Here is a 42,438-nt window from a genome sequence, read left to right as displayed (position 1 = left end):
TCAGATCGACGCGTTCTTCACATCTGCGGCTGAACTCTAGCTTCTCAGCCACCACCAGCCGCCAGCGAACGCGACCATCAGCACGATCGTCAGCAGTATGTCCCACCAGCGCGCTTTGCCGCCGCCGTACGCCCATAGCCTCTCCCTTTGACGGGAGCCTAGCCACCCGGCCGATGAACGCAAGGGTGGCCCGACCCGTAGCAAGGCGGGGGTGCAATTCTTGCAGGGCCGGGCCTGTCCTGCAGGGAGTCAGGACAGCGGCCCCATACCAGCACGACAGTTAACGAAAGGACCAGCCATGCGAACCAGCCAATCCGGGCGGGGCGATATCGCGCGCCGTGAAGGAACCGTTCTGACCGCCTATCAGGACAGCGCCGGCATCTGGACAATCGGGACCGGCCACACATCAGCGGCCGGCGCTCCCAAGGTGGTCAAAGGCATGAAGATCAGCGCGTGGGAGGCTGATCAAATCCTGACCCGCGACCTCGCAGCGGTCGAAGGCCAGGTATCGGCCGCCGTCAAAGTTCCCCTGAACCAGAACGAATTCGATGCGCTGGTTTCGCTCTGCTTCAACATTGGTGGCGGTGCCTTCAAAAACTCGACGCTTGTCCGCAAGCTGAATGCGGGCGACAGGGCAGGCGCAGCCAATCAGTTCCTCGTCTGGAACAAGATCACGAAGAACGGCAAGAAGGTCGAACTGCGCGGCCTGACCATTCGCCGGCAGGACGAGCGCAAGCAGTTTCTGACGCCTTTCGTCACCACCCCAAAACCCATCAATACCAAGGCTTCCGAGCCTCAAAAAGCCCCTCAAGTCACCACCTCTCCAAGCGGTTTTTGGGCTGCGCTTCTCTCCATCCTCAAAGCCATCTTCAAGGGAGGCCGGTAATGGGTCCGTATATCCGAATTCTGCTGCGCTACGGCGTGGGCGGCATCATCGGCTATGAGGTGGGTGATCACCTTGCCGCCGATCCTGACGTGATCGCAGTCACCACGGCCGCTACCGCCGCGCTGGTCGGTTTCGCGACGGAAGGCTTCTATCTGTTGGCCCGCAAGCTGGGGTGGCGCACATGAGGGCCTATCTCGCTCTCGGCGCCGCAGTGGCCGTCATCGCCGCGCTCACGGTCAGCCATTGGCAGGCCTATCGCGCGGGCGCTGCCTCTGAGCGAACGGCGGCGCTCACCAGATCGATCGACCTTATTCGCGACAGGAGCAAGACCAATGCTGAAATCAATCGGATGGATGACGCTGCTCTGTGCCGTGAGCTTGGCGGCCAGTGGGTGCAGCCGGACACCTGCGAATGACGGCGCCGGCTTCGAGCTTCTGACGCCATCGCCGGAAACCCGGCAGTTCATCATCACCAACGACAAGCCATTTGCCCGTCAGGTCGCCGGCCACAACCGGACCTGCGCGGCGCAGCCGGCTTGTCGGAAATAGCATTTCAATACGGGGACACAGGGCGTTGACCGAACGGAACACTGAGATGGAAACCGATCTGCGCGGCAGGGTGGTCAATCTGGAGCATCAAGGCCAGAACCGTGAACAGCGGCTGGCGGCCCTTGAGGCATGGCGCACACAGCGCGACATCGACAGCGCGCGGCACGATGAACGGTGGAAGAACATGGATGAAAAGATCGATCACGTCGGCAAGAAAGTCGACAAGATCGCCAATGACCTGAGCCGGGGCGTCTGGGCGGTCATCCTCGGCATCATTGCTGCGATCATCGCGTACATGGTCAAGGGCGGGTTTGCGACATAATGCCTTTTTGGTTCGCCGAGTTGATTTCGGCCGCCCGGATGCCTTTCAGCGGCGCGCGCTCAGGACACCCAGATCCCAACGCGAAGACATCATCGGCCGCAGGGAAGATTGAAGATAGCTATGTGGAAAATCGGTTCCCAGGCCGCGGACTTGCGCGTGGTGACGGGTTCTGCAGCGAAACTGCAATTCGCCGTCTGGCGACTCTTATTGTTTGTCAAGTCCAAAGCGAATCACTATGTTTCCAAACAGGAGGAAGCCGTTAACCCTGTCCGTTTACTTAGGAGGAGGGGTAAACGGTGCATTGTGTCAAATATGACCTATACACCGCAACATATTGCCAATTACTTCCTCGACAGCGCCGCTCAAGAGGGCGGGCGACTTTCGTTGCTTAAGTTGCTCAAGCTCATTTACATTGCATACGGATGGTCCCTCGCTCTGCGAAACGAGAAACTGTTTAATGAGAAGATCGAAGCGTGGCAGCATGGCCCCGTTATTCCATCAATCTACCACGAATTTAAACATTATGGTTCCAGCCCTATAGCTTCGCGGTCTGTTACCGTTGACTTCAAGGAAAAAGACGGGAAGCTGAATCTTGATTTCCAGACACCTAGAGTTCCGGATATGGATGAAGACACAATCTATATTCTCGATACTGTCTGGAAATCGTACAAGGATTTCACTGCGTGGGCGTTGCGTGAGCTAACGCATCAAGACGGCACACCTTGGCGGAAGGTGTATCGTGATGGTGTTCGCGGCATAGCGATGCAAGACGAAGATATACGCGAACATTATGTCGAACGGATCGGACGATACCTCGAAGCTGCGAGAGCGACGGAACAAGAGCGAAAGGCCTCTTGATTTAGACGCATTGCGCGGTGTGGATGTAAGTGGGGCGGTGCACGAGGTTGAAGGAACTCAGCAACGTGCTAATGGAAGCTCTGTAAAGCCATCATACAAACACAGAACGATTTGCTATTATCCGGTTACAGATGATGAGTTGGATCAACTCGCCGCGTTCAATCGCGTGAGTGCGGCGCTATTTGCTGCGGGCTCATTTATTCTCGGGTGGTCTCTCGACGTTGGGAAGGATCTGTACTTCGCCTCTGATATGGATCCGAGCGTGCGCGGTAATGCGGTGAGCGCAGCAGTAGCCGGCGTCGTTATAGCAGTCGTGTTTTTTGTCGTGGGTGTCTATTTTTGGAATGCTAAGAATAAGCAGTCACGCCGGATAAAAACAGAATCAGTCGACGATCTTTAGGCGCGAAGAGCTATTCTCGTTACGAGGAAGAATCTCTCGGTGAATGGCGCCCGCTCCGGTTCGCCGGGGCGGGCTTTTCTGCGTTTGGGCGTCCGGTTAGGGGTGGGAAGCTGACTGGCGGATAGTGTCCGAAATCGCAAATTAGCAGACACGCATGGCTCAAGTTTGCATTACTCGCTCGATTAGAGTGCGGCGAGCTCGTTGTAGAGCAGCGCGTTCAGCTTGAGGCTGGTGCGAACGAAGGCATCGGCGAGCTCGTTCACCTCAGGTATGCTCCACTCGTGCCCGCCCCGGAACAATCGCTGATCGCCGTTCAGAGCCGTCGCCGGCTTGCCGTGCAACAGCCCATTGCGATCCTCGACCAGGGCTTTGAACTCGTCGGCAGGTTCCGCTATCGCCCCCCGTAGGACAGGGTCAGTTACTGCTGCCACCATCTTGACCAAGTCGCTAGCGATCTTCCCTGCAGTCTTTCGCCGCGGCTCGATGGTGGCGATATAGCCAGGCTCCAGTCGCTCGCAGCAGTAGGAAGCGTTCCATTCAAGGCGTGCGAACGCCACGATCGCAAGGCCCAACGCGTGCAAATAGGGATCGTCGATCGGGATCCGCAGTCGCTCATCGGTCATTCGACACCCTCCTATACGTCATGCCGCCACGCCAGTCGCTCAGCGCGCCCGACTGGCAGCTTTCCAGCAACAGCAGGAAAAAGCCGCCATCGACGTAAGCGATGCTGCAACAGAATTGATAGTTCTGTTGCAGCATAAATGGTGCGGGGGCGGGGAATCGAACCCCGCCTGAGGGCTCTTCTGCCAGTCTTATACAGGCCGATCCTCGAACACTCTCGCTTGCATCGGTCGGATTTCCTGCCAAGCCCGCAGCACCTCAATCCTCACCATGCACTTCCGAAATGTATGCATAGCCATCTCCCAAGCCAGATTGGTTGCAAGTGAAGCAAGCAGAGGCAGGTATCCGACCCATGCAGCGATAGCCATCCAGATCACGACCTGAAGACCTACGGCGAAGCTGGTAAGGTATTTATACGCAAGCCCGTCTTGATCGGCAAACCTCTGCGATTTGAAACAGGATCGTAGTATTCTGTTTCACGACGCGAATGTCCGCTTCAAAGCATGGGCGGCGGCTTCCTTATCGGCCGCAATGAGGTCGAGCCTTCACTCCATATCCGGCACTTCACCGGCCATGAACAGTGTCACCGGCTCGCCATATTCGCCCAGCGCGGGATTGGCTTCCCGGCTCCACGCGATCACGCCGGCATGCTTTGATGCCAGCGCCTGAGCTGTTCGGATTGCCCGTTCCTCGCTTTGCTGCTCGGCAGGGCCGAATACCGTCTGAAGCTCGCCTTCCTCGTCGCGGTCGAATGCCATCACGACGATCAGTTTCGGCATCTTCTGCTGTGGTGTGACGTGGTTGGACATGGATGTCTCGCGAGAACAAGAAGCCGGCAATCTACAAAAATGGCATCAAAATATGCGCTATTTTATGATCCAACCGATTGACGGAAACGTACTCACGATCGCGCTATAGGTCGCAAACCCATTCCAGAGGCGGAGAATTCGGATAATCAACATGTACATCTACCATGTCGCCGGGCTTTCCGTAAGCACGCCAGTCGACTTGGCGCTCTTGGTTCTGATCAACCTCGATAGTAACGCTGGTTTTGCCGCCACTGCTAATAAATGGTGGGCATAACAGGCTCCCCTGACAAACTATCCAGGCAGCCCGGTAAGTTTCCAACAGCAGCGCCTTGAAATCCATCCACCATGGATCATTCATCCGCTGGAATTGAACAGCGTGTAAGTAATTGCCGAGGCGATCTACACAATTCACGAGGTGCTTGCCAACGGGAATGTGATACACGGTCAGCGAAGGCACCATTGCTGGGGCGATAGTAATCTTTGAGATCTTATCCTGGGAGAAGATGCGATCGAGCTCTTTGGCCTTTTTGCCGACCTGCCATGACCTTGGCAGCGATTGACGGTACCGTACCTGCGCTTCCAGATATTCATCTTGTCGAGCTTCGACACAACCCCGCAATTCAAGCGCTGCATAGAACATAAATCTCGGTTCTGGTTGCACAAGGTTAGTCTTCGCTCGACGGAGATACGAGTGGCTAGAGGTGCTGTATGTGAGCGTCTCAGCTTGGTTCACGCCGTTCCCTTTGTCTTACTGTGGCAGTTCTCCATCATCTAATTCGGACGTTGCGAAAAAAAGCACATCGCGTCAATCTTCCCTTCCCCTACGGGGGCTCATTCCATGAACGAAGCGCGACCACCTGTTCCTCTTGCACGCACCTTGCACGTTGATCCGTTTCCGTTCTGTCCCCGTTCTCCATAGGTTCGACATTGATCTTCCACGGTTTTCCTAGGTTTTCTGCGGCTTTCAGCTTCTGCCCGTTACGTTGACATCGTAGGGGTCACAGGTTCAATCCCTGTCACGCCCACCATCCAAAGCTCAATGAAGTCAAAGCTTTGCGGTTGCAGAGCGTTTGCCTTGCAAGCTACCCGACATATGATTTCGCGATCATTCGAGTAGCAAATTCTCCCAGCCTTACGAAATGCTTGCCCAGCCGGACGAGGCGCAGCGACGCTTCATCCCGGCAGCCTTTTCTGGACTTGCGCTTATCGCCGGCAGCATGGCTGGAAAACCCTATGTGCCGCATTCGCGTACGGAAACGTCAGTCGAAACAGGCGGTATTTGTGTCGCGCCGGCAGCCAGGGTGTCGGCAGCGGAGTGGTCCGCTGCCGAGCAGAAAGCTAAAGCTTGGCGCCGGCCAGCTTTGTCATGAGCTTTTGCCGGTCCTCGACCGATTTCAGACGGATGGTCATGGCTTCGCTCTTGACCGGAACTTGCTGAGGAAGATTTACCTCCACCTCGGGAACATGCTCCGCAGCCCAGCCCTTGAAACGGGGCAATTTGTTGGGACCGGTGATGGGGAACGTAAAGCTGTATCTGAAGGTCATTTCGGAACAATCCATGTGATAACGCACGCTCCGAGGCGCGCGCAGTTGAATTGCGGCGCTCCCGTCTCGAAACGTGCAAGATTTCTGATGAGTGGATTACTTTTCTATCCTGGCGCCGCTCTTGCTCACGCAGGTAGCAGCACCAGGCAATCAGCCGGTCACGAGGCTGCCTTTGCAGATAACCATGAAGGCAAAGGAAATCGTATGCATTTCCGATGTCTCGGCCAAACCACGATGATTGTCAAATCAACCGACCTGTACCGGCATCGGAAATGGCAACGCCTGTAACACCTGCGCCGGCAAACACGGCAAGGTTGGCAGATAATCCCGATCCGCCGCCCAAAACCATCGCGCCCCCCGCAAGCCGGTTTCCGAAATGACTGTGCGACAGGACGACAAGATCACCCTCGACGGCGGCTGAAAAGCCGCCCCATCGGGCGCAAGGTTGCTCGGCGCGGGAGCTATGTGTTGGCTTCTGCCGCAATAAACCGGGCGAGTTCCGACATCAGCCTTTCAGCATCGCTCTTGCTGATTTTCAGATTGATGACCTCATCGTCCTGTCCGGACAATTCGATGCTGCCCAAAAGCGGGCTCCTGGAAACAAGGTCGATCTGGTAGCCAGCATATTCGGCGACAATGGTGTCTACGCTGCACATTTCCTTTCTCCTTACCCGACCAGCAAAGCACCGGGATCGCCGGTCGGCAAGGAAGAACTGAAATGCCTCTTAAAAATCCGCCGGTCCATCTCCAATCGGCCAGAAATCGCCCCCAAAGGTCGGGAAGTGCTACGAATTTCCAGTGTCGAGAAATTCCTCGAACGTAGAGCGCGAGGGTACCGGCGCCACCAGCTTGACCCGGCTATAGGGCGGTGGAAGCCCGCGCTCACGGATTGCGGCATCTATGGCGACGAGCATCACGTCCCGGCAATCGATATCGTCCACGAAGCTCGGCACCCAGTAGCGCACGGCAAAGGTTACACCATGCGTGTCATAGGACAGGGCGCGCACGTCGGGCTCGGGCGACTTCATGATGATTTCGGTAGACGCGGCGGCAGCCGCCAGCAGTTCCTTGCCCTGGCTGACGGGTATGTCATGGCCGAGCACGATCTCCAGGCTGGCGCGATAGTGCTTTCGCGGCGCGCTGTAGTTCGTCATTCTCTGGCGCGAAATCTGGCTGTTCGGCAGGATCATGTAGGTGTCGTTGCGGGTCTGCAATCGCGTCGTGCGCCAGCCGATCTCGATGACCCGGCCGCGAATGGTGCCGTCGATCTCGATCCAGTCGCCAATCCTGAACGGAGCCTCCAAACCGAGCGCTATGCCCGAAAGCACGTCCGCCAGCACGTTGCGGATGGCAAATCCGAGAATGGCGATGATCAGGCCGGAACTGGCAAGCGCGCCGCCCGCGGATTGCCCCAGCAACATCGCCACGGTTGCTACCGTAGCAGCCAGGAACAGCGCGGCGGTGATGAGCTCCCTCAGCAGCTTCGGCACCTTGCGGCGGCCATTCCCGGTCCGGCGCAGTGCCGCACCAAGTAAACGCGCAAGAAGCCATGCCCCGGAATAATACGCAGCCGCGGTGCTCAGTTGACGCACCGCGCCCGGATCTCCCCCCGGCGCAAATTGCTGGAAGGCGGCTTCATGAAAGATGTAGATCGCAACGGAAGCGGAAAAGAAGAAGATCGGCCAGAAAAAACGCAATATTCCCAGTCGGCTCGTCACATATATTCTCCTTTTCATTTTGACGTTATCGGACGAAAAGCGGCCTTTCGCGCCATCGCTCGAGCTGAGCACCATAAGGCCAAATGGCGTCCGAGACGGACCGGAGCCCGCCCCGATTGAAAGCCAAAGCCATATGGTCGGACTTGCGTGTCGCGCTACGAGAACGAGACGCTTTGCCGCGCGCAGATTTCCCCGCGGGGCGACCACTGGCCGAACCCTCACCGCGCGGGAAAGGGCTCGGCGGGTAAACCGTTCCTGCAAACCGGCACATCAAACCAGTTCAGCTGCTGTGAAGCAAGGATGACAGGCGGTGGATGTAATCTGGAGCCTGTGTCCTTTTGGCCGATGACGTCTGCGAAGGACTTGAAAGCCTTCAGGCTTTCTGCGCCTGCGCTCCTCCTATCCGGTCAACTGGCGGCCAGACAACAGGTCCCGGCCCTAGCTCCGCCAGATCGCGCAATAGGCGTCGGCGCCAGTCCGGCGCTGAACGACCGTCAGGTTTCCAAGTGCTGCCGAAGCCTCGCGTTGTCTCATATACTCGGCGTCGCCTACATCCCATCGCCAGATGACGTTTTCGGTATTGGGCACCCAAAGGATACGCGTCGCGTATTGGGGAGGTGTGGAAGGAACGTCGAGCCGGCAATCGATGGCTGCAGGCATCATGCCCCTTGCCTCCATTTGCTGGGTCACGGCATTCGCCTGTTCGCTGCTCATCCAGACATCACCTTGCTCGGGGCGGGTGGTACAGCCCGCCGCCAGCAAGCAAAACACTGCAGCGACAGCCGGTTTCAGACCCGAGCATTGTCCGTCGTCATACATATGATACGCCTCCCTTTGGCCCCACGGCGGCTACTCGAACGCGCCGCCCCAGGGGCAATTACGCCCTTGCGTCTGACATCACCCTGCTGTCATCCGAGATGGAGGAAGATAGTGCTGAGTGGAAGCCGGAGTAGACCCGATCAGGCGATCAGATGCTGTTCCGAGCCGGACATAGCAACTCACTTCAACAGACCAAACTTGTCATCGAAAGTCGGCAGAAATCATGATGAACGCATACCACGCACTTATACGACCCATATAAGCCGGAAATAGCAGAATAAGCTGAATGGAATTATTTCGTAAACGATCTTGTCTGTAGATCGCCTATCTTTTCAACTGGAACATGAATGGTTCTTACCGTACGAAAACGCCTCAACATCACAAACGTGCTTCATTCATGAAAATAACGTCAGCCGAATTTTAATTTTTTAATATGGCCTTCTTCCGAACCGATTATCTCCAACATGAGATTTTGGATCACGCCCGATCCGGCAGGAGAGTTCTGATCTGAGCGGTCGTCCGCGCCATCCCTTCCGGAATGTGCCCGGCCGGAATGGATGAATAGGCCATCCTGAAATACCGGCATGGGCTGTCTTCATAGCCGAAGAACGGGTAGCCTGATTCAATCAGGACGCCGGCCTTCTGCAGGTCCCGTGCAAGCACATCCGCATCCAGACCTTCTGCCCCTCTAGCCAGTCCGCCACGAGGCTCCTAGATCGGCTCTACCGCCGGGACGATTAATCGTCTTTGAAAAATCACGGCGTTTGTGCCTGAGATTTTGCACGATGGGGCGTTATTGCTGCGGCGCGGCGGGCGAGATTCCCAATAAAGCGGCGGGCGGATGGCTCGAAGAATGCCGCAATCAGCCATGACGCAAAGAGCAGGCTTGCGACAAGGATCGCTCCGACCAACCATCGGTCGTGATCCGCGCCGAAACGGGCGAAAGTCGCATAACCGATGTGCTGGTGCAGAAGGTAGAGCGGATAGGTCAGGCCGCCGATGCCGGTCGCGATGGCCGGACGGATTGGAAGCGTCGGCAGCATCACGCAAAGAGCGACGCAGGCAACAGCTGTCGGCCCGATCAAGGCAAGGCCGCCGGTGCTTCTATGAATGCCGTATAGCTCATAGAATTTCGGCTCGATGATGAACGGCGTAGCCGTCGCCCACAAGATCGATGCGGCGAGGATGAGGAACGCACCGGCCGAACGCCCCTGCCGGAGCTTGTAGAGCGTCATCCCGAAAATGAAATATCCCGAATATTCGGTGATGAAGAGCTTGCGGAGCACTTCGCTATCAATGCGCAGCTCGTTTGCGACGGAGAGAACCAGCCAGGAAACCACGATGACCTGCCAGTGCTTCTTGAGCCAGCCGAGCGCAATGAAGACAAAGACCCATCCGTAGAACATCACCTCATAGGCAATCGTCCAGTAAGCCCCATCTAGAAACGGCTGACCGAGCGCCCGCGCGTTGATGACAAGATGAGCGAGCCACTGTTTGACGGTCGGCGTCGGAAGGCCGGGAATCGGCCAACTATAGAGCACGATCGCTGTGGCCGTCGCGCAGAGAATGAAGGTAGGCCATAGCCGGGCCACCCGGCCAACGGCGAAGTCAAAGGCTGTCCGACCTTCAGCCGACAGGGTGATGACGTAGCCGGAAATCGCGAAGAAGATCAGCAGGCCGGAATCGAGCCAGATCGCAACGGGGGAGAATTCCGGAAACCCCGTTCCGCCACCTTCGCCCGTCGCCTCCATCCGGAAGCCGTAATGATAGATGACAACGAGCAGGGCAGACGCCAACCGCAAGATATCCAGATTGAGCAGTCGCGTTTGATTCTGCGTCATGCAAGCTCCGAGCGAGAAAAGCCACTCGATTCTACTATTCACGATTTTAGAAAGCGTGAATCTGATTGCCTCGCCGCAAGAACTACCGGCGCAAGAGACCGCGCCGGCAGCACCCGTGTCCCCAACCGAACGGCGGTGTCGTGCGGCAGGTGTCCGTTCCCATGGCCGGGGCCGCCATGCTGCCAATCACAGATGAACCGGAACCCATCGTATTCTCGGCCATCTGGTCGCCCTACGACCAGAGCCAGACACTGCGGAATTTGCGCGACCTTGCGCGAAATATGGGGCGAGCCGCAGACAGCACGGCTATTCCGCCGCTTCGGTAGGATTGCCAGCCAGACTTTTTAGGATGGGCTGGGAGTTTCGAAAGCTGGACTATGGGGCGGCGCTTGAACCGGACTGACGCCGCTCGATGCAGCAGGCCAAAGGGCGGCACGGAGCCGCTGATCGTGCTACGCTCCGCTACCCTACCTCACTCTTGTGTTCTGAATGACGAAAGCCCCGGCGCTTATGCGTCCGGGGCTTTGATTTGTGCGACTACATTTGTCGTAAATATCTATTATATTTGGATAATAAGGCTTTTATGTTTGATCTGGTTGCGGGGGCAGGATTTAATCTTTACTTGCGCTCGGCCTGTCCCCTCCACTCCATCCTACTATATTTGAAAAGGGTAGAGACTGGAGAATTACTTCGTGCAGCAGCGTAGGATCGGCGAAACACAACTAGGTTGTGAATGGGCGGCGTTTGGAAGACATGCTGACTGTTGCACTCAATAAAATTCTCACGAAGATATCCTACGCTAGCGCGAGCGCGATTGAAATCCCTTACCGCGGCAATCTCATCCCGACCTTCGACGGGGACCCGCAAGGCAAGATCACCCTCCCCCATGCCTCGACCCAATGGCGCAGCCGTTCCGGCCGTCGTGTCAAATGCCGCACCACGGGCCAAACAGCCAAAGTAATCAGGGCCAACGGGACCAGTGGAATCCGCCGCGGCTGGAAGGGTGGTGCAAAACGCACATTGAGGATGCCGCCTTGCGGCAGGGGAACCACCTTGTCGCAGTTGGCGCTGCAGCGGCGTGATGCGCAATGTTCCTGCCTGCGGCGTCGCGCAAGGTCAACTCACGCCCTACCCCGTGGTCTCAAAGTTATGAGGTAGGCTGAGCTATAGGCTGATTTTGCTTCGTACACTCACGCAGGAGTTCGATAAAGCGTTGGGTTTTGGCCGGCAGCAAGCGTGTCTCGGTAACCGCATAGACGGGAACCGGCGTAGCTTGCCACTCTGGTAGAACGCGGCGTAGCTGTCCGCTGGCCAAGTCCTCGGCGACGATTTCTTCCACCAGCATGACGATGCCCAGATCCAGCGCAGCGAGGCGACGCATCATTCCGATGCTGTTGAGCTGGAACCGACCCCCGACCGTGACGTCGACTGTCTCTGTTGCGTTATGCAGCGTCCAGATATTAGCGGACGGCCGCATGCGCAGGCATTCGTGGCCAGACAGATCGGCTGGCCTGCTGGGTTCGCCGTAAAGTTCCAAATAACGGGGCGATGCGTAAAGATAGCGCTGAAGAACGGCGATCTGGCGGGCGATGAGATTAGAATCCGGCTGCTCTCCTATGCGGATTGCCACATCGATGGGCTCGGTCACCAGATCTACACGGCGCGGCGTCAGGTCGAACTCGAAGCTTATGCCTGGATAGCGCCGGGAGAATTCGGCGATTTGGGGAGCGAGGAACGTCACCGCCAAATCCACCGGCAGGGAGACACGCAGCAAACCGCTCGGCTGAGCCAGCATTTCACCGAGATGCTCGTGGGCAAGCCTCGCTTCGTCAACGATCCGCTTGCATCGCTCGAAATAAATCTGGCCGGCTTCCGTCAGTTCGATCCGGCGCGTCGTGCGATGCAGCAGACGCAGACCGATCGCCTTCTCAAGCATGCCGATCCGGCGGGACAGGGTGGAGTTGGGCATTCCCATCGTTTCGGCCGCCCTGCGAAAACTGCGCGCCTTCACGACCTCGACGAAGAGAGCCATGTCATTCAGAAATGCCACATACATTGCTCCGTCAGCGGGTTAATTTGTGGACAGATGTCATTTTTATACCAGTTCCCACCTGATGAACAGCGCAACACCCCCCACGCCTGAGATGCAAGCGCGATTTAGCCATGCCGCTGCCCTCGCGATGCCGTTGCTGACCATCCTGTCCAAGCCATCGGACAGGATGGTTTCTGCTTTGTCACGATCAGCAAGCGTGTAAGGGATTCCCGAACACCGTACTGACGTGTTCGGATCTGGAGCCTCAGCCTTTTGCAGCGAAGAAGCTGGCAGCGAGATTGCCGTAGAAGGGCAGATGCTCGCCCATGATCTGTGCGAGATCCTGACCGGTAGCGTTACGCCAGTCGCCTTGCAGCTCGGCACCGACAGCGACCCAGGTGATCGGTTTGATGCCGGCCTGCACCATACGCGCCACTGCGACCTCCTGAACAAGCTTGTTCCAGGTGCCAGAAGCGTCGATCACCGCATAGACGTCATAGCCGGCCTTGATCGCCGACAGCGCGACAAAGGCGACGCAGACCTCGGTGGATACACCGGCCACAATCAGTTTCTTGCGGCCAGTCTTTTCGACGGCGGCGACGAACTCGGCATTGTCCCAGGCATTGATCTCGCCGGGACGAGAGATGACCGGAGCGTCAGGAAGCGTTTGGGTGATCACCGGCAGAACAGGGCCGTTCGGTCCATCGCTGGCGCTTGTCGTAATGATGGCGGGGAGCTTGAAAGCCTTGGCGAACTTCACCAGTCCGGTAACGGCAGTCAGGTATTCAGGGAGGCTCTGGTCCTGAACACCGTTCGACAGGCCGGTCTGATGGTCGACAAAAAGGACAGCGGCATTTTCCGGTGTAAGGCGGTCGTAGCTCATAATGATTTCTCCTTTGGTGATCCGGCGCCCTGGCCGGGTTTCGTTCGCTTGAATGCGAAGAGTAAGATGGAGAGGCTTTCAACAGGCGGCAGTCGCAAACTCCAAGATCGCGGCCCGAACGATCAGAAAGAGCCACCAACATAAGGGCCTAGATTTTAGCTCAGATTCTGACTTGTCCCCCGTCCGTCGCAATGGTCTGGCCCGTGACGAAACCGGAGTCCTTCGAGCAGAGGAAGGAGACGACACCCACCAGATCCTCGGGCTCGATTACGCGGGGAATGGCCTGCTGCTTGGGGAGGTATTCGAAGATATCCTCGTTTACACCCCGCATCGTTGCTGTGTTCGTCAGGCCGGGTGCGATAACGTTGGCCGTGACACCGTCGGCGCCGATCTCGCTGGCCAGCGCGCGGGTGAAGCCGATGACGCCGCCCTTGCTGGCGATATAGGCCGTCATCTGCGGCGCGTTCAGCCAGAAGGTCGTGCTGGCGACATTGACGATGCGGCCGTATTTGCGCGCCCTCATGCCCGGCAGGAAGGCCTTGCTCATCAGGAAGGGGCCGTCGAGATTGACGCCCAGCACCTTCTTCCATGTGGCGAAATCCGTGTCCTCGAACGATTTCCAGGGGTAGATTCCGGCATTGTTGACCAGCGCCGTCACCGGCGGCAGCGGCGAACTGAAGCGTCGAGTCCGGCGAGGTCACGTCGACGACGGCCGAGTAGAACTTCCTCCCCTCGGCTTCCACGATGGCGCGGGTGGCATTGGCTTCGGCGACATCGGCAACGGCGATGTCGAATCCGTCGGCGGCAAGCCGTTTTGCATAGAACTGGCCGATGCCGTTTGCGGCCCCTGTAATGACGGCGGTTCCTTGGGTCATTGTACGTCTCCTTCGAAAATCGGGTTGAGAGGAAGACGTGTCGAGGGCTGGATGGCAGGCGGGCCAAGCCTCGCGATCGGCACGTGTAGTTTTGTCGGTTCAGCGGGAAAGGACATTCCCGCTGAACATGCCGCCCTTGAAGACCGGCGCGGCGGTGTCGGTGGTGAACAGCACGAGATCGGTGTCGACCTCAGCCTCGATCACCTGGGCCTTGTCGTCCAGCACCAGGCTTTCGCCCTCGACCAGAGTGGTTGTCCCGACCGATGCGCGGCCCGCGAAGACATACAGCAGCCGTGTCGCGCCGGAGACCGGCGCGTCGGGCAACGCCAATGAGCCGCCGGCGGACAGATGGCTGTCGTGTACCCAGGCGGCGGCTCGCAGTTCCAGCGGCGCCTCGCCCTTCGGACCAGCGATCAACCGCCACTCATCAAGGCTGACCTCCTCGGGGAAGTCATGGAACTGCACCATTGGTTCCAGATCCGGATCACGTGGGCGGATGAAGATCTGGAGGCATTCGATGTCCTCGGTTCCCGGCATCTTTTCTTCGTGCTGGAACGTGTGTCCAGCATTCATCAGCATCAGCCGGGTCTTCGTCAGCGCTTCCTCGTTACCGACCGTGTCGCGGTGCAGCATGGTGCCGGCCCGCATATAGGTCAAAATCTCATCATCGCGGTGCGGATGCATCGCGATGAATCCTCCCGGCCCGATCCGCGCGTGATCGATCCGACCGATCGCACCGATGCCGCTGTCGCCCTGGCCAAGCGTCACACCGGGAAAGAGGATCTCGATCCCGAATGCCCCTGCCCGGTGCCCACGCTTCATGCTGCGATCGAGTTTGACGGGTAAGATTTCCTTGACGAGGGTCATTTCGCACCCGCCATTTCGGATAACGTCGGGTAATCGATATAGCCCGCGCCGTCGGGGCTGCCGCCGTAGAAGCTGCCGCGGTCGGGCACGTTCATCGCAGCACCGATCTTGAGCCGCTCGACGAAATCGGGCGTCGACAGGACAAACTGGCCGTAGGCTTCCAGATCGGCGAGCCCAGACTTCACGTCCGAACCGACGTTTTCGAGCGCACGATCAGGGCGATTGAGAATCAGCGCCTGATCCCACAACCTGCGGATATCCGCGAGCAGCGCCTCGTTTCCGAAGTGCATGATGTGGACAAAGGCCAATCCCAGCTTATTCAGTTCGCGCACGAGATAGCGGTAGAGGTCCGGCCCTTCCGCACCCTCGTCGAGGCCACCGAGCGTCGCGCCGGGCGAAAGGCGGATGCCGGTGCGCTCCGCGCCGATCTCTTCCGCCACGGCCCGGGCCACCTCTATGGCGAAACGGGCACGATTCTCAATGCCGCCGCCATAGGCATCGGTGCGAAGGTTGGCATTGGGAGCGAAGAACTGCTGGATCAGATAGCCGCTGGCCCCATGGATCTCGACGCCGTCCGCTCCTGCCTCGATCGCACGGCGGGCGGCCTTGCGGAAATCATTGACGGTCTGTTCGATCTCTTCGACCGTCAGAGCGCGAGGCTCAGGGATCGGCTGCATGCCGGTCGCGGTAAAGATCGGAGCACCTGGGGCCACAGCGGAGGGGGCCACGGCCTGCCGGTGATGCGGCGTGTTGTCGGGGTGCGAGGTCCGTCCGGCATGCATCAATTGGATGACGATACGCGATCCCGCGGCGTGAACGGCAGAAGTGACCCCCCGCCAGCCCTGGACATGGGCGTCGGTATAGATCCCCGGCGTGGCCAGATAGCCCTGTCCATCTTCGGAGGGCTGGGCGCCTTCACTGATGATCAAACCAACTCCGGCACGCTGCGCATAATACTTGGCAGCAAGCGGCCCGGGCGTACCGTCGGCTTGAGCCCGGCTGCGGGTCATCGGCGCCATGGCCAGGCGGTTCTTGGTTTCGATGTTACCTACCTTGGCAGGGGTCCAGATGTCGGACATTGTGCTGACTCCATATTCTGTGCGTGAGACATGGCCTAAACATCGCGTTGGCCGTCCCGGGATGATGTAATCGCTGAACACACGAGGAAGGTTGTTGAGACTCCGTCCCGCGCTCCCTCAACAGTTAGTGTTTGATTTGCCAGTGGCACAGATCAACTTTTTGGAACAGATTGCTCCATGAGTGGAGCAATCTGTTCGTCAACTCCCAGCGGCATTGATCCGATGATGGATCGGTGGCTTCCATTTTGTACCGTGTACTCGGGAGGCTTTCGGTCTCATCTTCCTCCCCGTTAGTCTCGGGAAGGAACCAAAGCATGAACCTTCTGTTCACACATGTCCGCGTCCGCCGGCCTGAAGGAATGACCGCATCTTGGCTGCACCGATGATGCGCGCGCGTTCGAACGGCGGGAGCGACATTCACACGCTCAATGGGCAGTTCCCTCTGAGGATTGGCGGTCATTCATCAGTGTTGAACGTCGACGGCGCACCGTTTTACTCCATCCGCGCGCGGAAAAGAATTGCCGAAACGGTCAGCGTGACGGACGCGATAGCCGCCAGCGGCCATGTGTTCGCGAGAATGACCGCCGCCGGCATATCTTTCAGAAAGACGCCTTCGGAAACGACGAGGAAATGCCGGCATGGGTTGGCGAAAGCGATTACCTGTAGCCAGCCGGGCATGTTGTCGACGGGAGTGGCGAAGCCGGACAGCAGGATTAGCGGCACCGTCACCAAAAACATGCCAAGGAAGGCTTGTTGCTGCGTTTGCGACACCGTGGATACCAGCATCCCCACGCCGATCAGCGAAACCAGATAGAAGAACAGAGAGAAATAGAACGAGGTCACGGAGCCGGTAAGCGGAACTCCGAAGACAGTGGGGATAAGGACCATGTAGAGCGTGGCATTGAAGAAGCCGATCAGCAAAGGCGGCGCCATCTTGCCAATGAGGATTTCGTGGACTCTCAACGGTGAAACCATGAGTTGATCGAAGGTGCCCAGCTCTCGCTCTCGCGCAACGGATTGAGCCGTGATCGACAGGGTGCCGGTTGCACCCAGGATCACAAGCAACCCCGGCATCACGAACCAAAGGTAGATCAGCGCAGGGTTGAACCAGTTGGTGACGACAGTTCGGGTAGTGGGCTGCCCCGGAATTGCGGCGGGGCGCGCTTCCGCTGCGACTTGGCCAACGATCTGCTGCAGGTATGAGGAAACGATCTGCGATGCGTTCGAGCGCCGCCCGTCCAGGACGATCTGAACCTCACCAATCTGCTCGCTCTCGATAGCCGCGCTGAATCGCGAATCGAAACTGAGAACGGCGATGACCTGCTGATTGTTGATTGCCTCCCGCACATCGGCAGGTGATGCGAGCGGCACGATCCGGCCGACATTGGGACTGCCCGCCACCCTCGAAACAACCTCATGACTCCAGATGCCGGAATCGCGGTCGAGCACGCCCACGTCGAAGTTACGCACTTCCAGCGTCGCCGCGAAACCGAACAGGAGGAGTTGAAGCAAGGGGGGTGCAATAAGAGTGATACGGGCTTTGGGATCGCGAAAGACCGCCCATAGTTCCTTGACGATGATCGCCGAAAGACGCGCGAAGCTGGAGGAACCCATCAGGCAATCCTCCGCCGGGTCACCCGAAAGGCGAGGCCGAAGAACAGCAGGCCGAAACCCAGCATCGCCAGAATGCTGCGAACAAACATCGGCCAAAGATCGCCCACCACGAAAACGCTGGTCAGGGGCGGAATGAAGTAGCGAGCGGGAACGGCGTAGGTCATCCCCTGAATGAATTTCGGCATCGAGCCGATCTCAAACAGAAATCCAGACAACAACAGGCCCGGCAGGAAGGCGGTCAACAACGCAACCTGACTGGCTACAAACTGATTCTTCGTCGCCGCCGAAATGAGCAGGCCTTGGCCCAAAGCTGGCATGAGGAAAGCCGCGCCGAGCGCATACAGGCCGATAATCGACCCCCTGAACGGCACGTCGAACAGGAACACGGCTACGACGACGCAGAGCGTCATCGAGCACAGCCCGAGAACAAAATAAGGGATGATCTTCGTCGCCAGGAATTCGCCCATGCCGACGGGTGTCGCCATCAATGCTTCGAGCGTGCCGCGCTCCCATTCCCGCGCGACCACGAGCGCGGTCAGAAGTGTCCCGATCATTGTCATCACAATACTGATCGAGCCGGGGATAAGGGCGAAACGGCTTTGAAGGCCCGGATTGAACCAGAACCGGGGCAACACAGCGATGGCAGGCGACAATTGCGTGCCATGGTCCACCGCACGGCCTTCCGTCCAGGTGGCGCGCACACCTTCAGCATAAGCTGCAACAAAGGCGGCCGTATTCGGCAGAGATCCATCGGTGATGACTTGGATCGGCGCGTCGATCTCGGCCGAGATCCTTTGGCCGAAATCACCCGGAATGACCACGATGCCCCGGATACGGCCTGCGATCAGTTCCTCCTTGAGCGAAGCCACGTCACGCCGGGATTGAACCTCGAACCAACGGGATGATCGGTAGGCCGCCGCCAGGCTGGCTGCCGGTTCGCTGGAATCCTGAACGGCCAGACCAATCCGGGTTCTCGCCGTGTCGAGGGAAACGCCGTAACCAAACAGAAAGAGCAGCAGCAGCGGCAGCACAAAGGCGATCAGCATGGTGGACGGGTCGCGAACGATCTGGAGTGATTCCTTGCGGAGCAGCGCGGTAAAGCGTCGAGCGTTGAAATGATCGCTCATGCGGCCTCCCGCTTTCGATCCGAATCCTCGATCAGTGCGATGAAGGCATCCTCCATCGTCAGGTCCGCACCGCCGCTGATTTCAGCCGCGCGGATCTTCAGGTCGTCGGGCGTGCCTTCGGCGATCTCCTGTGCGCGGTAAATCAACGCTATTCGGTCGCAATACTCCGCCTCTTCCATGAAGTGGGTGGTGACGAGCACCGTTACGCCGCGTCGCACGAGTCCGTTGATGTGCAGCCAGAACTCGCGACGGGTGATGGGGTCCACGCCCGATGTCGGCTCATCCAGGAAAAGCACGGGCGGTTGATGAAGCACGGCGCAGGCAAGAGAGAGCCGCTGCTTGAAGCCCAACGGCAATGTTCCGCTGTTCACCGGCAAGTGCCGTTCAAGCTGAAATATCTCGATGACGCGGGCTACGGCCTCTGCCCGCGCGCGACGATCAAGACCATAGGCTCCGGCGAAGAAATTCAAGTTCTGTTTAACACTGAGATCGCCATAGAGAGAGAATTTCTGTGCCATGTAGCCCAGAGACTGACGGGCTTCCGCTCTGGAACCGCGCAGATCATGGCCTGCAACGCGGCCGTCGCCCGCTGTCGGCGTGAGCAGCCCGCAGAGCATCTTGAAGGTCGTGGACTTGCCAGCGCCGTTCGGTCCTAGGAGGCCGAATATTTGCCCTTGCGGCACGGAGAACGTGATGTCGCCCGCGGCTGTGAACGTGCCAAACTTCTTGGTAAGTCCTCGCGCCTCGATTGCCGGTGCGTTGGACTTTTCGACGAGCCGATAGCCTGCTGCGAGTTGACTGGCACCTCTAGGACCACCCCCAGGATGTCAATGAACGCATCCTCAAATCGCGGTTGCACCGCTTCGATTCGATCGCCCCGCGACATTCCTAAATGTTCTATGGACGGTGCAGCGGCGCTTTCGTCCATGAGAACGCGAACGGACGCGCCCTGAATGGTGGCGTCCTTTACTTCATCGCGAAGAACAAGGCTGGCGAGCAAGGAGCGCCGGCTGTCGGTGGGGCCAAACAGACGATAGATCCGTTCGGCGACTCGGGATGTCAGTTGTTTTGGCGGTCCACTGAACAGCAACCTGCCTTCGTTCAATAGGAATACTGTGTCGCACTTCTGGGCTTCGTCGAGATAGGCGGTGGACCAGACGACTCCCATGCCCTCAGTCGTGAGCTGGCGAACCATGGCCCATAGTTCTCTTCTAGCGACGGGGTCGACGCCTACACCGGGCTCGTCAAGCAACAGCACCTTAGGGGGCCGCACAAGCGCACAAGCGAGGCCGAGCTTCTGCTTCATGCCGCCCGAGAGTTGGCCAGCCAGTCGAGGGCGGAACCGCTCAAGGTCTGTGAAAGACAGGAGTTGGGAAAAGCGTGCCGCGCGTTCTTTCCCTGGGGGTAAACCGCGAAGATCAGCATAGAGCGAAAGATTCTCAATGACCGACAGGTCTTCGTAGAGGCCGAATCGTTGCGGCATGTAGCCGAGTGCTGACCTATCGGCCGCTATGGCGGGTTCGCCAAGAAGGGTAACTTCCCCTTCATCCGGGTCGAGCAATCCAGCAAGCAGACGGATCAGAGTCGTCTTGCCCGCGCCATCGGGACCGACCAGGCCCGTCATCAGCCCGCTCCTCACCTCCATGCTCACGGCGTCGAGCGCCGGGGCGGCATCAGGCTCAAAGCGTTTTGTGACATCGACAGCGCAGGCGACTACGTCCGTCATTTCACTGGCCTGCCCCTGGGTCAGGGCTCTGTTGGAGCCTCACGGTGACGGGTTGACCTTGACGGAGACGGTCATCGGGATCGGTGACGTTGATCCTCAAACGATAAACGAGGTCGGCGCGCAGTTCTTCGGTCTGGACCGTCCTCGGCGTAAATTCAGCGGTTGGTGAGATGAAGCCGACGACACCATGATAGACTTTGGGATTGCCGTCAGTGGTTACAAACACGGTCATACCGGGCGCGATCCGCCCGAGGTCAGGTTCAGCTACATAGGCGCGCACCCGGATCGGTCGATTAATGGTGAGCGTGAAGATGGTCGCACCGGATTGGACGATAGCACCGGGCTCGGCAGTTCGCGTAAGGATTGTGCCAGCGTCCGGTGATAGAAGCGTCGCGTCAGCCAGATTGGTTTTCACCCTGTCGCGTTCCGCTGTTGCGGTTGCGAGTTGCGCCTCCGCAGCCGCGATGTCTTCGACGCGAGAGCCCGCGCGAAGCAGCGCCAATGCCTCCTCTGCCACCCGAAGCTGTGCCTCGGCCGCGTGGTATTCAGCCTCGGCTGCCTCGAAAGCCGATTGGGATACAGCATTGTTAGTGACCAGCGATTTATTGCGCTCGTAAGCCCCGCGAGCCCGCACCATGTCCGCGCTTCGGACTGCGACTGTGGCCTCCGCTTGCGCGATCTCCTCGGGCCGATTTCCGGCGCGTCGTTTTTCAAGTTCCGCGCGTGCGGCTGAAACCTGCGCTTCCGCGCCCCTCAGCGCATCGATAAATGGCTGGAGGTCAAGCTGCGCCAGAGTTGCTCCGGTCTCGACCGACGCCCCTTCATCAACCGGCATCTCGGCAATACGCCCCGCGACGCGGAACCCGAGATTCACCTGACGAATATCGACATTGCCATAGAGAACCATTCCCTCATCGGGCTTGTCCAGGAAGCCGAAGCCGCGAGTATAGTATCCCGCCGCTGCGACGCCCGCGATGATGACAGCTAGGATGACGATGCGCCGGAACACTATTGCGCCCCCACAGTCGGAGGAACTGGCGCAATGGACGCGACGAGTTCGACCACCAAAGCCTCGATGGTTGCGAGGCACTTGTCGTCTATTACGTCCCAACTGAGCGCGGCGAGGACTGCTGCGTGGGCCATTCTGAACATGAGGACGCTTCCAACCAGGGAGAGGGTTCTGAGGCGCACATGCTCGGAAGCAGGGTCTTCGTGCAGCAAGGTTCCAACCAGATGGCTACATATATTGAGAAGTGGTCCCATTACGCCGTCGTAGAGGTGGCTAAAGGCCGCTGTCGGCTGCATTTGTTCGCGGACTATGAAGCGCGCCCAAGGCTCGGAACGACTGCTAGCGAATAGCGCGGCCATCCGCTGAATGATCTCGGTCAGCAGGCGACGCGCCTCATCCGCGCCGAGTGGCACTGTTCCCGAGCGCGCTTCTTCGACACGGGCAAAGACAAGGCTTCGCAGCGGAGCGATATGATCTTTGATGCCATCCGCGATAGAGGTCGCCACCGCGAGGTAAAGCCCCTCTTTGTTACCGAAGTAGTATGCGATAGCCTGCTGGTTTGCCCCAGCCTTCTCGCAAAGCATCCGTGTCGTTGCGCCGTCAAAACCGACACGCCCGAAAACATCTAAGGCTGCGATAAGCAGTTTCTCGCGAGTTTGATCGCCGCGCTCAATCCTTCGTCCGGACATGACGCCCGTGCTCCATTCTTCATCTTGGGATCGGAAAGCCGCCGTCCGCTTGTTCGCGGTGCGTGCCGGCCCCTGTCCCACGATCAGCAGTAGCTTGGATCAGGAATTAAATCAATCATACGATTTAGTTTGTGCTTGATGAATGAGCCAGACCGGTGGGCTGGCCGGTATCCGGTTTTAGCGCTGCCAGCATTTCGTTCAGCTCGGCGCATCAAGCCGCGCGATGGCGGGCAGCGCTGCGATACCTGAAGCCTCCGCGCTGCCTGCCCATCGGTCACGCCCGATCCTGCTTGGGCTGTGACTGGTTCGCGTCGGCCGCTGACAGGTCTGGAGCGGTTGACGGATCAGTTCGGTTTCGGATTGTGAACTGAATGCTCGTCGCAGAATCTGAGAAGTGCTGCAACCTGTTGCGAACCGGCTTCGATGCCGGTCGGATCGACGCCGACAAGAGTCACGACGACCTGGGCCTCTCCTTGCCAGTCGAGGATCGGAGCGGCAGCGGCGACCAATCCGGGAATGAAACCTCCGTTCACCGAGGCAAATCCCTGTTCGCGGATGGCAGCCCGCAGCATTTCCAGCCCCTCTGCCGTCGAAGGGGTGTCGGGTAGCAGGGAGGGGTTCCGCGCGGCGCGGCGCAACTCGGTCTCGCGGGCCTTATGTATCGCGCCCCTGGGCGCATAGGTGAGAAAGATGCGCCCCGTGGCCGAAGTCAGAAGCGGCAATGTGGTGCCAAGTGCGATAGAAGTCACCGTTGGCGACAGGCCGCGCTGCCAGCGGACTACCGTTGCGCCTTCATTGGCCCAGACCGCCAGTAGCACGGTCATGCCGGTCTGAAGCGCAAGCTCGGGCAGGCCGTCCGCTGAATCGTTTACGAAATCGTGCCGGGCAATGGCGGCCAACCCCAACTGCATGGCCTCCGGTCCAAGGTCATACCGCCCCGAGCGTCCCTGCTGCCTGACCAGCCCCGCAATGACGAAAGAGGCGAGGTAGCGATGTGCCTTGCTTGGCGGCATGTCGTAGCCACGGGCGATATCGGAGAGTGTCATCGGGCCTTGCTGCCTCGCCATGAAGGCGAGGACGCCAAGCGCGATATCCAGCGATTTCAACCCGTGACCAAAGTCCTCCGTCATTTCGTCTTCTCCAGCTTGTCGCGCAGTCCACTGATGTCTCCCGCGACAATACCGCCATTCTCCCGAATGAAAAGGCAACGGACCTCCCGGGCCTCGAAGGCCAGACGCGTGCCGACGCGGCCTTCGTAGACGAGGGTGACGCTCCGGCGTGACCATTCCGCGATGGAGACGCTGACGTCCAGCACGTCGCCATCTCGAATTGCGCTGCGGAAGTGGGCCTGCGCATCGACGAGGCCAAGACCGGCGCTGCCAAGTTCTTTGCAAATCCCGTGGTGCCCGCCGAGCGGCCGCAGAAGTTTGTGAAAGGCGGCGTCCAACCAGCGAAAAACGTTTGGATAGAAGACGATACCAGCCGGATCGCAGTCTCCGAAGGTGACGTCGGTGGTCAGAACAACCGTCATGATGATTTCCTTTATATAAAACTCATTGCACAATATAGAAAAATAGCTTAGAGAACGAAGAACGTCTAGCGAATTTGGGGGGAGCCATGTCGGCACTGGGCAAGATCGAAATCCTCGGTGGTGGGCCGGGGGGGCTTTACACGGCCATTCTCATCCGCAGGCTGTTGCCGCACGTGAAGGTGCGGGTAACGGAGCAGAACCCGGAAGGTGCAACCTTCGGTTTCGGCGTGGTTTTTTCCGATCGCGCGCTCGATTTCCTGAAGGCCGACGACCCGGATACTCATGACCTCATCCTGCCGCATATGGAGCGTTGGCAGGACATGACACTCAACCTTCCCGACGGCCGGGTGACGCTGGACGGTGTGGGCTTTACCGCCATAGGGCGCCTTGAGCTGATCGAAATCCTGAAGGATCGCGTGCGCGACCTCGGAGTTGAGATCCGCTTCGACACGGTGGTGGAATCGCTCGATGCATTCGATGCGGATCTGGTGATCGGGGCAGACGGGCTGAACTCGCTGACCCGCCGCTCGCTGGAGGCTCAGTTCAGGCCGACCATCGAATATTTCGACAATCATTTCGCCTGGTTCGGCGCATCAATTCCCTTCGATACGCTGACCCAGACCTTCATCAGGACCGAAAAGGGGCCGTTGAGCGCGCACCATTACCGCTTCGCGCCGGATCGCTCGACGTTCATCGTCGAATGCGAGGATGCAACCTTCAAAGCCTTTGGCTTCGACAGGATGGACGAAGGGCAGAGCGCGAAGCTGTGCAGCGATCTGTTCAGCGAGACTCTCGGGGGCACGCAACTGATCACCAACAAATCCATGTGGCGCCAGTTCCCTCGGCTGTGGTGCGAAAGCTGGATCGCCGGGCGAAATGTCCTGCTTGGCGATGCGGTGCACACCGCGCATTTTTCTATCGGATCGGGCACACGTCTGGCGATGGAAGATGCCATCGCGCTTGTTCATGCGCTCAAGGATTTCGGCGACGTGGACGAGGCGCTTGCCCATTATCAGGCCACCCGTCCGCCGATTGCCCGCAAGATCGTGGACGCCGCCAATACCTCGGCAAGCTGGTATGAGAATTTCGGCGAAAAGATGCGCCTCGCACCGATGGATTTCGCGCATGACTACCTGATGCGCTCGGGGCGGATGACCGAAGAGCGTCTGCAAAAAATCGCGCCGAAATTCGCAGCGGATTACGCCAGATACAGCGCCGTAGCCGGCTGATCGCCTGACGGGGCGCTCAGGCGCCTGGCGTTCTCGGAACAATAAACCGGACGGGGAAGCGCGTATCGCACCCGTGCCGGATTCCACCGCAATATCTGGGAGGATATATGACCGACATGACCACCGCATACGCGATCCTCGATCCCGTGGCCGATACGACGCCGGGGTCCAGGGAAATTGGTTACGTCAAAGCCGATCACGGAAACTGCTCGGAACTGCTCTGGCAAAACCTGACACGGAATCCCGACAAGCTGGCGGTGATCGGCCCACTCGGGAACCTGACCTATGCGGAGTTGATCGCCGAAGCCGCACGGTGGGGCAATGCCTTCATCGCCGCCGGCCTGACGCGGGGGGAAAGGATCGCATTTTTCCTCGATGACACCCCTGTCTTTCCGGCGGCCTTCTATGGCGCGGTTCGGGCGGGCTTCGTGCCGGTGCTGCTGAACATCCAGACGAAACCCGATGTGGTCAGCTATTTTCTCAAGGACAGCGGCGCGCGGTTCGCGATCGTCGATGCCGCGCTTGCCACGATCTTCTCCGGCGAAATGCTCGACGGCACCTGTCTCGAAACCACGATTGTCGCCAATGGCTGTGCCGCCGGTGCAGGGCAGATCGATGCCAGTGCATTTTTGTCCGGCCATGCCGATGAGATGGACGCGGCCGCCACTGGCCCGGACGACATGGCTTTCTGGATGTATTCCTCGGGATCGACCGGGCGCCCAAAGGGCATCGTCCACCTGCATCACGATATGGCCTATGTGCAACAAAGTTTTGGGGCACATGTACTGAAGCTTGACGAGGATGACATCTGCTATTCCGTGCCCAAGGCCTATTTTGCCTACGGGTTCGGAAACTCACTGATTTTCCCCGTTTCCGTTGGCGCGACGGCGCTGTGGATGCCGGGGCAACCGCGCCCAGAGGTGGTGCTTGGCGCGATCGAGAAGTATCGCCCGACCGTTCTTTTCGGCCTACCGACACTTTATACCGCGCTCGCGCGGGCCGACGCGGTCACGCATCACGATCTGTCGTCGCTGCGCAAGTCGATGTCGGCGGCTGAGATCCTCTCGGAAGATATCTACAAGACCTGGAAATCGCTTGTCGGACATGGGCCGACCGAGGGGCTGGGCTCAACCGAGCTGCTGCATATCTACTTGTCGAACGCGCTTGACGATCATCGTATCGGTGCCGCCGGTGCACCGGTGCCCGGCTATGAAGTGCGGCTTGAAACCCCCGAGGGCAAGCCCGCAAGGCCCGGGGAAGAAGGCGTGATGTTCGTCCGTGGTCACTCCTCGACGCCGACCTACTGGAACCGACCCGACAAGACTGCCGAAACCGTGCGCGGAGACTGGATCTATACCGGCGACCGCTTCATCGAGCGAGATGGATACTACTATTTCCAGGGGCGCGCGGACGACCTGATCAAAGTTTCCGGGCAATGGATCTGGCCGATGGAGGTGGAGCGTTGGCTGAACGAACACCCTGACGTTCATGAATGCGCGGTTCTGGCGATTCAGCTTGAGGACAAACGCATGGCGTTGCGGGCTGTCGTCCGTCTTGCCGCAGGCGTCGAGGCCCGGGATGAGCAAACGCTCAAACTGCGGGATTACGTCAAGTCGCAACTCGCGCCGTTCAAATCGCCGCGCCTGTTCGACTACGTGGACGACCTGCCGAAAACCGGCACGGGAAAGATCGACAGGCAGGCCCTCGTGGCGGACCACGCAAAGCATGGCACGTCCGCCGCGCCCCAGACTGAAATGAAGGATTAACTCTCACCCCCGGTTCGAGGGGATGGGACATAATGAAAGAAAGTGCCGCCCATGTCTTACGTTTTTCCCCCAGCCGCACAGGCAAGCGTTGCCGTCGATGGTACGGATGATCGCTTCCCGGTCCGACGCATTTTCTGTGTTGGTCGCAACTATGCCGCCCATGCCCGCGAGATGGGTAAAGATCCCGAGCGCGATCCGCCCTTCTTCTTCACCAAGCCGGCCGACGCCGTGGTGGAGAGCGGCGAAACCGTCGCCTATCCGCCAGAGACCGGGAATTTTCACTACGAGGCGGAACTCGTCGTTGCTATCGGCAAAGGTGGCAGGAACATCGCGGAAAAGGACAGCCTTTCCCATGTCTGGGGTTACGCCGTCGGCAATGACCTGACCCGCCGCGACCTCCAGCTCAAGGCCCGCGAACAGGGCCGTCCGTGGGACTGGGGCAAGGCGTTCGACAGCTCTGCCGTCATCGGGTCCGTGTTTCCGGTCGAAAAGGTCGGGCATCCGTGCAAGGGGTCGATCCGGCTGACCGTCAACGGAGAGATCCGGCAGGACGCCGATCTGGCGGAGCTGATCTGGTCCGTGCCGGAGATCATCTCGATCCTGTCGCATTCCATGACCCTCGCCCCGGGCGATCTGATCATGACTGGCACCCCTGCCGGTGTTGGCCCTCTGGTGCCGGGCGATATCTGCGTCGTCGAGATCGAGGGGCTCGGCACGATCGAGACCCCAATCGGACCGCGTGAGGCATAAGCCATGACGCTGAGGCTGCACAACTTCTTCCGCTCCTCCACGTCAACGCGCCTGCGAGCCGCGCTGAACCTCAAGGGACTGGACTATGACTATGTTCCCTATGTCCTTCGCAACGGGGAGACGCGGACGCCCGATTATCTGGCGAAGAACCCGCAGGGACTGGTCCCTACCCTTGAAAAAGGGGACGGCACCTTCCTGACGCAATCCCTCGCCATCATGGAATGGCTGGAGGAAACCTACCCTCACCCCCCGCTTTTGCCTTCCGAACCGGATGCCCGCGCCAGGGTGCGCGCGCTTTCCTACATGATCGCGCTGGAAATCCACCCGCTGAACAATCTGCGTGTGCTTGCCCGTCTGCACGATCAGTTCGGCGCCGACGACGACGCCCAAAAAGCGTGGTTCACCCATTGGGTTACGCTTACCTTCGACGCGCTGGAAGAGGAACTTTCGCGCGCGAAGGAGACTGGCACCTGCTGCCACGGCGACACGCCCACCATGGCCGATTGCTGTCTCTATGCGCAGGTCTGGAACAACCGTCGTTTCGACATTCCGCTAGCCGGCTGGCCCACGATTTCCCGAATCTTCGGAAACCTCGACGGGCTTCCTGCCTTCACGCGGGCCGCCCCGCCCAATCAGCCGGACGCGGCCTGACCCGCGCCCCCATTCCGTCAAGGAGGTCCCTATGCAGAACGAAAAACTCGACCACGAGAGCGTCACACAGGCGATGCAGCCGAAGGACACACCGGAACTGCGCGCGCTTTACAAGAGCTTTGAGGAAGAAAGTATCATTCCCCTCTGGACCCAGCTCGGGGATCTGATGCCGATCCACCCGAAGTCCAAGGCCGTGCCCCACGTGTGGAAATGGTCCACTCTTCTGCGGCTGGCCCGGAAATCCGGTGAACTCGTCCCGGTGGGCCGTGGAGGCGAGCGCCGAGCACTTGGCCTTGCGAACCCCGGCCTTGGCGGCAATGCCTATATCTCCCCGACGATGTGGGCGGGAATCCAGTATCTCGGTCCGCGTGAGACCGCGCCCGAACACCGCCATTCCCAGAACGCCTTCCGTTTCGTCGTGGAGGGCGAAGGCGTCTGGACCGTGGTGAACGGCGATCCGGTGCGCATGTCTCGTGGCGATCTTCTGCTGACGCCCGGCTGGTGCTTCCATGGCCACCACAACGACACCGATCAGCCGATGGCCTGGATCGACGGTCTCGACATTCCCTTTTCTCAACAGATGGATGTCGGCTTCTTCGAGTTCGGCTCCGACCGCGTGACCGACTACGCGACGCCGAACTTCTCTCGTGGCGAGCGTCTCTGGTGCCACCCCGGCCTGCGCCCGCTGTCGGGTCTGCAAAACACCGTAGCCTCGCCCATTGGGGCCTATCGCTGGGAATTCACCGACCGCGCCCTGACCGAGCAACTGCTTCTGGAGGATGAAGGCCAGCCCGCCACCGTCGCCCCGGGCCATGCTGCAATCCGATACGTCAACCCGACCACTGGGGGCGACGTAATGCCAACACTTCGTTGCGAATTTCATCGGCTACGTGCGGGCACCGAAACGGCGACGCGCAACGAGGTCGGCTCCACCGTGTTTCAAGTCTTCGAGGGGGCGGGCGCGGTCGTGATGAACGGCGAGACGACGAAGCTTGAGAAAGGCGACATGTTCGTAGTGCCGAGCTGGGTGCCGTGGTCGCTTCAGGCCGAGACGCAGTTCGATCTGTTCCGCTTCTCGGATGCCCCGATCATGGAGGCCCTGTCCTTCATGCGCACCAAGATCGAGGGGCAGAAGTGATGTCTCTTGCCGAGACGGATCTGGCCGCCCGTGAGGCCCTGAAGGCCCGCCAGGGCAAAGGGGCGCGTTACGACGCCCCCAATGCCCCGGCAGAAGATCTTCTGCTTGCGCGTCGCGGCACAGCCCATTTTGCGCGCAAGTTGATGGAATTGCCGGATGCGGAGCTGTATGCCCCCTCGGCCGTCGAGGGCCTGACCCGCGCCCATGTCGTCGCTCGGATCGGCTATGACGCCCGTCATCAGGCACTTGCGCTCGAAGCATTCGGCAAGGGCGAAATCTACACCCTGCCCGTGCTGGAAGAGCAACAACTGCCGTCGCTCGACCTTGCCGCAACTTTGCCGGCACGAGCTTTGCGGCACCTGTTCCAGCATTCGGAGGTGCATCTGAACGTCTGCTGGCGTGATCTGACGGAAGAGCAGTGGGACAGGGAGGTGGTGTTGGTGGACGGCACGACAGTCCCGACCCGCGCACTCCCCGGTATCCGCGCCGCAGCCGTCTGGCAAGGAGCGCTGGATCTGGGCAATGGCATGCGCGACGCGGAATTGCCCGCCGTCGCTCTGCTCGCAGCAGTCCGATCACGGCCCATCGGCAAGATCGGCGGGTCCTGATCCCGGCGTTTTGCCCTCGACACTCCGGCAATGCCGGAAAAATGCGCATCCGACCCGAGGCAGGAATTGCCAAAGGGTGTCGCCCCAGGCTTCGGCTCTCGGCGCAAAAACAGATGCGGAACGGCAGGGACGGTTAGCAGGGACGGTTAGAGGAGACCGTTTCTATTTAACCAAGGGAGGAGAAAGAATGAAAGCCGAACTTATTGCGCTTCTCGCAGGCGCAACCCTGACACTTGCCGCCGCCCCGGCACGTGCTATCGACGTGGCACCGGGCGACTAGGCCGGGGACCACACGCTCTTCATCGGCCGGGTGACGGACATCGGCCGTGAAAACGGAAACCAGCCGCTTGTCTTCAGCGGCGGAAAGTTTGCGACGCTCGCCACGGCCGACGAATAGGCCCCGGCAGGCGGACTTATTACTAAAACAGGGAGGATACTCATGGAAACGACTCTGCATATCGACAACGAAGCCCGACCGGCCAGCACGCAGGCCCGGTTCGAGCGCCGCTCGCCCGCATCGGGCGAGGTGGTGACGATCAGTGCCGCCGCCAATGCGCGCGACGCCAGCGCCGCCATCGAGGCGGCGGAGCGGGCATTCGCCTCGTGGTCGCAGACCGGCCCCGGCCTGCGCCGGGCCCTGCTGATGAAGGCGGCCGACGAGATCGAGGCACGCACCGAACAGTTCGTTGCCGCAATGAAGGCCGAGGTCGGCGCCGGCGAGCTGTGGTCGCGCTTCAACGTCATGCTGGCAGCGAACCTGTTCCGCGAGGCGGCCTCGCTGGCCACCCAGATCCAGGGCGAGACCATCCCCTCGGACAAGCCCGGCACGCTCTCGATGACTGTCCGCCAGCCGGTCGGCGTCATCCTCAGCATGGTGCCCTGGAACGGTCCGGTGGTGCTGGCGGCGCGGGCGATAGCCTATCCGCTGGTCTGCGGCAATACGGTGGTGTTCCGCGCCTCGGAAACCTCGCCCCGGACCCACGAGTTGATCGCCGAGGCGGTCTATGCCGCCGGCTTCCCGCCCAGCACGCTGAACTTCATCACCAACGACCCCAAGGACGCTCCCGAGCTGGTCGAAGCGATGATCGCCCATCCCGCCGTGCGCCGCGTGAACTTTACCGGCTCCACCCATGTCGGCCGGATCATCGCGGAAAAATGCGGCCGCTACCTCAAGCGCTGCATCCTCGAACTGGGCGACAAGTCGCCGATGGTCGTTCTGGGCGATGCCGACATCGAAGGCGCGGTGAACGCCACCATCTTCGGGGCCTTCCTCTATCAGGGCCAGATCTGCATGACGACCGAGCGGGTGATCGTCGAGGAGAGCGTCGCCGACCGTTTCGTCGATCTTCTGGCCGAACGCGCCGCGACGCTTCAGGCTGGCGACCCGCGGGTCCAGGCCGCCTGCGCCCTGGGGCCGGTCATCAACCAGAATGCCGCCGACCGGCTGAACGCGCTGCTGAAGGACGCCACCGACAAGGGCGCCCGGCTGCGCGCCGGGGGCCATGCACAGAACACGCTGATGTCCGCCACCGTCCTGGACGGCGTCACCTCGGGGATGCGCATCTACAGCGAAGAGGCCTTCGGTCCGATCCTGCAGGTGATCCGCGTCAAGGACAGCGACGAGGCCGTCCGCGTCGCCAACGATACGGAATACGGCCTGTCTGCCGCCGTCTTCGCCACCGACATCAACAAGGCGGTGTCGGTCGCAATGCGGATTCAGACCGGGTCCGTTCACATCAACGGCTCGACCGTCGCAAACGAAGCCCAGGCGCCCTATGGCGGAACCAAGGCCAGCGGCTGGGGCCGTTTTGACGGCGGCCGCGCGGTGATCGAGGAGTTCACCGAACTGAAATGGCTGACGATCGAGTCGCCCTCGCAACAGTATCCGCTCTGACGGCACGACCGGCACGGAGCAGTGTGACCGACGAGAAGATACGGATCAGGCCGGGTATCTGGCGCGATCCCAGAACCGAAAGTGGTAATTATGAAGAAAACTCTACTTACCGTCGATGACGTTACCGGGTGCTGGGCAATCATGCCCACACCTTCGAAACCCAACGCATCAGACATCAATGCAACCGATACCGTTGATCTGGATGAAACCGCCCGCGCCGCCGAGGCTCTGGTCGCGGCAGGCGTAAACGGCATCCTGACGCAGGGCACGCTTGGAGAAGCCGCGACAACGACCTGGGAAGAAAAGCAGGCGTTTCTGCGCACGGTGGTTGAAACGGTCGGAGGGCGGGTTCCAGTCTTCGGCGGCACGACCAGCCTGAACACCCGCGATACGATCCGCATGACCAGGGCCGTGCGTGAGATCGGTGTCGATGGTGTCATGCTCGGCCTTCCGATGTGGTGCACGCCTGACGTGCCGACGGCGGTTCAGTTCTACCGGGATGTCGCCTCTTCCTGCCCTGACGTGGCGATTTGCGCCTACGCCAATCCCGAAGCGTTCAAGTTTGAATTCCCACGGGCTTTCTGGGCACAGATCGCTGAAATCCCGCAGATCGTTTCCGCCAAATACATGAGCACGGCGGCTCTCTATACGGATATCAACCTGACGAAACGCCGGATTCGCCTGATGCCGCTCGATGTGGACTACTATGCGGCTGCGCGGATTGATCCGGAAGCCTGCACGGCGTTCTGGACCAGCGGTGCGGTCTGTGGTCCGTCGCCCGTGATCCAGTTGCGCGATCTCGTCGCGGACGCGCACAGGACGGGAGACTGGAGCAAGGCAAAAGCGCTGACGGACCGGATCGCTTTTACCTATCGCACCCTTTTCCCGAACGGGTCGTTCAGGGAATTCTCGGTCTACAACATCGGAATCGAGAAAGCGCGCATGGACGCTGCGGGCTGGATGACGGCCGGGCTATGCCGGCCGCCGTATCATGTCGTCCCCGAGCAGATTCTTGCCGGCGGCCGTGAATCGGGCCTTCAATGGGCAAAGCTCGCGGCCGAACTTGACGGCGGGAAACCGGCATGAGCAATCGTGCCCTTGATTTCTATTTCGATTTCATGAGCCCGTTTGCATATCTGGCGTTTCAAAAGCTGCCCGAGATATGTGAACGATACGGGCTGGAACTCCGGCCCCATGTCGTCGATCTGCCAAAACTGAAGCTGCTGGCTGGGAATACCGGGCCTGCGAATGTGGCCATTCCGACGAAGATTCGCTACCTCAAGACCGATCTTGATCGTTGGGCAGGCCGCTACGGGGTGCCTCTGAAATTTCCGAAGTCACTGGATACCGGCGCGCTCAACCGCAGTTTTTTGCATGCGCATGACGCGGGAAAAGGACCTGACTTCATCCGGCTCGCCTGGGATGGGGTGTGGGGGAAAGGTGGGGATCCGACAGATCCGGCCCTGCTGGACGATCTGGCCTCGACCTGCGGCCTGAACCCGGAAGAGCTTGCTGCCTGGACGGCCTCGGAGGAAGCCTTCGCACGTCTGAAAACTGCGACCCAGGCGGCGCATGAGGCCGGCGTTTTTGGTGTTCCGACCATGATCGTCGGCGATCAAATGTGGTGGGGCAACGACCGCCTTGCCTTCATGGAGGATGCCCTGAGCCAGGGCATCCGTATCTAACTTTCAATAAACTTCAAACGGAGGAGGAGCCTCTCATGTCCCTGCAAAAACTATCTCATGCGACGCTAAGGGTGAAAAACCTTGAGGAATCGCTGGAATTCCACACCAAGGTTCTCGGGCTGGAAGAGATCGCGCGCCAGGACGGCCGTGTGTATCTGACCTGCGGCACCGACGGAACCTTTGACGTCGCCGTGACCGAAGGCGGCACCGGCGTTATCAGCTTTGCGATTGCCGCAGATGACGAGGAAGATCTGGCGCACTATCGCCGCCGCGTAGAAGAGGCGGGTGTCGGGGTGCGCGAGATGACGGACCCCGACCCCGGCGTAGCGAAAGTCATCGAATTCGATCTTCCGCCGCAGAAGCAGAAGATGCAGATCGCCCTGCGCAAACCCGAGGTGCGCAAGCAATATTACAATCCGGCCCAGCGTGCAGCGAACCATCTCAGCGGTCTTGCGCCGGTGGATCTGGACCATATCACCCTGCGCGTGGGGCCTGACGCAACGCAAACAATCGAATTCCTTTCGAAGTACGTCGATTTCCATGCGGCCGACATCGTGGAATTTCCCGGTGGCGCCGGCCGGCTGGCATCCTGGATGCACGTCGGCGATTACCACCATGATGTTGCGATGTTCGCCGGTGCGCCGCATGAAACTCTCGATCACCTCGCCTGGACCATTCCGAACGTCGAGTACATGAAAATGATGCTCGACCAGGTCGCCCGCGGGGGTATCATGACGGAAGCCGGCCCCGGGCGTCATGGGGTTGGTTCCAACCTCTACTCGTATTTCTGGACCCCCTGCGGTAACCGCTACGAACTGTCGGGCGAAATGCCGCGCTGCGTGGACCGTAAAGCCGGGCCAAAGATGTGGACTGCCGACCAGACCAACATCTTCAGTTCATGGGGGGCACCCTTCCCTGAAAGTTTCAGGATTGGCTCCTGAGGAAGAACTGGTCCGCGCCCGCTATGGGCGCGGACCAGCGTGATTTGAACAGCTTTAGTTTTCTTAGTCTCCACTCCATGCCAGCTGGCCGACGCTGGGGATCTTGATGGGTTATGCCGAAACCGAAATGCCGAAGCATCCAGATTCAGTAGACGCAGCGAGACACGCCGCGCGCCTTCCAGGACGATGTTGCGAAGGGCCCGGGGCTGAACCTCGTGACGACTGCGCGGAACAACCAGGACCAGCGCGGCGACAGGCTGGGAAATATGGTTTTGGATCATTGCGCTCACGCATATGACATCCGGCTCGTTCGCTGGTGGGCCGGCAAGAAACCCCTCGCTTGCTATGTCGGTGAGGCGGTTGCGGAAACTCTCGCGATTGTGGAGCGCGTTTTCAGGATGGGCGTAGTGATCAAGATACTCGTCTATCTGCTGATGCGAGTACTGCGCCAGATGCAGTAATCCTGGCGGGCTGTCATGAAGCGCGATTCCGGTGCTGAGCGTCTCGCGCGAGACGCGCAGGGCTTGCGTGCCCTCCAAGGCCTCCAGAATCAGCAGCCGCCCGTGATCCTCCGTCGTCAGATATATGGTTTCGCCATAGCCGCGCAAAAGCTCGGCAAGGACGGGCCGGGCGGCCCCCATAAGGGGCGAACTGTCCTCGAACGCGCGGTGGAGCGTGGCCACCAGCGGCCCGAGGCGATACCGGCCCCGTTCGACCTTTCTGAGCAAGCCAATTCGCCCGAGCCCGTTCACAAGGTCATGCGTTCCGCTCACTGAATTGTCGATCGCACGCGCGAGATCCGTCACCGAATGCTCCGGCCGCTCTGCCGTGAACTGCCGCAGCAGACTCCCAACCTTACGAAGCGTTTTCATGCGTATCCTCTTCCCTGCGGGCATTTAGCTTTCCGGTATTACCGGAAAACCGGACGGTATTTAAACATACCTTCCGCCGGTCATACAACTTTTGCAAGATAGGCTGCACATTACAGCAGGCATTAGGGAGTGGAGACCTCGGCGCTTCGGCGGCCCGGGTCTTTCGGAGGAGGAAAAATGAAAGACGATGTCAAGCCCAACGCGGGGGTCGGTGTGACCCAGCCGTACACGGGAAGCGAATATCTCAATAGCCTGGACGACGGCCGCACGATCTTCATCCATGGGGAGCGGGTGAAGAAGGTTGCCGACCATCCGGCCTTTCGCAACTCGGCGCGCATGGTGGCGCGCTGGTACAACAGGCTGCACGAGAAGAAGGACCAGATCGGCCGTCCCACCGATACCGGTTCGGGCGGATGGACGCACCCGTATTTCAAGGGCGCCAGGACCATCGAGGATCTGGTCGCCGGCCGTGACGCCATTGCCGAGACGCAGCGCGTTGCCAATGGTTGGATGGGCCGGGCGCCGGACTACAAAGCCGCACTTATGGGTACGCTCGGCGCCAATTCGGATTTTTACGGCGAATATGCCGTGAATGCGAAGAACTGGTATACCCGGACGCAAGAGCGGATCGACTACTGGAACCATGCGATCGCCAATCCGCCGATCGACCGCCATCTGCCGATCGAAGAAACCGGCAACGTTTACATGCAGGTCGAGAAGGAAACCGATGCAGGGGTGATCGTTTCCGGTGCCAAGGTCGTCGCCACGGGTTCGGCGTTGACCCATTACAATTTCGTTGCGCATCACGGTGTGCCGATTAAGAGCAAGAAATTCGCCCTGATCTTCACCGCACCGATGGACAGCCCGGGCGTGAAACTGATCAGCCGCGCCAGCTATGAGCTTAACGCGGCGGTCATGGGGACACCTTTCGACTATCCGCTGTCTAGCCGGCTCGACGAAAATGACGCAATCCTGGTTTTCGACAAGGTTCTGGTTCCTTGGGAGAACCTGTTTGTCTACGGCGATATCGAAAAGATCAACGCCTTCCTTCCCGCCTCGGGCTTTGCGGCGCGCTTCACCCTGCATGGCAGCACCCGCCTTGCGGTAAAGCTCGATTTTATCGCGGGGCTTCTGTCCATGGCGCTCGATGCGACGGGCGTCTCTGCTTTCCGTGGCCCGCAGACCGCGGTGGGCGAGGTGCTGGCCTGGCGAAATATGATCTGGTCGCTCACCGATGCGATGGTGAAAAGCGCGGTCCCGTGGGTCGGAACCGACGGCTATATCCAGCCGAATATGAACGCCAGTTCGGCCTATCGGGTTCTTGCGCCGATGGCCTACACCCGGATCAAAGAATTGATCGAACGCCATGTCGCTTCGGGGCTGATCTATCTGCCCTCATCCACGCTGGATTTCGAATCCGAGGAAGTACGCCCCTATCTCGACCGCTTCGTCCGCGGTTCGAACGGTATGGTGGCGCTTGACCGGGTCAAGCTGCTGAAACTTCTCTGGGATGCGGTCGGATCGGAATTCGGCGGGCGGCATGAACTCTACGAAACCAACTATGCCGGCAGTTACGAAGCGATCCGGGTCGAGACCATGCTGGCCGCCCAAGCCTCTGGCGAACTGGCGCAAATGCAGCAGACGGTCAGGGACTTCATGTCGGAATACGACCTGGGCGGCTGGACCGCGCCCGACCTGGTGAACCCCTGGGATGTCAACCGCCTCAAGGCCGGTTTCCAGAAATGAGAGCCGGCGATGCGGCCGTCCGAGCCAGCCGGCCGCATCGCTGAACGCCCGCACGGGAGGAAACCAATGTTTCTGGATTATTCCGGAAGTCACACGCATGTGGTGCGTGACGATCAGCTTGTCTTGCCGGCCAGTATCGTGACCATCGGTGCTTTCGATGGCGTGCATCGTGGCCACCAGGCACTGATTTCCCGCGCCATTTCCGAAGCTTCGGCCGCAAACCTGCCGGCGGTGGTGTGGACTTTCGATCCGCCGCCCAAGGTGTTTTTCGGCAAGGCCAGGCAGCTGGCCCCGATTTCAGAAAAGCTGGCCCGGATTATGCGGCTTGGCCCCGACTACATCGTGCTTTCGGAATTCTGCGAAAGCTATGCTGCTCGCAGCCCTTGGGACTTTCTGGCCGATCTTTCCCGCATCGGGCCGAAGCGCATCCATGTCGGAGCCGATTTTCGTTTTGGCGCGAAACAGGCCGGCGACACTGATCTCCTGGCCTGCCATTTCGACGTCGCCCTTGTGCCGCCGGTTCTTTGCGAAAGGGGCGTAGCGATTTCATCGAGTCGCATGCGTGACCTGCAGGAAAAGGGCCGGATGAGCGAGGCCGCGTCGCTCCAGGGTGACACGGCACCTTCCGCCCTGCTCTGCGGAGCATTGTTGGCCGAAGATATGAGGAATGAGGAGGGTTTCGATGGTTGGTTTTAATCCACGTGAGCTGCGGGATGCCTGCGGCAGTTTCGCTACCGGCGTGACCGTGATCAGCACACGCACCGAGGATGGCGATCACGGAATGACGGCCAATGCCTTCATGTCGGTTTCGCTTGACCCACCATTGATCACGATCTCACTCGACCGGAAAAGCAAGATGCTGGAAAAGGTGCGATCGTCCAAGCGCTATGCGGTCAATGTCCTCTCTCAGCATATGAAACCGCTGGCGATGCATTTCGCCGGTCGTCACGATCCGGCACTGACCGAAGTATTCTCAGTGCGTGACGGGCTGCCCGTGATCCCGAACGCATTGGCGGTATTTCTTACCGACGTCGAGCAAGAGGTCGAGGTCGGAGATCATACGCTCTTCATTGGCCGGGTGACGGACATCCGCCGCGATAACGGAAACCAGCCGCTTCTCTTCAGCGGCGGAAAATTTGGGAAACTTGCATCTGCCGATGAATAGGACACGGCAAATGGGCACGGACTGAATCAGGGAGGAAAAACTCATGGAAACGACTCTACATATCGACAACGAAGCAAGGCCTGCCAGCACGCAAGCACGGTTCGAACGCCGCTCGCCCGCAACCGGTGAAATCGTGACAACAAGCGCCGCCGCCAATACGAGCGACGCGAGCGCCGCTATCGAAGCCGCGGATCGGGCATTCGCTTCATGGTCGCAAACCGGCCCCGGCACGCGCCGCGCACTGCTTATGAAGGCGGCCAATGAAATCGAGGCGCGCACCGAAGAGTTCGTGGCCGCAATGAAGGCCGAGGTCGGTGCGGGTGAACTCTGGGCGCGCTTCAACGTCGTGCTGGCGGCGAACCTGTTCCGCGAGGCAGCATCGTTGGCCACCCAGATCCAGGGTGAAACAATCCCGACGGACAAGCCGGGCACGCTTTCGATGACTGTCCGCCAGCCGGTTGGCGTCATCCTCAGCATGGTGCCTTGGAACGGCCCGGTGGTTCTGGCGGCAAGGGCCATCGCATATCCGCTGGTCTGCGGCAATACGGTCGTGTTCCGCGCCTCCGAGACTTCGCCCAGAACCCACGAGCTGATCGCCAAGGCGGTCTATGCCGCGGGTTTCCCGCCCAGCACGCTGAACTTCATCACGAACGACCCCAAGGATGCTCCTGAAATGGTCGAGGCGATGATCGCGCATCCGGCCGTACGTCGCGTGAACTTTACCGGATCGACCCATGTCGGCCGGATCATTGCAGAGAAATGCGGCCGTCATCTCAAGCGCTGCATTCTGGAGCTGGGGGACAAGTCGCCGATGGTCGTTCTGGGGGACGCGGACTTAGAGGGAGCGGTAAACGCCACCATCTTCGGCGCCTTTCTCTACCAAGGCCAGATCTGCATGACGACCGAGCGGGTAATTGTCGAGGAGACGATCGCGGACCGTTTCGTTGACCTTCTGGCCGAGCGCGCAGAGACGCTTCGAGCGGGCGACCCACGGGTTCAGGCCGCCTGCGCCCTGGGACCGGTAATCAACCAGAATGCGGCCGACCGCCTGAACGGGCTTCTGAAAGACGCCGTCGACAAGGGCGCCCGGCTGCGCGCCGGGGGATATGCCGAAAATACCCTCATGGCCGCTACCATCCTGGACGGCGTCAACTCCGGGATGCGCATCTACAGTGAGGAAGCTTTTGGCCCGATCCTCCAGGTGATCCGTGTCAGGGACAGCGACGAGGCCGTTCGCGTTGCCAACGACACGGAGTACGGCCTGTCGGCGGCTGTCTTCGGCACCAATATCAACACGGCGCTGTCGGTTGCGATGCGGATTCAAACCGGAGCCGTCCACATCAACGGTTCAACCGTCGCAAACGAAGCCCAGGCACCCTACGGCGGGACCAAAGCAAGCGGCTGGGGCCGTTTTGACGGCGGTCGCGCAGTGATCGACGAGTTCACCGAACTGAAATGGCTGACGATCGAGTCGCCCTCGCAACAATATCCGCTCTGACGGAACCTGCCCGGCACTGAGCGGGTGTGACCGACGAGATGATACGAATCGGGCCGGATATCTATCTAATCCCAGAACCGAAAGTGGCAATCATGAAGAAAACTCTGCTTACCGTCGATGACGTTACCGGCTGCTGGGCAATCATGCCCACGCCTTCAAAGCCCGACGCATCAGACATCAATGCAACCGATACCGTTGATCTGGATGAAACCGCCCGCGCCGCGGAGGCTCTGGTCGCGGCGGGGGTAAACGGCATCCTGACGCAAGGCACGCTTGGAGAAGCCGCGACAACGACCTGGGAAGAAAAGCAGGCGTTTCTGCGCACGGTGGTTGAAACGGTCCGGGGGCGGGTTCCAGTCTTCGGCGGCACTACCAGCCTTAATACCCGCGATACCATCCGCATGACCAGAGCTGTGCGTGAGATCGGTGTCGATGGTGTCATGCTTGGCCTTCCGATGTGGTGCACGCCCGACCTGCCGACGGCAGTTCAGTTCTATCGGGATGTCACCTCTTCCTGCCCCGATGTGGCGATTTGCGCCTACGCGAATCCCGAAGCGTTCAAATTTGAATTCCCGCGGGCTTTCTGGGCCCAGATCGCCGAAATCCCGCAGATCGTTTCCGCCAAATACCTGAACACGGCGGCTCTCTATACGGATCTTAACCTGACGAAGCGCCGGATTCGCCTGATGCCGCTGGATGTGGATTATTACGCGGCTGCGCGGATCGATCCGGAAGCCTGCAAGGCATTCTGGACCAGCGGTGCGGTCTGTGGTCCGTCGCCCGTGATCCAGTTGCGCGATCTCGTCGCGGACGCGCACAGGACCGGAGACTGGAGCCAGGCGAAATCGCTGACGGACCGGATCGCCTTCACCTATCGCACCCTTTTCCCGAACGGATCGTTCAGGGAATTCTCGGTCTACAACATCGGCATCGAGAAAGCGCGCATGGATGCTGCGGGCTGGATGACGGCCGGGCCATGTCGGCCGCCGTATCATGTCGTCCCCGAGCAGATTCTCGCCGGTGCCCGTGAATCGGGCATTCAATGGGCAAAGCTCGTGGCCGAGCTTGACAGCGGGAAACCGGCATGAGCGACCAGGCTCTTGATTTCTATTTCGATTTTATGAGCCCGTTTGCATATCTGGCGTTTCAAAAGCTGCCCGGGATATGCGAACGATACGGGCTGGAACTCCGGCCCCATGTCGTCAATCTGCCAAAACTGAAGCTGCTGGCCGGGAATACCGGGCCTGCGAATGTGAACATTCCGACGAAGATCCGCTATCTCAGGACCGATCTCGATCGTTGGGCAGGCCGCTACGGGGCTCCTTTGAAATTCCCGAAGTCGCTGGACACCGGCGCGCTCAACCGCGGTTTTTTTCATGCGCATGACATGGGAAAAGGGCCAGACTTCATCCGGCTCGCCTGGGATGAGGTTTGGGGAAAAGGGGGGGATCCAGCAGATCCGGCTTTTCTGGATGATCTGGCATCGGCCTGCGGCCTGAACCCGGAAGATCTTGTTGCCTGGGCGGCATCGGAGGAAGCCTTCGCTCGTCTGGAAAACGCAACCCAGGCGACGCATGAGGCCGGCGTGTTCGGTGTTCCGACCATGATCGCCGGCGATCAAATGTGGTGGGGCAACGACCGCCTTGCTTTCATGGAGGATGCCCTGAGTCAAGGCATCCATATCTAACTTTCAATAAACTTCAGACGGAGGAGGAGCCTGTCATGCCCCTGCAAAAACTATCTCATGCGACGCTAAGGGTGAAAAACCTTGAGGAATCGCTGGAATTCCACACCAAAGTCCTCGGGCTGGAAGAGATCGCGCGCCAGGACGGCCGTGTGTATCTGACCTGCGGCACCGACGGAACCTTTGACGTCGCCGTGACCGAAGGCGGCACCGGCGTTATCAGCTTTGCGATTGCCGCAGATGACGAGGAAGATCTGGCGCACTATCGCCGCCGCGTAGAAGAGGCGGGTGTCGGGGTGCGCGAGATGACGGACCCCGACCCCGGCGTAGCGAAAGTCATCGAATTCGATCTTCCGCCGCAGAAGCAGAAGATGCAGATCGCCCTGCGCAAACCCGAGGTGCGCAAGCAATATTACAATCCGGCCCAGCGTGCAGCGAACCATCTCAGCGGTCTTGCGCCGGTGGATCTGGACCATATCACCCTGCGCGTGGGGCCTGACGCAACGCAAACAATCGAATTCCTTTCGAAGTACGTCGATTTCCATGCGGCCGACATCGTGGAATTTCCCGGTGGCGCCGGCCGGCTGGCATCCTGGATGCACGTCGGCGATTACCACCATGATGTTGCGATGTTCGCCGGTGCGCCGCATGAAACTCTCGATCACCTCGCCTGGACCATTCCGAACGTCGAGTACATGAAAATGATGCTCGACCAGGTCGCCCGCGGGGGTATCATGACGGAAGCCGGCCCCGGGCGTCATGGGGTTGGTTCCAACCTCTACTCGTATTTCTGGACCCCCTGCGGTAACCGCTACGAACTGTCGGGCGAGATGCCGCGCTGCGTGGATCGTAAAGCCGGGCCGAAGATGTGGACTGCCGATCAGCCCACCATCTTCAGCTCGTGGGGGGCACCCTTCCCTGAAAGTTTCAGGATTGGCTCCTGAGGAAGAACTGGTCCGCGCCCGCTATGGGCGCGGACCAGCGTGATTTGAACAGCTTTAGTTTTCTTAGG

Annotated in this window: 42 protein-coding genes and 3 pseudogenes; 23 read left to right on the top strand and 22 right to left on the bottom strand. The window is 59.7% G+C overall.

What is annotated here, in order from left to right; translation table 11 throughout:
• Positions 1–220: 220 nt before the first annotated feature.
• The 6 genes from C7441_RS20910 to C7441_RS20885 all read left to right on the top strand — a co-directional run bounded on the left by C7441_RS20910 (position 221) and on the right by C7441_RS20885 (position 3,014).
• On the top strand, positions 221–886 hold the full coding sequence (locus C7441_RS20910; RefSeq protein WP_244916216.1) for a lysozyme: 666 nt from the start codon (positions 221–223) through the stop codon (positions 884–886).
• A complete protein-coding gene (locus tag C7441_RS20905; RefSeq protein WP_109614523.1) occupies positions 886–1,071 on the top strand; it encodes a hypothetical protein in 186 nt (61 codons plus the stop codon). The genes C7441_RS20910 and C7441_RS20905 overlap by 1 nt, the downstream gene beginning before the upstream one ends.
• Positions 1,068–1,301: a hypothetical protein gene (locus C7441_RS23875; protein ID WP_146201539.1), complete on the top strand. Its 234-nt coding sequence runs from the start codon at positions 1,068–1,070 to the stop codon at positions 1,299–1,301. Before C7441_RS20905 ends, C7441_RS23875 begins: the two co-directional genes overlap by 4 nt.
• A 179-nt stretch (positions 1,302–1,480) precedes the next feature.
• Positions 1,481–1,756, top strand: a complete 276-nt coding sequence (locus C7441_RS20895) for a hypothetical protein (RefSeq protein WP_146201538.1) — start codon at positions 1,481–1,483, stop codon at positions 1,754–1,756.
• Between the two features lie 108 nt (positions 1,757–1,864).
• The gene (locus C7441_RS20890) at positions 1,865–2,614 is read left to right on the top strand and encodes a Panacea domain-containing protein (protein ID WP_146201537.1); all 750 of its coding nucleotides are present in this window, start codon (positions 1,865–1,867) and stop codon (positions 2,612–2,614) included.
• A 37-nt stretch (positions 2,615–2,651) separates the two neighbouring features.
• A complete protein-coding gene (locus tag C7441_RS20885; RefSeq protein ID WP_210205686.1) occupies positions 2,652–3,014 on the top strand; it encodes a hypothetical protein in 363 nt (120 codons plus the stop codon).
• A gap of 182 nt (positions 3,015–3,196) precedes the next feature.
• Here the strand turns inward: C7441_RS20885 and C7441_RS20880 are convergent, their stop codons facing one another.
• The 21 genes and pseudogenes from C7441_RS20880 to cehI all read right to left on the bottom strand — a co-directional run bounded on the left by C7441_RS20880 (position 3,197) and on the right by cehI (position 23,799).
• A complete protein-coding gene (locus C7441_RS20880; RefSeq protein ID WP_210205685.1) occupies positions 3,197–3,637 on the bottom strand; it encodes a hypothetical protein in 441 nt (146 codons plus the stop codon).
• A 543-nt stretch (positions 3,638–4,180) separates the two neighbouring features.
• Positions 4,181–4,444 (bottom strand): hypothetical protein, encoded by a 264-nt coding sequence (locus C7441_RS20875; protein ID WP_109614518.1) that lies wholly within the window; start codon positions 4,442–4,444, stop codon positions 4,181–4,183.
• Between the two features lie 103 nt (positions 4,445–4,547).
• On the bottom strand, positions 4,548–5,084 hold the full coding sequence (locus C7441_RS20870; RefSeq protein ID WP_109614517.1) for a hypothetical protein: 537 nt from the start codon (positions 5,082–5,084) through the stop codon (positions 4,548–4,550).
• 698 nt (positions 5,085–5,782) lie between these two features.
• Positions 5,783–5,989, bottom strand: coding sequence for a hypothetical protein (locus C7441_RS20865; RefSeq protein WP_026060154.1), 207 nt, complete (start codon positions 5,987–5,989; stop codon positions 5,783–5,785).
• 461 nt (positions 5,990–6,450) lie between these two features.
• Positions 6,451–6,645 (bottom strand): hypothetical protein, encoded by a 195-nt coding sequence (locus C7441_RS20860; RefSeq protein WP_109614516.1) that lies wholly within the window; start codon positions 6,643–6,645, stop codon positions 6,451–6,453.
• Positions 6,646–6,774: 129 nt separating this feature from the next.
• Positions 6,775–7,707, bottom strand: a complete 933-nt coding sequence (locus C7441_RS20855; RefSeq protein ID WP_244916215.1) for a mechanosensitive ion channel family protein — start codon at positions 7,705–7,707, stop codon at positions 6,775–6,777.
• A gap of 438 nt (positions 7,708–8,145) precedes the next feature.
• Positions 8,146–8,526 carry a hypothetical protein gene (locus tag C7441_RS20850; RefSeq protein ID WP_019171024.1) on the bottom strand — a complete coding sequence of 127 codons (381 nt, stop codon included), beginning with the start codon at positions 8,524–8,526 and terminating at the stop codon, positions 8,146–8,148.
• 409 nt (positions 8,527–8,935) lie between these two features.
• Positions 8,936–9,112: a hypothetical protein gene (locus C7441_RS24175; RefSeq protein WP_170125215.1), complete on the bottom strand. Its 177-nt coding sequence runs from the start codon at positions 9,110–9,112 to the stop codon at positions 8,936–8,938.
• Between the two features lie 169 nt (positions 9,113–9,281).
• The gene (locus C7441_RS20845; RefSeq protein ID WP_109614515.1) at positions 9,282–10,367 is read right to left on the bottom strand and encodes an acyltransferase family protein; all 1,086 of its coding nucleotides are present in this window, start codon (positions 10,365–10,367) and stop codon (positions 9,282–9,284) included.
• 1,147 nt (positions 10,368–11,514) lie between these two features.
• Positions 11,515–12,417 (bottom strand): LysR family transcriptional regulator, encoded by a 903-nt coding sequence (locus C7441_RS20835; RefSeq protein WP_210205684.1) that lies wholly within the window; start codon positions 12,415–12,417, stop codon positions 11,515–11,517.
• A gap of 247 nt (positions 12,418–12,664) precedes the next feature.
• The gene (locus C7441_RS20830) at positions 12,665–13,282 is read right to left on the bottom strand and encodes an isochorismatase family protein (RefSeq protein WP_109614512.1); all 618 of its coding nucleotides are present in this window, start codon (positions 13,280–13,282) and stop codon (positions 12,665–12,667) included.
• Between the two features lie 160 nt (positions 13,283–13,442).
• Positions 13,443–14,157 (bottom strand): annotated as a pseudogene (locus C7441_RS20825) (SDR family NAD(P)-dependent oxidoreductase).
• A 99-nt stretch (positions 14,158–14,256) separates the two neighbouring features.
• Positions 14,257–15,024: a pirin family protein gene (locus C7441_RS20820; protein ID WP_244916214.1), complete on the bottom strand. Its 768-nt coding sequence runs from the start codon at positions 15,022–15,024 to the stop codon at positions 14,257–14,259.
• Entirely contained in the window at positions 15,021–16,103 is a 1,083-nt protein-coding gene (locus C7441_RS20815; protein WP_109614511.1) for an alkene reductase, read from the bottom strand. Before C7441_RS20815 ends, C7441_RS20820 begins: the two co-directional genes overlap by 4 nt.
• Positions 16,104–16,595: 492 nt before the next feature.
• On the bottom strand, positions 16,596–17,717 hold the full coding sequence (locus tag C7441_RS20810; protein WP_170125214.1) for an ABC transporter permease: 1,122 nt from the start codon (positions 17,715–17,717) through the stop codon (positions 16,596–16,598).
• Positions 17,717–18,844, bottom strand: a complete 1,128-nt coding sequence (locus C7441_RS20805) for an ABC transporter permease (RefSeq protein ID WP_109614510.1) — start codon at positions 18,842–18,844, stop codon at positions 17,717–17,719. The genes C7441_RS20810 and C7441_RS20805 overlap by 1 nt, the downstream gene beginning before the upstream one ends.
• Positions 18,841–20,570: pseudogene (locus C7441_RS20800) on the bottom strand (ATP-binding cassette domain-containing protein). Before C7441_RS20800 ends, C7441_RS20805 begins: the two are co-directional and overlap by 4 nt.
• Position 20,571: 1 nt before the next feature.
• Complete coding sequence (hlyD, locus tag C7441_RS20795; RefSeq protein WP_109614509.1) at positions 20,572–21,579, bottom strand: secretion protein HlyD; 1,008 nt, start codon at positions 21,577–21,579, stop codon at positions 20,572–20,574.
• Positions 21,579–22,268 carry a CerR family C-terminal domain-containing protein gene (locus C7441_RS20790; RefSeq protein WP_109614508.1) on the bottom strand — a complete coding sequence of 230 codons (690 nt, stop codon included), beginning with the start codon at positions 22,266–22,268 and terminating at the stop codon, positions 21,579–21,581. The genes hlyD and C7441_RS20790 overlap by 1 nt, the downstream gene beginning before the upstream one ends.
• Before the next feature lie 344 nt (positions 22,269–22,612).
• A complete protein-coding gene (locus C7441_RS20785; RefSeq protein WP_109614507.1) occupies positions 22,613–23,398 on the bottom strand; it encodes an IclR family transcriptional regulator in 786 nt (261 codons plus the stop codon).
• Positions 23,395–23,799, bottom strand: a complete 405-nt coding sequence (gene cehI, locus C7441_RS20780; protein ID WP_146201535.1) for a gentisyl-CoA thioesterase — start codon at positions 23,797–23,799, stop codon at positions 23,395–23,397. The genes C7441_RS20785 and cehI overlap by 4 nt, the downstream gene beginning before the upstream one ends.
• 86 nt (positions 23,800–23,885) lie before the next feature.
• Here cehI and cehH point away from each other — a divergent pair, with 86 nt between their 5' ends.
• The 10 genes and pseudogenes from cehH to C7441_RS24445 all read left to right on the top strand — a co-directional run.
• Complete coding sequence (cehH, locus tag C7441_RS20775) at positions 23,886–25,028, top strand: salicylyl-CoA hydroxylase (protein WP_109614505.1); 1,143 nt, start codon at positions 23,886–23,888, stop codon at positions 25,026–25,028.
• A gap of 116 nt (positions 25,029–25,144) precedes the next feature.
• On the top strand, positions 25,145–26,794 hold the full coding sequence (gene cehG / locus C7441_RS20770; protein ID WP_109614527.1) for a salicylyl--CoA ligase: 1,650 nt from the start codon (positions 25,145–25,147) through the stop codon (positions 26,792–26,794).
• A gap of 51 nt (positions 26,795–26,845) precedes the next feature.
• On the top strand, positions 26,846–27,544 hold the full coding sequence (locus C7441_RS20765) for a fumarylacetoacetate hydrolase family protein (RefSeq protein WP_109614504.1): 699 nt from the start codon (positions 26,846–26,848) through the stop codon (positions 27,542–27,544).
• A gap of 3 nt (positions 27,545–27,547) precedes the next feature.
• Entirely contained in the window at positions 27,548–28,195 is a 648-nt protein-coding gene (gene maiA / locus C7441_RS20760; RefSeq protein ID WP_109614503.1) for a maleylacetoacetate isomerase, read from the top strand.
• Positions 28,196–28,226: 31 nt separating this feature from the next.
• Positions 28,227–29,333, top strand: a complete 1,107-nt coding sequence (locus C7441_RS20755) for a cupin domain-containing protein (protein WP_109614502.1) — start codon at positions 28,227–28,229, stop codon at positions 29,331–29,333.
• On the top strand, positions 29,333–29,941 hold the full coding sequence (locus C7441_RS20750; protein ID WP_109614501.1) for a maleylpyruvate isomerase N-terminal domain-containing protein: 609 nt from the start codon (positions 29,333–29,335) through the stop codon (positions 29,939–29,941). The genes C7441_RS20755 and C7441_RS20750 overlap by 1 nt, the downstream gene beginning before the upstream one ends.
• Before the next feature lie 439 nt (positions 29,942–30,380).
• Positions 30,381–31,835 (top strand): aldehyde dehydrogenase, encoded by a 1,455-nt coding sequence (locus tag C7441_RS20745; RefSeq protein WP_109614500.1) that lies wholly within the window; start codon positions 30,381–30,383, stop codon positions 31,833–31,835.
• Between the two features lie 90 nt (positions 31,836–31,925).
• Complete coding sequence (locus C7441_RS20740) at positions 31,926–32,921, top strand: dihydrodipicolinate synthase family protein (protein WP_109614499.1); 996 nt, start codon at positions 31,926–31,928, stop codon at positions 32,919–32,921.
• The gene (locus C7441_RS20735) at positions 32,918–33,520 is read left to right on the top strand and encodes a 2-hydroxychromene-2-carboxylate isomerase (RefSeq protein WP_109614498.1); all 603 of its coding nucleotides are present in this window, start codon (positions 32,918–32,920) and stop codon (positions 33,518–33,520) included. Before C7441_RS20740 ends, C7441_RS20735 begins: the two co-directional genes overlap by 4 nt.
• 35 nt (positions 33,521–33,555) lie before the next feature.
• A pseudogene (locus C7441_RS24445) lies at positions 33,556–34,278 on the top strand (VOC family protein); the annotation flags it as partial.
• Positions 34,279–34,328: 50 nt separating this feature from the next.
• Here C7441_RS24445 and C7441_RS20725 read toward each other — a convergent pair.
• Positions 34,329–35,333: an IclR family transcriptional regulator gene (locus tag C7441_RS20725; RefSeq protein ID WP_170125213.1), complete on the bottom strand. Its 1,005-nt coding sequence runs from the start codon at positions 35,331–35,333 to the stop codon at positions 34,329–34,331.
• 177 nt (positions 35,334–35,510) lie between these two features.
• Here C7441_RS20725 and C7441_RS20720 point away from each other — a divergent pair, with 177 nt between their 5' ends.
• From C7441_RS20720 to C7441_RS20690, 7 genes are all read left to right on the top strand, one after another.
• Positions 35,511–37,079: a 4-hydroxyphenylacetate 3-hydroxylase N-terminal domain-containing protein gene (locus C7441_RS20720; protein WP_109614495.1), complete on the top strand. Its 1,569-nt coding sequence runs from the start codon at positions 35,511–35,513 to the stop codon at positions 37,077–37,079.
• 66 nt (positions 37,080–37,145) lie between these two features.
• Complete coding sequence (locus C7441_RS20715) at positions 37,146–37,775, top strand: FAD synthetase (protein ID WP_109614494.1); 630 nt, start codon at positions 37,146–37,148, stop codon at positions 37,773–37,775.
• Positions 37,762–38,244: a flavin reductase family protein gene (locus C7441_RS20710; RefSeq protein WP_109614493.1), complete on the top strand. Its 483-nt coding sequence runs from the start codon at positions 37,762–37,764 to the stop codon at positions 38,242–38,244. Before C7441_RS20715 ends, C7441_RS20710 begins: the two co-directional genes overlap by 14 nt.
• Positions 38,245–38,287: 43 nt before the next feature.
• Positions 38,288–39,742, top strand: a complete 1,455-nt coding sequence (locus C7441_RS20705; protein WP_109614492.1) for an aldehyde dehydrogenase — start codon at positions 38,288–38,290, stop codon at positions 39,740–39,742.
• A gap of 26 nt (positions 39,743–39,768) precedes the next feature.
• Positions 39,769–40,830, top strand: coding sequence for a dihydrodipicolinate synthase family protein (locus C7441_RS20700; protein WP_244916213.1), 1,062 nt, complete (start codon positions 39,769–39,771; stop codon positions 40,828–40,830).
• Positions 40,827–41,429 carry a 2-hydroxychromene-2-carboxylate isomerase gene (locus tag C7441_RS20695; protein ID WP_109614490.1) on the top strand — a complete coding sequence of 201 codons (603 nt, stop codon included), beginning with the start codon at positions 40,827–40,829 and terminating at the stop codon, positions 41,427–41,429. Before C7441_RS20700 ends, C7441_RS20695 begins: the two co-directional genes overlap by 4 nt.
• 35 nt (positions 41,430–41,464) lie before the next feature.
• The gene (locus tag C7441_RS20690) at positions 41,465–42,370 is read left to right on the top strand and encodes a VOC family protein (RefSeq protein WP_109614489.1); all 906 of its coding nucleotides are present in this window, start codon (positions 41,465–41,467) and stop codon (positions 42,368–42,370) included.
• The last annotated feature ends 68 nt before the right edge of the window (positions 42,371–42,438 follow it).

Source organism: Pseudaminobacter salicylatoxidans (genome assembly GCF_003148475.1).
GTDB lineage: Bacteria > Pseudomonadota > Alphaproteobacteria > Rhizobiales > Rhizobiaceae > Pseudaminobacter > Pseudaminobacter salicylatoxidans.
Note: the sequence above shows the minus strand (reverse complement) of the source record. Positions and strands in the feature narration are given on the sequence as shown.

What these genes read in the sequence shown, in the direction of transcription:
- C7441_RS20790 (WP_109614508.1), bottom strand. Translation starts at nt 22,268, where the DNA reads ATGTCCGGACGAAGGATTGAGCGCGGCGATCAAACTCGCGAGAAACTG.
- C7441_RS20875 (WP_109614518.1), bottom strand. Translation starts at nt 4,444, where the DNA reads ATGTCCAACCACGTCACACCACAGCAGAAGATGCCGAAACTGATCGTC.
- C7441_RS20785 (WP_109614507.1), bottom strand. Translation starts at nt 23,398, where the DNA reads ATGACGGAGGACTTTGGTCACGGGTTGAAATCGCTGGATATCGCGCTT.
- C7441_RS20850 (WP_019171024.1), bottom strand. Translation starts at nt 8,526, where the DNA reads ATGTATGACGACGGACAATGCTCGGGTCTGAAACCGGCTGTCGCTGCA.
- C7441_RS20725 (WP_170125213.1), bottom strand. Translation starts at nt 35,333, where the DNA reads ATGAAAACGCTTCGTAAGGTTGGGAGTCTGCTGCGGCAGTTCACGGCA.
- C7441_RS20805 (WP_109614510.1), bottom strand. Translation starts at nt 18,844, where the DNA reads ATGAGCGATCATTTCAACGCTCGACGCTTTACCGCGCTGCTCCGCAAG.
- C7441_RS24175 (WP_170125215.1), bottom strand. Translation starts at nt 9,112, where the DNA reads ATGCCGGTATTTCAGGATGGCCTATTCATCCATTCCGGCCGGGCACAT.
- maiA (WP_109614503.1), top strand. Translation starts at nt 27,548, where the DNA reads ATGACGCTGAGGCTGCACAACTTCTTCCGCTCCTCCACGTCAACGCGC.
- cehH (WP_109614505.1), top strand. Translation starts at nt 23,886, where the DNA reads ATGTCGGCACTGGGCAAGATCGAAATCCTCGGTGGTGGGCCGGGGGGG.
- C7441_RS20720 (WP_109614495.1), top strand. Translation starts at nt 35,511, where the DNA reads ATGAAAGACGATGTCAAGCCCAACGCGGGGGTCGGTGTGACCCAGCCG.
- C7441_RS20865 (WP_026060154.1), bottom strand. Translation starts at nt 5,989, where the DNA reads ATGACCTTCAGATACAGCTTTACGTTCCCCATCACCGGTCCCAACAAA.
- C7441_RS20895 (WP_146201538.1), top strand. Translation starts at nt 1,481, where the DNA reads ATGGAAACCGATCTGCGCGGCAGGGTGGTCAATCTGGAGCATCAAGGC.
- C7441_RS20830 (WP_109614512.1), bottom strand. Translation starts at nt 13,282, where the DNA reads ATGAGCTACGACCGCCTTACACCGGAAAATGCCGCTGTCCTTTTTGTC.
- C7441_RS20710 (WP_109614493.1), top strand. Translation starts at nt 37,762, where the DNA reads ATGGTTGGTTTTAATCCACGTGAGCTGCGGGATGCCTGCGGCAGTTTC.
- C7441_RS23875 (WP_146201539.1), top strand. Translation starts at nt 1,068, where the DNA reads ATGAGGGCCTATCTCGCTCTCGGCGCCGCAGTGGCCGTCATCGCCGCG.
- C7441_RS20755 (WP_109614502.1), top strand. Translation starts at nt 28,227, where the DNA reads ATGCAGAACGAAAAACTCGACCACGAGAGCGTCACACAGGCGATGCAG.
- C7441_RS20810 (WP_170125214.1), bottom strand. Translation starts at nt 17,717, where the DNA reads ATGGGTTCCTCCAGCTTCGCGCGTCTTTCGGCGATCATCGTCAAGGAA.
- C7441_RS20870 (WP_109614517.1), bottom strand. Translation starts at nt 5,084, where the DNA reads ATGTTCTATGCAGCGCTTGAATTGCGGGGTTGTGTCGAAGCTCGACAA.
- C7441_RS20905 (WP_109614523.1), top strand. Translation starts at nt 886, where the DNA reads ATGGGTCCGTATATCCGAATTCTGCTGCGCTACGGCGTGGGCGGCATC.
- C7441_RS20820 (WP_244916214.1), bottom strand. Translation starts at nt 15,024, where the DNA reads ATGACCCTCGTCAAGGAAATCTTACCCGTCAAACTCGATCGCAGCATG.
- C7441_RS20880 (WP_210205685.1), bottom strand. Translation starts at nt 3,637, where the DNA reads ATGACCGATGAGCGACTGCGGATCCCGATCGACGATCCCTATTTGCAC.
- C7441_RS20750 (WP_109614501.1), top strand. Translation starts at nt 29,333, where the DNA reads ATGTCTCTTGCCGAGACGGATCTGGCCGCCCGTGAGGCCCTGAAGGCC.
- C7441_RS20715 (WP_109614494.1), top strand. Translation starts at nt 37,146, where the DNA reads ATGTTTCTGGATTATTCCGGAAGTCACACGCATGTGGTGCGTGACGAT.
- C7441_RS20735 (WP_109614498.1), top strand. Translation starts at nt 32,918, where the DNA reads ATGAGCAATCGTGCCCTTGATTTCTATTTCGATTTCATGAGCCCGTTT.
- C7441_RS20690 (WP_109614489.1), top strand. Translation starts at nt 41,465, where the DNA reads ATGCCCCTGCAAAAACTATCTCATGCGACGCTAAGGGTGAAAAACCTT.
- cehI (WP_146201535.1), bottom strand. Translation starts at nt 23,799, where the DNA reads ATGACGGTTGTTCTGACCACCGACGTCACCTTCGGAGACTGCGATCCG.
- cehG (WP_109614527.1), top strand. Translation starts at nt 25,145, where the DNA reads ATGACCACCGCATACGCGATCCTCGATCCCGTGGCCGATACGACGCCG.
- C7441_RS20845 (WP_109614515.1), bottom strand. Translation starts at nt 10,367, where the DNA reads ATGACGCAGAATCAAACGCGACTGCTCAATCTGGATATCTTGCGGTTG.
- C7441_RS20695 (WP_109614490.1), top strand. Translation starts at nt 40,827, where the DNA reads ATGAGCGACCAGGCTCTTGATTTCTATTTCGATTTTATGAGCCCGTTT.
- C7441_RS20815 (WP_109614511.1), bottom strand. Translation starts at nt 16,103, where the DNA reads ATGTCCGACATCTGGACCCCTGCCAAGGTAGGTAACATCGAAACCAAG.
- C7441_RS20705 (WP_109614492.1), top strand. Translation starts at nt 38,288, where the DNA reads ATGGAAACGACTCTACATATCGACAACGAAGCAAGGCCTGCCAGCACG.
- C7441_RS20745 (WP_109614500.1), top strand. Translation starts at nt 30,381, where the DNA reads ATGGAAACGACTCTGCATATCGACAACGAAGCCCGACCGGCCAGCACG.
- C7441_RS20740 (WP_109614499.1), top strand. Translation starts at nt 31,926, where the DNA reads ATGAAGAAAACTCTACTTACCGTCGATGACGTTACCGGGTGCTGGGCA.
- C7441_RS20765 (WP_109614504.1), top strand. Translation starts at nt 26,846, where the DNA reads ATGTCTTACGTTTTTCCCCCAGCCGCACAGGCAAGCGTTGCCGTCGAT.
- C7441_RS20860 (WP_109614516.1), bottom strand. Translation starts at nt 6,645, where the DNA reads ATGTGCAGCGTAGACACCATTGTCGCCGAATATGCTGGCTACCAGATC.